Below are 57,671 nucleotides of genomic sequence, written 5' to 3'. Positions count from 1 at the left end.
TCATCATCATCAGCAATGAGTATTTTCTTAGTTCCCATTAAAGTAAATTTTTTTCAATATTATTGGTTTTTGATGAAAGGCAAATTCAATAGTCTGTCAATAAGTATAAATACTTAAAGACTGTTTTTTGTTTTAAAAAAATTAAATCATTTGTGCAATTATAGGGCATCACTGAAACAATTTCAACAAAAAAATTAGATTTCCTGATTCAAATATATAGGTTGCATTTAATTTTTCGGTACAAATACCGATTAAAATGGATGGTTTGTGCGTACACCGCCTAAACGCCTTCAAAAAAGTAATTTTATAATCTATATTTACAGCTGAATTAAGCAAACTAGCGTTTAACCAGATGGACAGTATTAATATTAAGAAATTAGCAGAAGCGTTAAATTTATCAACTTCTACAATTTCGCGTGCTTTTAGAGATAACAGCGATATTAATGGTGCAACTAAAGAACGTATTCTTACCAAAGCAAAAGAATTAAATTATCAACCTAACCACTACGCGAGCAATTTAAGAGAACAAAAAAGCAAAACAATTGCGGTAATTGTGCCAGAGTTAGCTAATAATTATTTCTCACAAGCCATTCATGGTATTGAGCGTGTGGCCAGAGAAAATGGCTATCACATCTTAATCTATGTAACGGACGATGATTATAATAAGGAGGTTACTTTTATTAGTCACCTGCATAATGGCAGAGCCGATGGCATTATTATGTCGGTTTCTGGGGAGGCAAATGATCATAATTACTTAAATCAGTTTGAAACGAAACGTTTGCCTTTGGTTTTTTTCGATAGAATTTATGATGATATTGAAACACCCAGGGTAATTACAAATGACTATAAAAGCAGTTTTCAGGCCACTGAACACTTAATTGAGCAGGGCTGCAAACGCATTGCGTATTTAGTGGTAAATAAAAGTTTATCGATTGGTAAAACCAGGATGAAGGGTTATCTTGATGCATTATCGAAGTATAGTATCGAATTTGATGAGCAATTGATTGTAGATTGCAGTAACAGCTACGAAGAAAACAGCATCATAATTAAAAATGCACTGGTTGACCTAAAACCGGATGGCGTATTTACCTCGGTAGAGCGTTTGGCTTTTGCCACTTATTATGCCTGTTACGATCTGGAAATTTCCATTCCGGATGATTTAAAAGTGATTAGTTTTTCGAGTCTGGAAATTGCTCCACTACTTAATCCGTCATTAACAACAATTACGCAGCCGGCGGTAGAAATTGGGGAAGAAGCTGCTAGGTTATTATTTAAAATTCTGGATCATCACCAGGATAAAAATTGTTTTAGTGAAGTGGTTTTAGACTCCAAAATGATTATCAGAAATTCTACTTCAAATTTGCCTGAAAGCGGCAAAAAATAAGCTCATTTTTCAGGGCGGAAAATTTTAAAAAATTTCTTCACTTAGTGTAAAATACGCAGAATTATGATCAAATTTCGGGAACGTTCCCGAAAATGAGGAGATTTCTTCATGGTATTTTTCGGGAACGTTCCCGAAAAAGTCATTAAAAATAGCTTAGTGTATAAAATACACTTTTAATCTTAATTTTACTTTCATAAGTTATTGATTAATAGTTAATTATTTTTAAATCAATTGTTTTTTAAGATTTCCATTTTAAATCAAAGTTAAGTTTTTGTTGGGTTTTTACAGACCGATTTTTCGCATGGAATATATTTTTTAAATAAATTTTGAAATGCGATTATGTGCTGTAAATTAGCCCTGTGTGTAATTCACTATAATATTTAACCAAATTTTTATACTTAAACGAGCTTCGAATATGAGAGTATTTTACCTGTTAAAACAGGGGCTTTTGGTGCTGTTAGTTTTTTCAGCATTAATCGTAAAAGCACAATCCGGATCAATTTCCGGAAAAGTGCTTGATGAAACCGGGCTACCATTACCTGGTGCTTCCGTAGTTGTAAAAGGTACAACCAGAAGTACATCAACAGATGGAGACGGTAATTTCAAAATGTCAGGTTTATCGAATGGTTCGGTAACATTATCTGCAAGCTTTATTGGCTATCAAACACTAGATAAAGCCGCAAGCGTTACTGGCAACACAACGCTAAACTTTCAACTGGTGCCAGATGCCCAAAAATTAAATGAGGTAGTCGTGATTGGCTACGGTACTGCAGAAAAGAAAAACTTAACCGGTTCCATCACCACGGTAAGTTCAAAAGATTTTCAAAAAGGAACCATTACTACTCCGGAACAATTAATTCAGGGTAAAGTTGCCGGTGTAAACATCATTTCAGGTGGTGGTGCCCCAGGTGCAGGAGGCCAGATCCGCATTCGCGGTGGCGCTTCACTTAACGCCAGTAACGATCCACTGATTGTAGTTGACGGTGTGCCTTTCAGCGGAAACAGTATTGGAAACGCACCAAGTCCGCTTTCTTTAATCAATCCGAATGACATTGAAACTTTCACTGTATTAAAAGATGCGAACGCAACGGCAATTTACGGTTCAAGGGCTTCTAACGGTGTAATTTTAATTACCACTAAAAAAGGTAGTTCAGGTGCTCCTGTAATTAACTTCAGTACTAATAATTCGATTGCAACTGTTGCGAAAAAAGTAGATGTTTTCTCGGCTGATCAGGTTCGTGCTTATGTAAACGCGAATGGAACAGCTGCACAAAAGGCACTTCTAGGTACTGCAAATACAGATTGGCAGGATGAAATTTATCAAAATGCATTTTCTACAGATAATACATTGAGTATCTCCGGATCATTTAAAGGGGTTCCTTACCGTGTTTCTGCAGGTTATTTGGATCAGGACGGCGTATTGGTTACCGCTAAGCTTAAAAGAGCAACTGGGGGTTTAACCTTGTCTCCACGTTTATTTAATGATCACTTAAAAATTGATTTAAGTTTAAAAGGAACGTTAAGCAACTCTCAATATCCTGATGATGCGGCGATTCAAAACGCCATTCAGTTTGATCCTACACAACCGGTTTATGCTGATAATAAATTCGGAGGCTACTTCGAATGGATTTCTGGAACGGGCGCTGCTGCTGTGCCTAACCCCAATGCACCCCGTAACCCGCTTGCGTTAATCAGACAGCAAAATAATCGGGGTAATGCAGAAAGAAGTTTCGGTAATGCGAGATTTGATTACTCTTTCCACTTCCTTCCGGAATTACATGCAAACTTGAACCTAGGTTACGATATTTCTAAAGGTTATGGTTCTAAATCAGTGCCTGTTTATGCGGCGCAACGTGCCTCAACAAATGGTTATTACGAAAATAGGTTAAACAATGGTTCTGATAAATTTTCAGAGTTCTATTTAAACTACGCCAAAACGGTAGAGAGCATTAAAAGTAGGTTTGATGTAACAGCAGGTTATGGTTATTACGATAACGCTACCACTGATTTTTATTTCAATACTTACAAAGGAACCGGAGAAATTTTAACTACGCCGGTTTTCCCTAATGCCGTGGAAAGACAAAAGTTGCTTTCTTATTACGGAAGATTTGTTTACACGCTTGCTGATAAATATATTCTATCCGGAACAATGCGGGCAGATGCTTCTTCAAGGTTTTCTCAGGAAAATCGTTGGGGATATTTCCCGTCAGCAGGTTTTACCTGGAGAATTATTGGCGAAGATTTCTTAAAAGACAGCAAAGTAGTATCTGATTTGAAATTGAGATTAAGTTATGGAGAGACGGGTAATAAAGATGGAGCAACCATTGGCAACTACAATTACATCTCCAGGTATTATGCCAATACAAATAATGGTCAATACCAGGTAGGAAACAATTTTTACAATTATTACAGTCCTGCCGGTTATGATCCGGATATGAAATGGGAAACCACAACCACTTACAATGCTGGTTTGGATTACGGTTTCTTAAAAGGAAGATTGTACGGTAGCGTAGATGTGTATTACAAAAAAACGAAGGATTTATTAAGCACAATCAATATCCCGGTAGGTACTAACTTTAGTAACCTGTTAACTACCAATGTGGGTAATATGGAAGTGAAAGGAGCGGAGGCCAGTTTGAATTTCGTTGCCATTCAGAAAGACGATGTAACCTGGGAATTTGGTGTAAATGCTGCTTACAACAAAAGAAAAATTACCAATTTGACTTTAAATCCTGATGCAGGATCTAAAGTAGGTGCAGGTGACATTACAGGTGGTACAGGGAATACCTTAAAATGGAATGCTGTTAACCAGATTCCAAGTGCATTTTTTGTTTATAAACAAGTATACAATGCCAATGGCTTGCCATTAGAAGGTGTTTATGAAGATTTAAACGGCGATGGGGTAATTAATACCAACGATCAGTATTTCTACAAATCACCAGATCCAAACTTCACTTTTGGTTTCAATACCTCATTCACTTACAAAAAATGGACCGCCACTACTGTGCTTAGGGCGAGCATTGGAAACTATGTGTACGATAACATTTCATCAAACTTTGGAATCAGAAATAACATCTTAAGTACACAAGGGATTTTAAACAACGCCGGTGTGGATTTATATAACACCAATTTCTCTGGTAGTTCTGGTACACAGTATTTGAGCGATTACTTTATTAAGAATGCCTCGTTCTTAAAAATGGATAACGTTGGTTTATCTTATAACGTAGGTAAACTTGCTAAAAACAGCAATACGACCATGCGCATTTCAGCTAACGTACAGAACGTATTTATCGTTTCTGATTACAACGGCCTGGATCCGGAATTGTCTACAGGGATTGATTTTAACTTATACCCGAGACCCAGAACATATACTTTGGGTTTAAATGTTGGTTTCTAATATCAAAGAAAATATACAAAATGAAAAATTCATTTAAAATCATATTAGCATCAGGGTTCTTGCTTTTGGGTTTAAATTCTTGTAAAAAAGAAGATTTAAATTTAACGCCAACCAATGATGTGACCGCCGAAAATGTTTATGCAACTCCGGCCGGATATAAAAATAGCCTGGTAAAGCTGTATGCAACTTACGCGTTAACCAGTCCGTCGGGTTCTGATAACAGTGATGTTGGAGGATTAAATGCAGGTTTTGCAGATTTCTTCAGGTTATTCTGGACCTCACAAGAGCTTACAACCGATGAGGCCATTTGTGCCTGGGGCGATGTAGGCATTCCAGAATTAAACTTTGGAATACCAAGTAACGACAACCAGTTTTTAAGGGGTTTATATTCCAGAAGTTTACTGCAAATTACTTTTTGCAATGAGTTTTTGAGAGAAAGTACACCAGAGAAATTAACAAGTCGCAACATTACAGGTGCAGACGCTACTGAAATTACCAAGTTCCGTGCCGAAGCCCGTTTTCTCCGTGCTTTTCAATATTGGGTATTATTAGATGCTTTTGGTAACCCGCCTTTTGTAACCGAAGAGGATAATATTGGTAAAATTGCGCCGAAGCAGATCCAGAGAGCAGCGTTATTTAGTTATGTTGAATCTGAACTAAAAGCCATTGAAGGCGATTTAGCTGATGCCCGTGCCAATGAATATGGCCGTGCAGATAAGGGTGCAGACTGGGCTTTATTAGCAAGATTATATTTGAATGCGCAGGTTTATACCGGTACTGCAAAATACACTGAAGCCATTACGTATTCAGGTAAAGTGATTGCGGCTAATTATCAATTAAAGAACAATTACCTCGATCTTTTCAAATCAGATAACGACAAAAACAATACAGAAAATATCTTAACCATTAACTATGATGGTATAAACGGAACCAATTACGGCGGTACCACTTTTTTAATCAATGCTGCGATTAATGCAGATATGGCTCCTGCCAGTTTCGGTGTTCCAAACGGTGGATGGGGCGGAAACAGAACCCGTCAGAATTTGCCTGCTTTGTTTCCTGATGCAAACGGAACGTTAGATAAACGTGGTGTTTTCTTTGGTACTAAAAACACCATTGATGATGTGGGTACGTTTACTGATGGTTTACGGGTAACTAAGTTTACCAATAGAACATCAGCCAATACCACTCCGGCATCCTTAAACGGTACATTTAGCTCATTGGATTTTGCCTTGTTCCGCTTAGCTGAACAGTATTTAATTTATGGAGAGGCTGTAGCGCGTGGTGGTTCAGGCGGTAATGCTGCTCTGGCGCTAACTTATGTGAATGCTTTACGCACCAGGGCTTATGGAAATACATCAGGTAACGTAAATGCTGCGGCATTAACGACTGATTTTTATTTAGATGAGCGCGGGCGCGAATTATATTGGGAAGGTCATCGCCGTACAGATTTAATCCGTTTCGGAAAGTTTGCAGGTTCAACGTATTTGTGGCCATATAAAGGTGGCGTTAAGGCGGGTACATCCATTCCTGCTTACCGCAACATCTTTGCTATTCCAACTGCAGATTTGATTGCCAATCCGAATCTGGTTCAAAACACAGGTTATTAATCTTAATTTCTAATAAGATATGAAATCAAAAATATTCAAACCCTTAGCATTGGGCTTAATTGCGCTATCGCTATGGTCTTGCAAAAAAGACGAAACACAAACCGTTTCCAATATTGCACCTGCAGGAACATTAGCCGCTTCGGCAACTAATTTAAATCTTGTTCAGGCTAATGCTACACAAACCGCATTCACATTAAATTTTCCAATATCTTCGCCTACAGGTTATGTTGTTCCGGTAACGTCTACTTTGCAGTTTGATTTAAAAGGAAAAAACTTCAGCTCGCCGAGAGAAGTGGTGGTTACAACCGGCACTTATGCGGCAACAGTTACCCAATTCAATAACATGATTTTGGCATTAGGCGGTGTAGTCGGTACGCCTGCACAGGTTGAGGTGCGGTTAAGATCCGGCGCAGCCGTGAACGATATCAGTTATTCTAATGTACTTACCTTAAATGCAACACCTTACCTGGCTTCTGCCTGGATTTATGCTCCTGGTGCTTATCAAGGCTGGAATCCGGCTACTGCCGATAGTTTAGTTTCTTTATCAAGCAATGGTATTTATACCGGGATGATTGCATTTGCACCAGGTAAACTGGCGTTTAAAATTACCCCCGCAAAGAAATTTGATCTTGCTTATGGCGATGCGGGCGCTGGTACCATCAGCACTTCGGGTGGAGATATCAATTCGCCAGATGCGGTGGTTAAACAAGTTACGGTTGATTTAAATAAATTAACTTATACCATCACTACGCCAAAAGAGTGGTCTGTTATTGGTGATGCAACTCCAGGCGGCTGGGTTACCGATACGGATATGAAGGTAATCAACGATGGTAAATCGATGGTTTACACCCTCGAAACCACATTGCTTAAAGGTGAATTTAAATTCCGTTTTGGTCACGACTGGACCATCGATTTAGGGGGTGGTTCAGCGCTTACTTTAGGTGGTGGCAACATTAAAGTTGAAACTCCTGGCACCTACACCATTACTTTAACCCTAACAAAAGCAGGCGATAAAGTTACAGGTGGTAGTTATACCATGGTAAAAAAATAATTATTCATATTGCCCTGCAGAACACCGGTTTTGCAGGGCTTTACCCTTTAATGTTTCAGCATGTTCAGATTCCAAAACCTTTCGCTCCTTTCTTTATTATCTAATGCTCAAACAAAATTTCTGCATTTTGCAGTTAAAAAAATAGTGCTTCCGGCTTTATTGATTTCGCTTTCAATTGGCCATTTATCCGCGCAAAAATTAGCGCGTATCGAACCCACGTTCTGGTTTACCGAAATGCACAATCCGGCATTACAACTCATCGTTCATGGCGAAAACATTGCGGCAGGTACCGTATCGTTAACTTATCCCGGTGTAAAACTGGTAAAGGTTAACAAGGTAGAAAACCCAAATTACCTGTTTTTAGATTTGACCATTGCTTCAAACGCTAAAGCTGGAAAGTTTCCCATTAACTTCACGGTAAATGGAAAAAAGATATTTAGTTACCCGTACGAATTAAGAAACCGCGATAAAAGCGCAACAAGAATTCAGGGTGTAACACAAAAAGATTTTATTTACTTATTGATGCCAGATCGTTTTTCGAACGGCGATAAAAGTAATGATGTGGTTAAAGGTTTAGCTGAAACCACATTAAACCGCGACAGTATGTATTACCGTCATGGCGGCGATATTCAGGGAGTGATCAATCACTTGGATTACCTGAAAGATTTAGGCGTTACCACCGTTTGGATGACGCCTGAAATTGAAAATGATATGGAAAAAGCTTCCTATCATGGTTATGCCGTAACCGATCATTATAAAATAGATCCCCGTTATGGAACAAATGAGCTTTTTAAGAAATATGTAGAAACCGCTCATGCGAAAGGTATGAAGGTGATTAAAGATATTGTTCACAACCACATCGGCACCGGACATTGGTTTTTTAAAGATTTACCAATGAAAAGCTGGGTGCATCAATGGCCAAAATATACCCAAACCAGTTATCGCGATCAGGCGGTAATGGATACACATGCTTCCCAGGCCGATCGGAAAAAGATGCTCGACGGATGGTTTGTGCCCTCCATGCCAGATTTGGATCAGCAAAATCCTTACGTACAGAATTACCTCACTCAAAACCACATCTGGTGGATTGAATATGCGGGCATCGATGGCTTGCGTTTAGATACCTATCCTTATAATGATCCGGCTTACATGGCCGATTGGGCGTTAAAATTAAAAGCTGAATTTCCCAATCTATCCATTTTCGGCGAAACTTTTGTAAGCGGGGTGCCTAATCAGGCTTACTTTACAGAAGGGAATACCGTAAACCGTGGCTTTAATACGCACCTGCCGGGGATTACCGATATGGCAGTGAAAGAAGGAATTTATGAAACTTTAAATGGTAAAAACGGCTGGACAGATGGTGTGAACCGCTTATATGACGTAATTGCGCACGATTTCCTTTATAAAGATCCCACTCAAAATTGTATTGCTTTAGATAATCATGACATGAGTCGTTTCTATTCTGTAGTGAATGAAGATTTTGAAAAATATAAAATGGGAATGGCTTTATTGCTTACCATGAGAGGTATTCCCCAAATGTATTACGGTACAGAAATTTTGATGAAAAACTTCTCTAATCCTGATGGTTTGGTTCGTGCCGATTTCCCTGGCGGATGGAATGGAGACAAGAAAGATAAGTTCGTTGCCAAAGGCAGAACAAATAAAGAAAATGATGCTTTTAATTTTGTGCGAACATTAGCAAATTATCGAAAAAACAGTGTTCCTTTACAAAGCGGAAAATTAATGCAGTTTGTGCCGGAAGATGATATTTATGTTTATTTCCGCTATAATGAAAGCATTAAAGGAACAGTGATGGTAGTGGTAAATAATGCAGACAAAGAAAAAACACTAAAAACTAATCGCTTTGCAGAAAGAACCCTTGGAACTACTTCTGTAAAAAACATTATGACCAACGAAAACATTTCATTCAACGAAATTAAGGTGCCAGCAAAAACAACATTGGTTTTAGAATTGAATTAAAAAGAGCGGAAAGCAAAAAGAAATTGGCGTTTTATCTTGTACTTGATACTCGCTACTTGATACTAAAAAAATATAAGAAAGATGCAAGAAAGACTCACGACTTCAGACTCAGGACTCCAGACTAAAATAAAAGCCTGTCTTTTTGATCTCGACGGCGTTTTAGTAGACACCGCAGTTTACCACTACCAAGCCTGGAAACGTTTGGCAAATACAATGGGTTTCGATTTTACTGAAACGCAAAACGAACAATTGAAAGGCGTAAGCAGGGTAGAAAGTTTAAACAAAATTCTGGCCTGGGGTAAAGTGGAGAAAACAGCTGCCGAAAAGGAAGAACTGGCGACGTTAAAGAATAGCTGGTATGTGGACATGATTACCAAAATGACACCTGCAGAAGTTTTGCCCGGAACGGTAGATTTTCTGACCGAAATCCACAAAGCAGGTTATAAACTGGCTTTGGGTTCGGCGAGTAAAAACTCAGGAATTATTTTGGAACGTACCAATCTTGCTCATTTTTTCGATGAAATTGTAGATGGAAACATGGTAACCAAATCAAAGCCAGATCCTGAAGTATTTTTAAAAGGTGCAGAACTTTTAGGTTTTCAGCCAGATGAATGTGTGGTTTTTGAAGATGCCGTTGCCGGCGTAGAAGCCGCAAAAAGAGGGGGTATGAAAGCCATTGGTATTGGCGAAAAAAACGTGCTTACCGATGCCGATTTTGTGGTAAGTGGATTGGATAAATTAACGGTTAAAGATTTAGAAAGCTTGTAAATAAGGTATATGGTTTGGGGTTTAAGGCGTAAGTCCTGATCCCTGATACTCACTACCCGAAACTATACTATGAAAAATTACATTAAAGCAGATGAGTGGAACATTATCGAAGAAGGCTTTGATCCACATTTAAATAAAATTTCAGAAAGCATTTTCAGTTTAGGCAACGGCCGCATGGGGCAACGGGCTAATTTTGAAGAAACTTATACCGGAGAAACACTGCCCGGAAACTATGTAGCCGGTGTTTATTATCCAGATAAAACCCGTGTGGGATGGTGGAAAAATGGCTATCCTGAATATTTTGCTAAAGTTTTAAACGCTGCAAACTGGGTGGGCATTGAAGTGAGGATAGCGGATGAAGTTTTAGATCTTGCTACTGCAGAAGTAAGCGAATTTAAACGTGTGTTAAATATGCATGCCGGTGTTTTGGAGCGTACTTTCACCGCAAAGCTGAAAAGTGGTAAAACGGTAAAAGTAAAAGCAACCCGTTTTTGTAGCATCGCTGATGATGAAGTGGGTGCAATTCGTTATTCCATTACACCAGTAAATTTTGATGGCAAACTAACATTGTCGCCCTTTATTGATGGGGATGTTAAAAATCAGGATAGCAATTACGATGAAAAATTCTGGACATTGGTTTCTGATGAAATCATCGGAACTGAAGCTTATATCAAACTGAGAACTAAGAAAACTGAATTTGAAGTTTGCACAGGAAGCAACATCGGGCTTTATAAAAATAGCGAAAAGCTTGATGTTAAGATAGCAGAAATTCGCAAAGAGAAATTCATCGGGCAAACACTTACGCTTGATGTGAAGGCAAATGAAGAAATTACGCTGGTTAAAATTGCAGCTAATTTATCATCAGAAAACTATTCAAAAGAAGCACTTTTAAAAGAAACTAAAGCTGTAATTGCGAAGGCAACCGCTAAAGGTTTTGATACCTTATTAAAAGAACAAAAAGAAGCCTGGGCAACCAAGTGGGAAGAAAGCGACATCGTTATTGAAGGTGACGTTTCTGCACAGCAGGCTATCCGCTTTAATATTTTTCAGCTTTTCCAAACGTATACCGGTAAAGATGATCGTTTAAATATTGGTCCGAAGGGCTTTACCGGCGAGAAATACGGCGGTTCTACTTATTGGGATACCGAAGCTTATTGTGTGCCCTTCTATTTAGCCACTGCTCCGCAGGAGGTAAGCCGAAACCTATTGATTTATCGCCACAAACAATTGGGCAAAGCCATTGAAAACGCGGCAAAATTAGGCTTTAAAGATGGTGCAGCCTTATATCCGATGGTAACCATGAATGGCGAAGAATGCCACAACGAATGGGAAATTACTTTCGAAGAAATTCACCGCAATGGTGCAATTGCTTTTGCAATCTACAACTATATCCGTTACACTGGCGATGAAGCCTATCTGGCCGAATATGGTTTAGAAGTGTTAATCGGCATTGCCCGCTTCTGGAAGCAACGCGTAAACTGGAGTAGCAATAAACAACAATATGTAATGCTTGGTGTTACAGGTCCGAATGAGTACGAGAACAACATCAACAACAACTGGTACACTAATTTACTGGCCACCTGGTGCATGAAATATGCTGCCGAAGCCGCAGGGATTGTAAAAAGTCAACAACCAGAAAAGTATACCAGTTTACTGGAAAGCGTGAATTTTAAAGATCATGAATTTGCAGATTGGGCAGATATTATCGAAAAAATGTACTATCCGGAAGATCAGGAAAAAGGAATTTTCTTGCAACAGGATGGGTATTTAGATAAAGAGCAAATTTTAGTAAAAGATTTACCAGCGAGCGATCGCCCGATTAATCAAAAATGGAGCTGGGATAGAATTTTACGGTCTTGTTTCATTAAACAGGCTGATGTTTTGCAAGGTCTATATTTCTTCGAAGAGGATTACGACTTAGAAACCATCAAAAGAAACTTCGATTTCTACGAGCCACGTACCGTACATGAAAGTTCTTTATCGCCTTGCGTACATAGTATTTTGGCAGCGAAATTAAATGATGAAGCGCGTGCTTACGAATTTTATTTGCGTACTGCCCGTTTAGATTTAGACGATTATAACAACGATACCGAAGATGGTTTACACATCACTTCGATGGCCGGAACCTGGATGAGTGTGGTTGAAGGTTTCGCCGGGATGCGGGTGCGCGATGGTAAATTACAGTTCAATCCGTTTTTACCAACGCAATGGAAATCATTTGCCTTTACCATTGGGTTCAGAGGCGCAACGCTTAAAGTGAACATCACAGAAAACGGCATCAGTATCAAAAACAATAATGATGTAGATCTAGAAATCGGAATTAGAAACCAGATTTATAAATTGGCTGGAAACACAGAATTAGAAGTAGATAATGCAGAGTTGGTATGATTGTAGAGGCAAAAAGTAAAATGAAAAATGGCACCCTCTTGATGAATCGTCATTGTGAGGAGGAACGACGAAGCAATCTCGTTTGCATAGTTCATCTATTTGCAATTATCTTTTTATTTTCATCACCACTATTCGCACAAAAAAAGACTAAAAAAATGAACGATCAACAAATCGTTATCTACCAATTATTGCCCCGGTTATTTGGAAATAAGAACACTACGAATATTCCTTACGGAACCATCGAACAGAACGGTTCAGGTAAGTTTAACGACATTACCGACAAGGCTTTAGACGGAATCAGGGAGCTTCATGCAAATTATGTTTGGTACACGGGCGCCATCGCTCATGCCAGTTTAACAGATTATTCTGCTTACGGAATTAAGGTTGATGATGCCGATGTGGTGAAGGGCAGGGCAGGTTCGCCTTATGCTATCCGCGATTATTATGACGTAAATCCGGATTTAGCTGTTGATGTAAAAAACAGGATGCAGGAGTTCGAAGCCCTGGTTAAAAGAACGCACGCTAAGAAACTCAAAGTTATTATCGATTTTGTACCCAATCATGTAGCGAGGAGTTACCATTCTTATGCCAGGCCGAAAACTGTAATTGATTTTGGTGCCCAAGATGATGTGACTAAAAATTTCAGCCAAAAGAACGACTTCTATTATGTTCCTGGTCAGCCTTTTGTAGTGCCAACCAATGGAATAAAAACGCCTCTTTCCACTTTGCAGGATGGAAAATTTGATGAAAATCCGGCAAAAGCTACCGGGAATAATGTTTTTGCTGCAGCACCGAAATATGATGATTGGTACGAAACCATCAAATTAAATTATGGTGTAGATTATCAAAATGGAGAGAAACCATACTTTGATCCGATTCCGCCCGTGTGGTTAAAGATGAGGGATATTTTAACCTTCTGGACTAAAAAAGGTGTGGATGGTTTCCGTTGTGATATGGCCGAAATGGTACCTATTGCTTTTTGGAACTGGGTTATCCCGCAGGTAAAAAAGGTAAATCCGGATTTGATTTTTCTCGGTGAGGCTTACAATCCCCAGGTATACAAGCAATATCTGGAAGATGGTAAATTTGATTATTTATACGATAAGGTTGGATTATACGACGGCTTAAAGCGGCTGATTAGAAACGAACCTAATGCCGATGTTAAGGATATCCGTCACGTATGGCAGGCAGAAAGTGCTGGTTTTGGCAATCACATGTTGCGCTTTTTAGAAAACCACGATGAGGAAAGAATTGCTTCTGCAGGCTTTGCAGGGAAGGCCGAACTGGCGCTACCTGCAATGGTGGTTTCGGCTACTTTGGGCGCAGGTCCGGTAATGCTTTACTTCGGACAAGAAGTGGGCGAGCCTGGTAAAGGTCAGGAAGGTTTTGGAGGTGATGATAACCGTACTACGATTTTTGATTACTGGGGCGTTCCATCTCACCAGCAGTGGATGAACGGCGGACTGTTCGACGGACAAAAACTAAACGCCGACCAAAAAAAACTTAGGGCCTATTATCAACAGTTGTTGAAAGTAACCACCAAAAGTGATGCAGTTTTACGCGGTGAAATTTATGATGTTCCACAAACCGGAAATATGAATAACCGCATGTATGCCTTTATTCGCTATTCGGGGAAACAGCGATTGCTGATTGTTGCAAACTTCGATAGAAATGAAACTCTGGAGGCAAACATCGAAATTCCTGATCGTGTTTTGAAAGTGAAATCATCCTCTCCGGTGACGGATTTATTGACCGATAGAAAATTAAATATTCCTGCAGGAACAAGCATTCTTGTAAAGCTGGAGCCGGTTTCGGCACAAGTGATAGCATTTTAAAATTAAAGACCGCAAAGACACAAAGATTTACGCAAGGAACGCCAAGTATGGGCATAGAGCTTTGCACCTTTGCGCTTTTCACACTGCGCGCTTTGCGGTTAAACAAAACCAAATATAATGAGCTTAAAAACAGTTTTCGAGAACCCAAAATTAACACTGGTTCAGATTATAAACATGAGTGTTGGGTTTTTCGGAATCCAGTTTGGCTGGGATTTACAACGTGCCAATATGGGCCGTATTTATGAAAATCTTGGTGCAAATGCAGATCAGGTTCCGTTGTTGTTTTTAGCTGCGCCTTTAACAGGGCTTTTGGTGCAACCGGTTATCGGTTACCTCAGTGATCGGACCTGGCACCCGAGATGGGGCAGGAGAAGACCTTATTTTATGATCGGCGCTATTATAAGTAGTCTCGCTTTAATTGTAATGCCACACAGCAGCGCCCTTTGGATGGCCGCTGGCTTGCTTTGGGTTTTAGACGTTTTCGGCAATATTGCCATGGAGCCTTTCCGTGCTTTTGTTACCGATAAATTGCCAGACAGCCAGGTAAACCGCGGCTTCATTATGCAAAGTATGATGATTGGTTTGGGTGGTAGTGTTGCTTCTTCTTTGCCATGGTTAATGAATAATGTTTTCCATTTACAAAATACAGCAGCAAAAGGCAGCATTCCGGAAAATGTTAAATTCTCGTTCTATATAGGCGCATTTTTCTTTTTTGGCGCAGTGCTGTGGACCGTTTTTACTACTAAAGAATACCCTCCGCAAGATGAAGATTTACAGAAAAAAGAAACCGGAGGGTTTAAAAATGGCGTAAACGAAATTTTCGGTGCGTTGAGAAATATGCCTAAACGGATGCAAATTGTATCGTTAGTTCAGTTTTTTACCTGGCCAGGATTATTCCTGATGTGGTTTTATTACACCACTGCCGTTGCGGTAAATGTATTCGGGGGTAAAGATGCTGCTGATCCTGTTTATGCCCAAGGTGCCGATTTTGGGAGTTTAACCTTAGCTTATTATAGTGTAATTACTTTCCTCTTTGCATTGGTATTGCCTAAAATTGCAGATGCTTTAGGTCGAAAAACCACGCATGCCATTTGCTTGATTTGTGGCGCTATTGGTTTAATCAGCGTGGCTTGGGTGCACGACAAAAATATGCTATACCTATGCATGACGGGCGTTGGGGTGGCCTGGGCGAGTATTCTTTCTATGCCTTATGCCATGCTTAGTGGCTCTTTGCCGAAAGATAAAATCGGTATTTACATGGGCATTTTTAACTTTTTTATCGTGTTGCCGGAGATTATTGCTTCATTGGGTTTCGGTTGGTTAATGCGGAACGTATTAAATAACGATCGCCTTCTGGCGGTTCAACTCGGTGGTGGTTTAATGGTTTTAGCTGCAGTTATTTGCTATTTGTTTATTAGAGAACCGAAGAAAACTGATGATGTTTTAACGGCGAAGTTAGGCGTTGAGGAAAATAGGTCGGTTTAACAAATTGTATTCGTTTTACCGCTAACAAAGAAAACATAGTTTTTCAAACGCTGGGCTTTTACAATGATCGCTATTCCCCTCCTTTTTTAAGGAGGGGTGCCCGCAGGGCGGGGGGGTTAAAAATAGCTAATCAGTAACTTCCACAACTTCTTCAGTAACATTTCTACAAACATCTTTGATTAACGCTTCTTAAGTTTGATATTTAAGCACTCAAACCAAACTTTCAATGAAATTCAAACTCCTACTCAGTGTATTTTTATGTGCCGGCTTTTTCGTTCAGGCGCAACAAGGCCCTAAGAAAAACCAATCAAAAGAAACTAAAACCACTACAGAAGTAACGGTTAAAGAGGAGCCGAAACCTACAGCTAATGAAAGAACGATTAAAGTGGAAAGCACGGTAGTCACCAGTCATGCTGTTAATATCAACGGAAAATCCGTTCCCTATAAAGCCACAACAGGCACCTTACCCGTTTGGGATGAGGATGGAAAGCCCATTGCTGGTTTGTTTTATACTTATTACGAGCGGAGCGATGTTGCTAATCGCGACAAAAGACCATTGGTGATTTCATTTAATGGCGGTCCTGGCTCAGCATCAGTTTGGATGCACATTGCTTATACCGGTCCGGTGGTTTTGAACATTGATGATGAAGGCTACCCGGTACAGCCTTATGGTTATAAAGAAAATCCATACTCAATTCTTGATGTGGCAGATATTGTTTATGTAGACCCGGTAAATACAGGTTATTCTCGTGCCACCAGCAAGGATATACCGAAAGAAAAGTTCTTCGGTGTAAAGGCTGACATTAAATATTTAGCCGAGTGGATTAATACTTTTGTAACCCGGAACAATCGCTGGGCATCTCCTAAGTTCTTAATTGGCGAGAGTTACGGTACTACCCGGGTTTCTGGTTTAGCACTGGAACTTCAGAACAACCAATGGATGTACCTGAATGGGGTGGTATTGGTTTCTCCAACAGAATTAGGAATAGAAAGAGGTGGCCCGGTTAATGCAGCTTTGCGTTTGCCTTATTTTGCCGCAACGGCCTGGTATCATAAAGTGTTGCCAACAGATTTACAATCGAAAGATTTAACCGCCATGCTGCCTGAAGTGGAAACGTTTACCATAAACGAATTAATTCCGGCGATTGCACAGGGAGGTATGTTGAGTGCAGAAAAAAAGAAATCCATTGCCGCTAAAATGGCCCGATATTCTGGCTTATCGGAGAAGGTAATTATGGATTATAACCTCAATGTGCCCACAGATTTCTTTTGGAAAGAACTGATGAGAGATAAAGGTTTCACAGTTGGCAGACTGGATTCCCGTTACCGCGGGATCGATAAAATGAGTGCCGGCGAAGGTCCGGATTATAATGCAGAATTAACTTCCTGGCTACACTCGTTTACGCCAGCGATTAATATGTACATCCGCAACGAACTCAACTATAAAACAGATTTAAAGTATAACATGTTCGGCTCCGTTTACCCATGGGATAAAACCGGCGATCAAACCGGAGATAATCTCCGCCAGGCGATGGCACAAAACCCTTTTTTACATCTGTTGGTGCAATCTGGTTATTATGATGGTGCCTGCGATTATTTCAATGCGAAATACAGCATGTGGCAATTAGATGCTGCCGGTAAATTACAAGATCGAATGACGTGGGAAGGCTACCGCAGCGGACACATGATGTATCTCCGTAAGGATGATTTGAAAACAGCAAATAACCACATTCGTGAATTCATTCAAAAAGCATTGCCTAAAGCAGGAGAATCGGCGAAGTTCTAAACAGGATTTATGTGGATAATAGGATTACAAGATCCTAAACTAATCCATATTCGTCGGTTTTAACCGGGAATATTTTAGAAGACTAATGGTTTTAGAATGTTTAGTAAACCTTGTTGTCGGTTTCAACCAGTAATATTTTAAAGGATTTATGTTGAGAATTTTTAGTAAACCCCTGCTGTCGGTTTCAACAGCAATATTTTAAAGGATTTATGTTGAGAATTTTAGTAAACCTTGTTGTCGGTTTCAACCGGCAATATTTTAGAGGATTTATGGTTTGAGAATTTTTAGTAAACCCCTGCTGTCGGTTTCAACCGACAAGATTTAGGTGATAAGGATCGATGATTTTTTTAGCAAACCCATTGCCATCGGTTTCAACCGGTGGCAATAAAAGAAATCCTTTACCATACAAGTTAATAGTAAACCCAAGTTTAGTCTCACTTTAAAGTAAATAAAACTGTTGCCTGCAAACTAAAAATAATTACTTATTTTTGTGGTTCAATTATGCAGCAAATAAAAACATCATTCGATTTTGAGAAACCTATTGCAGATTTAGTTCAGCAAATAGAAAAGGTTAAGCAAGTTGCCGATAAAACCAAGGTAGATATGTCTGCCACTTTAGACGAACTTGATAGTAAATTAAATGAAACTACCCATAACTTATACAAAAATTTAACAGGTTGGAATAAGGTTCAAATGAGCCGCCATCCAGATCGTCCGCAAACGCTTGATTATATCAGTATGATTTGTGATGATTTTATTGAGCTTCACGGCGATAGAACCGTTAAAGATGATAAGGCAATTATCGGTGGTTTTGCTACAATAAATGGCCAAACCGTAATGATTATTGGTCACCAGAAAGGTAAAAATACCAAAGAGCGCCAGTTTCGCAATTTTGGTATGGCTAATCCTGAAGGTTACCGTAAGGCTTTGCGGTTAATGCGCCTGGCAGAAAAGTTTAACAAGCCTGTTGTTTCATTTATTGATACCATGGGTGCTTATCCGGGCTTGGAAGCAGAAGAACGCGGACAAGGCGAAGCAATTGCCAGAAACTTATTTGAAATGTCTGTGCTTCGTGTACCAATTATTTGCGTGGTGGTTGGCGAAGGCGCATCTGGTGGTGCATTGGGTATCGGCATTGGTGATAAAGTTTATATGCTGGAACATACCTGGTATTCGGTGATCTCTCCAGAATCTTGCTCATCTATCTTATGGAGAAGCTGGGATTTCAAAGAGAAGGCAGCAGAATGTTTGAAATTAACTTCAGATGATATGTTTGGTAACAAACTGATCGATGGAATTATTCCTGAGCCACTTGGTGGGGCACATCAGGACCCGGAACTAATGGGAAATACTTTAAAAGATTATATCATCAAAGATTTAGCTTCATTAGGTAAGCTAAAGACTGATAAACTCATTGAGCAACGGATAGAAAAATTCTGCGCTATGGGCGTAGTGAACGAATAATCATTAACTAACTATATTTTTTTGTCCCGTTTGGCTCGCTGAACGGGATTTTTTGTTTTATGCTATGATACAATCGTAGAGATATTATGCACTCGTTAAAAACGAACGCAAACGGATAATGCTCGGCTCCCCACGAGCGAAGGCATAAGCGAGATTGTTGTCTTGCTACGATATAATCGTAGGGATATACTGCACTCGTTAAAAACGAGCGCAAACGAGGATGATGCTCACGCTCGTTTCCGAACGAGCGTGGAATATTTCGTCGTATTTTACGACTTAAACGCATTGTTACTAATGCTGAAGATCATTTTTAGTTTACATCAAGCAATTCTATTTCTATAGGCCCACCTAAATTGCTGTAGTTAGATGCGAAACTGTAATAGTAGTGTTCAGGTTCAGAAACAATCCCAGCTTTCACGGGGTTTTGATGGATATAATTCAATTTCTGATTTGTAAAATCAGGTGTAATCAGCTGTATCGCATGATACCCATCCTGCCAAACCTTATAATTTTCTATTCTTGTTATATATTTACCTGCATATTCAAATCTATTCAGCAGCCATGTTTTTCGACTTTCATTTCCAGATTTTATTTCTTCGATAATAGCTTTATTAGTGAATTTTTTAAAATCCCTTACGATCTCAAACAACTTGGTATCTTCACCACTCGCCGCGATTAAATGAATATGATTCGTCATAAGGCAATAGGCATAGAGCGTTAAGCCCTTATTAGACTGGCAGTGTTTCAGGGAATTGATAATAATATCCTTATAAGATTGCCTGGTAAAAATGTCTACCCAATCTACGATAGTCAACGTTAAATAATATATTCCCTGCGGATCATTAGCTTGATATTGATGTGACATGAATATGGCTATTAGTTTTTACAATTAAGATATACATTATTGTATTTTTATAATAACGGATACAGTCATTGGGATATTATGCACTCGTTAGGAAACGAGTGTGAAATATTAGGTCGTATTTTACGACTTAAATGCGTTGTCATTAACGAAGAAGATCAAGTACTGTGCATTCGTATGAATGGGCACAAAACATAAAGCAAGGATATTTTTGCTACGATACAATCGTATAGATATTATGCACTCGTTAAAAACGAGCGCAAGCGTCAGATAATGTTGTTGACGCTCACGCTCGTTTCCGAACGAACGTGGAATATTAGGTCGTATTTTACGACTTAAATGCGTTGTCATTAACGAAGAAGATCAAGTACTGTGCATTCGTATGAATGGGCGCAAAACATAAAGCAAGGATATTTTTATGCTACGATACAATCGTAGAGATATTTTGCACTCGTTAAAAACGAGCGCAAACATATATTAAGTTTCCGCCTGAAAATCCCATGTTTACTCCAAAAAAAAAAGCAGCTCCAAATGAATGTAGCTGCTTTAATATCGTTTTAAAACTGATTATTGTGCTGGCCCTTGCTGACCGTAATAACCTGAAAATTTAGCTTCAAGAGATGCAAAAATCTTTTCCAGTTGTATGCTCACCTTTTCTTGTCCGGCTGCTCTGCTCGCTTTAATCATTCTATCAAGGTAATACAAGCCTGTTTGAATATTCTGCGAACCGGTTAATGCGCCTTTTGATTGAGAAATATCACTTAAGAAAATAAGTTCTTTATTAATATAGTCTCCAGATTGGGTTAAAATCTCATTTGCCCTTGCCGTTTCGCCAAGCTTATAAAGATTTTCTGCTATATAGTATTTTACTACTACTGTACGAATTCCGAAGAAACGTTGCGGCATCACCTCAAAATATTTGTCGACAACTTTTTTGGCTTCCGCATTTTTACCTTCTTTAATTAAGCTACCGGTTAAGTTGCTGAAAATATTTGTGAAAATAAAGGTATCATCAGATGATTGAGGATCTAAATAAGTAGCTGTTTTCATATTTCCCCACTTAAATTTAGTCATCACATTATTGTACAACACTGGCGTATTCAACTGCTCTGCCCGCTCTTCATTCGAAGCTGTATCCGCTTTAAACGGCACCAATCGTAAAGCTAATCCTTCGCTATATAAATATTTATCTAAACCATTATATTGCTCTGAAGGTACGGTAGAGGCAAAATAAATAGGGCGTTTCCAGTTGTTATGCGCAAGGATATCCAGCATGGCTAAAGTACCTTTTGTTACATATCCCTTATTAAAAGTCCAGTCCATTTCCGGGGTAATTTTCGCTGCATCTGCAGCTGAAACAGTTCCTGTACTAATTACCTGTTGCGGATCAATGGTAATTTTGAAGTTTTTAGTTGGAAGGAAGTTAGATTTCGTGCCATCCTGCATGGCAACCTTATCATTGTCATCATTCGATAAAAGCAATTCCACAATGTTTTTAAGTTCAACACTGCCGGCAATTTTATAATCATCAAACGGCATCACATCTCTTTCACCCTGTACATATTGCTCCGGTTTCATGGTAATTGGCAATGGCGCAGATTCGTTCTGTTTTTGTCTTAAACCGTTGATGTACCAATCGGTATCGAATAAACTCAAATTCACAATCCGCACGTCAGGACGAACATTTTCCACTTCCTGGATATACCAAAGGGGGTAAGTGTCATTATCGCCATAGGTAAATAAAATTGCGTTTGGCGCACACGATTCCAGATAATCAAGCGCAATATCATGGGCAACCATTTTTGTAGAACGATCGTGATCATCCCAGCCCTGCTCGGCCATAATTACCGGTGCAACCAATAAACCTATTATGGTGGCAGCAACTGCACCAGTAGTTGGGGTGAGTTTCTTAAGTAGCCACTCCCGAATGGCGATTACGCCAAGTCCGATCCATATTGCAAAGGCATAAAACGATCCTACATAAGCATAATCACGCTCACGTGGCTCTAATGGCTTCTGATTTAAGTATAATACAATCGCAATACCCGTAAAGAAAAATAATAGAGCAACTACGCCTGCATCTTTTTGATTGCGTTGGAAATGCCAGATGGCACCCAATAAACCTATAATCAGCGGTAAGAAAAAGAAACGATTATAAGCCTTGTTGTCTACTGTTGATGGTGGCAAATGACTTTGATCACCAATTTTCCACGAATCAAAAGCTTTAATTCCACTTAACCATTCACCTTCATAACCGCTTCCCTGTCCTTGTTCATCATTCTGGCGACCAATAAAGTTCCAGCCAAAATAGCGCATGTACATATAACCAATCTGGTAACTAAATAAGAAACCCATATTGTCTACTAAATTTGGTTTTTTTGCATCGTCAAGGTGCATCCACTCCTTGTAAAACGAAGCGTGAGGGGCATCGTCGCTGTACATACGAGGCAATAAGGTATTGTTGTTATACTCGTATTCAGTTTTTGTTCCTGCCTTTTCGTACTTATCGTTTCCTTTTCTCCAGATGGTTTTTCCACCTTCTTTAATACCTACACGCTCAGAGTTATAGTTAGGTCCGTAACCCAAAGGTCTGTCGCCATACTGCTCACGGTTTAGGTAGCTTAAGAACGAGAACGCATCTTTCGGTGCACTGTTATTTAAGTTAGGGTCGGCTTTAGCCCTGATGATGATCATCGAGAATGAAGCATATCCGAAAATAATTAATACAGTAGAAATCAAACCGAGGTTTAATAATTTCTTTTGGTGTTTGATGGAGTATCTGATTCCCCAAACGAATAAACCAATTATGATAATGGCAAAAAATAAAACGCCGGTTCCGAAACCAAGGCCTAAAGTATTTACAAAGAATAAGTCGAAATAGGCCCCAAAAGAAACCAGGTACTGGATAATTCCATATTGAATTACCGCTAAAATTAAGATACCAACAGCAAGGGTTTTGAAAATACCTGCCGTAGTCGCTTTGCCGGTTCTTTTGAAATAATAGATAAAGGCAATCGCAGGAATAGTTAACAGGTTTAATAAGTGGATTCCAATTGATAAACCCATAATATAGGCAATAAACAGTAACCAACGGTCTGCTCTAGGTTCGTCTGCATGAGATTCCCATTTCAAAATTGCCCAGAATACAATCGCAGTAAATAGCGATGACTGTGCATAAACCTCAGATTCTACTGCTGAAAACCAGAAACTATCCGAAAATGTATAAGCTAATGCGCCAACTGCACCAGCCCCAATGATACTGATTAAGTCGCTTTTTGAAATTTCTTCACCAGCTTTAACCAATGTTTTCTTCGCCAATGCAGTGATCGTCCAGAATAAGAACAGGATGGTAGCACCGCTTGAAACTGCAGAGCCAACGTTCATCCAGTAAGCAATTTTGGTTACGTCACCAAAAGCGAAGATGGAGAAAAAGCGTTGGATCATTAAGAATAAAGGTGCGCCAGGTTGGTGAACAACCTGCATTCTGAATGCTGAAGCTATAAATTCGCCACAATCCCAAAAGCTTGCAGAAGGCTCGAGGGTTAAAACGTAAGTTATTGTTGCAATTAGAAAGCAGATCCAGCCGACTATATTATTGACTTTAGAATAATTCATTGGTTCTTTTAATGATATTAAAAATTGTTGTACATAAAAATGCAGCCGAAATTAACTATTCTAGTCGATAAAACTGGTAAATTTTTGGATTGATTTAACAATTCTCAACCATATTGGGCAATTATTCATGCCTGATTATGGTTTTGGAATCGACCTTAAATAGCAAACCTATAAACAGAAATTGTAGCTGTTTATAGGTTGAAATTTAAAAGTTTATTTGCTATCCGGCCACAAAGGGCGAAAATCGATTTAACAGCGTAATATATTTGGCTTCAATTTTTTTGCTTAGTTCCCGCTGTTTAAAGGTATCAGTCAGTTTGATCATTTGGCTCATCACACTCATATACACCCTCACATTCTGCTCAGATGCCAGATACCCCTTACTTTCAGATATATCAGCTAAATGAATCAGTTCTTTATCAAAATAGTCTGCTGATTTATTAATCAATTCGTTTGCACGCTTTAAATCGTTGATCCGGTATAAACCTTCAGTAAAATAAAAAGAACTCATTGCTTGCCTGGAGGTGTAAAACTGATCAGGAATTACATCAAAATACTTATCAGCCACTTTTTTGCTTTTGGTAATGTCGCCTTCATTTACCAATCCACTTAATAAACCGGCAAACATATTCGAAAACATGGCTACATCATCAGCCGATTGCCGGCCTAGATGATTTGCATGTTTAATATTGCCGAAACCATAAGTGTTCACCAGGTTGTTATACATCGGTTTTACATTTATAGGTTCCGATTCATCCGGCGCCGGGGCTGGTTTGAGTGGAAGTAATCTCCTGCTTACCCCTTCTGTATACAGATATTTATCCAGTCCAAGATATTGTTCCGTTGGCATTGCTCCGGTAAAATAGATCGGGCGTTCCCAATGGTTATGCACCAGGATGTCGAATAAAGCCAGTGTTCCTTTGGTTACATATCCCTGGTTGAATGTCCATTGAATACTATCGGCAATTTTTCCGGCGTCTTCCTTTGGTACAGTTCCGGTATCCAGCACTTGCTGAGGATTTACGGTCAGTTTCAGATTCTTCGTAGGTAAAACATTATACTTCGAGCCGTCGCTCATCGTAACCTTATCATCATCGTTATCGGATAAAAGGATATCTAAAATTTGCTGCAGTTCCACATGCTGTGCAACTTTATAGTCCTGAAAATACATGATATCCCTCGTGCCTTCTACATATTGGGCCTGTTTCATGGTAATAGGAAGCGGCGCCGATTGATTTTGCTTTCTCCGCATTCCGTCAATGTACCAGTCTGCAGTAAACAAACTCAGGTTCACAATTCTCACATCCGGACGCACATTTTCCACTTCCTGAACATACCAAAGCGGATAAGTATCGTTATCGCCATAAGTAAACAAGATCGCGTTTGGCGCACAAGATTTAAGGTAATTCACAGACATGTCTTTCGCTACAGAACTATCAGAGCGATTATGGTCGTCCCAACCTTGATTAGCCATAATTACCGGCGCGGCAAATAATGCCAGGGCCGATGCGAAAATACCGGCGCGTTTGGGCGTGAATTTTTCGAAAATCCATTCCTTCAGCCCAAAAACACCTAAGCCAATCCAAATGGCAAAAGCATAGAAAGAACCTACATAAGCATAATCCCTTTCCCGCGGCTCAACCGGAACAGAATTTAAGTAAATCACTATCGCGATGCCAGTAAAAATAAATAACAAACCAATAATGCCAGCATCTTTTTGGTTTCTTTTGAAGTGCCAGACTGCTCCAATTAATCCGATAATGAGCGGCAGAAAGAAGAAACGATTATAGGATTTGTTTTCTACAATAGATGGAGGGAGATTTTTTTGATCACCTAAGCGAATGGCATCAATAGGTTTTATACCACTTAGCCATGCGCCGTCAGTTCCGCCGTGTTGCCCGTCTTCATTATCTTGTCTGCCCACAAAATTCCACATAAAATAGCGCACATACATTTGCCCGGCTTGAAACGAAAACAGATACTTTAAGTTATCAGTGAGCGATGGTTGATGTTCGTCGTTAAAACCCATATAGTTTTTGTAAAACCTGATGTGCTCAGGTTTATCACTGTACATTCTTGGCAAGGGCGTTTTATCCGCGAATACGTAAGCCGATTTTTTACCTGCCGGTTCGTACCGGTGTTCGCCTTTGCGCAGAATTTCTCCAGTTTCTTTAATATCTGTTTTTTGCGAGTTGTAGTTCTCTCCAAAAAATAAAGGCCGGTCGCCATATTGGTCTCTGCCCACATATCTTGAAAAAGAATATACATTATCTACGTTATAATTGTTCAGGTTTGGCTTTGCCTGTGCCCTGATAATCAATAACGCAAAGGAACTATATCCGAAAACAAGCAACACCGTAAAAAGCATGATCAGGTTTAGTACTCTTTTGTTTTGAAGGATAGAATACCTGATGCCGTAAATTAAGCCGCCGATAACTAAAACTGCGAAGCATATGATGCCGGTTCCAAAACCAAAGCCCAGCTTATTCACAAAGAAATAATCAAAATTCGCAGCAATAGCGATGAGGTATTGGATTACCCCAAATTGCACAATTGCTAATCCGAAGATGGAAAGGAGAAAGGCTTTCAGGATGCCTGTCCAGTTTGGCGATGCTACTTTTTTAAAATAGTAAACAAAAATGATTGCTGGAATGGCCAGCAGGTTTAGGATGTGGATACCAATAGAAATCCCCATAATATAAGCTACAAAAAGAAGCCAGCGATCTGCTGTTGGTTCTTCAGCCTGAGATTCCCATTTCAAAATTCCCCAAAATACCACAGCGGTGCAAAGCGATGAAAGCGCATAAACTTCTGCTTCTACTGCAGAAAACCAAAAACTATCAGAAAAGGCATAGGCCAGTGCACCCACTATACCAGCACCAATAACGGTAATGATATTTTGATTGCTGAGCGTTTCATTCTTTTTATTAATTGTCTTTTTCGCCAAAGCAGTGATGGTCCAGAATAAAAACATAATGGTTCCGGCGCTTGCCAGTGCAGAAGAAAGATTAATGAAATAAGCAACTTTAGTTTTATCTCCAAAGGCAAATGCAGCAAATAACCGCTGAATCATCGAAACCATTGGGGCGCCCGGTTGGTGAACAACCTCCATTTTGTACGCCGAAGCGATAAATTCGCCGCAATCCCAGAAGCTTACAGATTGATCTAATGTTAGGATATAAGTGGTTGCAGCAATGATAAAACATATCCAACCGCCAATAGTGTTAATCTTTGGGTAGTTCATAGTGAAAATTTAGTCTTTGATAATAAATGATTTAAGTGGTTCTTGCTTAAAAATGTCGTAGAAAAAAATAAAATGTTGCATACCCTATCATGATTTTTTTATCTTTGCAATGCAAAACGGAAGAGCAGGAAAGAAATTAAAAATATTTTAAAATCGCTCTTGCATAATTAAAATAAGCTTCCTACATTTGCATTCCCTTTCGGGGGTATAACCTCGAAAAAGTTTGTCCGATAGTATAAGGGTAGTACGACAGTTTTTGGTACTGTTTGTCTTGGTTCGAATCCAGGTCGGACAACAAATTTATCATCGGATCGTGTTTTTAAATAACATGATCCGATTTTTTTTAACCCGTAAACTACACACGGATCATGCCATTGCAGTTTAACCCGGTAAAGTTATTTTCCGGAACAGGTTCTAGAGGATTATCACTAAAAATTGCTGAAAGTTATGGCAAGCCCCTTGGTGATGTTACTATCCATAAATTTAGCGATGGAGAATTTCAACCTTCTTTCGATGAATCTATCCGTGGCTGCGATGTTTTTTTAATCCAATCTACTTGTCAACCCAGCGATAACTTAATGGAGCTTTTGCTAATGGTTGATGCCGCTAAAAGAGCATCTGCACATTATATTACAGCAGTTGTTCCTTATTATGGTTTGGCCCGGCAGGATAGAAAAGATAAACCTCGTGTAGCAATTGGTGCTAAACTGGTAGCGAATTTGTTAAAATCTGCGGGTATTCACCGCATCATGACCATGGATTTGCATGCTGCTCAGATTCAGGGTTTTTTTGATATACCGGTAGATCACTTAGATGGATCGGTTATTTTTGTACCTTATATTAAAAGCTTAAAGCTTCCAAACCTTACTATTGCATCGCCAGATATGGGAGGCTCCTACCGGGCACGTACTTTTGCAAAGTTTTTTAATGCTGAAGTAATTATCTGTGATAAACGCCGTAAACGTGCCAATGAAATCGAATCAATGTCGATTATTGGTGATGTAACCGGACAAGATGTAGTATTAATTGATGATATCTGCGACACTGCCGGGACTTTATCTAAAGCTGCGGCTTTAATTATGGAGAATGGTGCGGCGAGTGTGAGAGCAGTTTGTACACATGCTGTATTATCTGGCAAAGCTATAGAAACAGTAGAAAATTCTGTATTAACAGAGTTAATCGTTACAGACACCATTCCTTTAAGAATGGAAAGTGAAAAAATCAGAGTGCTGAGTACAGCCAGTTTATTTGCAAGGGCAATTGCCAATGTAAACGAGCATGGTTCAATTAGCGACTTGTTTAATGTGTAAAATTAGGTAGAAGGTATAGGATTGAGGGCTTAAGGCTTTGATATCAAATACAATACTGAATACCTGCTATTAATAAATAAATATAAATAAAATGAAAACAATCGCAATTAGCGGTTCTCCAAGAGAGAACGTAGGGAAACGCGATGCCAAGGAACTTCGTTACGAAGGTAAGGTTCCGGCGGTATTGTATGGTGGAAAAGAGCAACAACACTTTGCTGTAGTTATTGCTGATCTAAGAGACGTAATCTATACTCCGGAAGTAAACTTTGTTGAAATTGATGTTAACGGTACTAAAACAAAAGCTATCGTAAAAGACATGCAGTTTCACCCACTTACTGACGTATTGATGCACATCGATTTTCTTCAGTTATTTGACGAAAAAGAAATCGTTATGGAAATCCCGGTTAACTTAACAGGAACTTCTCCAGGTGTTAAAATGGGGGGTAAGATGGTTCAGAAATTACGTAAACTTCGTGTTAAAGCATTGCCTAATAAAATGCCGCAAAGCGTTGAAGTGAGCATTGCTAAATTAGAAGTTGGCACTTTGGTTCGCGTTCGTGATATTGAAGGTGATGGATATGTAATTACGAATACTCCAGAAGATACAATCGTATCAGTAGGAATGAGTAGAGCATTGAAACAAGCAGAAACTGAAGCTGCTAAAGGTAAAAAATAGTCAGCACTACTTGATTATAAGGAACGGCCCGGATTTATTCGGGCCGTTTTTTTGTTGCCTTTTTAAAGTTTATGAATTTATTTTCTTTGAAAAATCTTTCCTTCCAAAATAACAAGGTGCTATTGCTAAGAGGCAGTCAGCTGAAGCCAGACTGCAATGAATTTAATGGCACAATCTACATAGATGAGGCTCTATAATAGGATTTCTTAATCTAGCTTTTTTGCAATGGACACGAGTATTATTTTAAAGAGGCAGTTAGCTGAAGCCAGACTGTAATGAATTGAATGGCACAATCTACATAGATGAGGCTCTATAATAGGATTTCTTAATCTAGCTTTTTTGCAATGGAGACGATGTATTATTTTAAAGAGGCAGCCGGTTGAAGCCAGACTGCAATGAATTGAATGGCAGATTCATATCGATAGTTTTTAGGCGATAGGATTGCTTAATCTGATCTTCCTGGTTGTTCTTTTTCTTTTCTCGTCTGCCGTTTTTACGCTTTGGGTCTTTAGTCTTTGTTCCTTGCTCCTTTTTCTTTTCTCTTTTCGTGCCTTGTTCTTTCTTCTTTTCCCTTGGTCTTTCCGCTCTAAGCTTTTACCTTTGCGGCTATGAAATATCTTATAGTGGGCTTGGGTAATATCGGTCCGGAATATGCACATACCAGGCATAATATTGGATTTGATATTGCTGATGAACTGGTAAAAGGCTTAGACGGAAGTTTCGATAATATCCGTCTGGCTTATTATGCAGAAGTAGGTTTTAAAGGAAAAAAACTTCATGTCATTAAACCAACCACTTTTATGAACCTGAGTGGTAAGGCAGTAAACTATTGGATGAAAGAATTGAAGATTGCTCCTGAAAACGTATTGGTTGTAGTTGATGATTTGGCACTTCCATTAGGTAAACTGCGTTTGAAACTCCAGGGATCAAGCGCTGGCCATAACGGCTTAAAAAGTATAGAAGAAGTATGTGGTGGTCAGAACTATGCCAGGTTAAGGTTTGGTATTGGTAGCGATTATCCGAAGGGGAGGCAAATAGATTTCGTTTTAGGGAAATTCGATAAGGATGAACAACTGGAACTGCCAGCGTTAGTCGATAAGAGCGTAGAATTAATTAAGAGTTATGTAACCATCGGTCCGGCACATACCATGACTGCCTTTAATAAATAAATCTGGCACTATACGTTCTGTACATGTTCAGTAGCCTTTGCCGTTTTAATTCCCGGAGGCAATTGAAAAATCCAAGCATAAAAAAAGACCATCTTTCGATGGTCTTCCATATTTTATAATATTCTAATTTCTATACTATTTCACTTGTGCCTGTGCTCTGGCAAGGTAAGCATCTACCATTTGTGCTTCAGCACTTTCTGGGTATTGCGTTTTAATTTTAGTATAAGCATCAACAGCACCACCAAAATCTTTAAGATTTTCATTGACCAATCCTAATTTCTTAAGGAACATAGGAGAAGTAAATTTACTTGCCTTATCTGATGCTTTTTTGTAATAAGTAGCCGCTTGTTTGTAATCTTTTAATTCGCTGTAAGCATCTCCTAATAAGCCTAAAGCCAAAGGATCTGCAACCGGACTCCCTGTAGCACTATATTTTCCCAATGCATCAATTGCTTGTTTATATTCACCTTTACGTAAATAAATCCCACCTAAATAAAGATTGGCAAGATTAGCAGATTTTGTATTGTCGTATTCTTCCGCAATTTGCGCTAAACCAGGATAGCCACCTTCACCTTTTACTGCTTTGTTCGATAATGAATCGATGCCTACATAGGATTCAGACTTAAACATTTTGCTTGCAGCCTCTTCAGCACGGCCTTTTAAGTACACATTTTGATACCAAAAATATACACCAATTAATAAAACAACAGCGCCAGCGATAAATAGCAGGCTCTTGTTATTTTCCTGTAAAAATGAACCTTTTTTGATAGGTTGAGTAGTTTGGTTATCTATTGTAGACATGTTTGTTTAAAAAATTTAAGATTGCAAAAATACATTTTTCAATCAAAGTATCAATCTTTATTTTGAAGTATTTAATTAAACATTAGTTATTTAGAGGTTAAAAAAGGGTAAATTGCGCCATATTTATGTGGTTAAAGAATATTACGCTTCTAAATTTTAAAAACTATTGTGATGCAGATCTCCGGTTTTCTGATACTGTAAATGTTTTTACTGGTGATAATGGCTCTGGAAAAACAAATATGCTCGATGCAATTCATTATTTATGCCTCTGCAAAAGCTATTTTAATCCTATTGATGGTCAGCAAATTAAAACAGGAACAGATCTTTTCATGATTCAGGGTGATTTTGATCGGAACGAACGCAATGATAAAATTACTTGTGGCGTTAAACGAAATCAGAAGAAACAATTTAAGCGTAACAAGAAGGAGTACGAAAAACTTGCCGATCATATCGGCCTTTTTCCAGTGGTAATGGTTTCGCCTTACGATGTGAACCTTATTATGGAAGGTAGTGAGGAAAGGCGCAAATTTATTGATAATGTGATTTCTCAAACGGATTCGCACTATCTCGATCAATTAATTGCATATAACCGGATCCTGCTTAACAGAAATGCTTTTTTAAAGCAGATCGCCATCACCAGGAAATACGATCCAACTTTATTAGAAATTCTGGATGAACAACTGGTAACTGCCGGAAATAAAATATTTGCTACCAGAAAGACTTTCATGGATGATTTTATCCCGCTCTTCAACGAATATTATCTGTACCTTACCGAAAACAAGGAAATGGTTTCTTTAAATTATCAATCTCAGCTGATTGATGTTCCTTTCGAAACGCTGTTGAAAAAATCAGTAGAAAAAGACAGGGTATTGGAACGTACTACAACGGGGATCCATAAAGATGAGCTGGCTTTCGAAATTAGTGAGATGCCGCTGAAGAAGTTCGGCTCGCAAGGGCAGCAAAAGTCCTTTTTAATTGCGCTGAAACTAGCCCAATATGCTTATCTGGCAAAGAACAAAGGTTTCAAACCGCTATTGCTTCTGGATGATATTTTTGATAAACTGGATGATCACCGGGTGAAAAAATTAATGCAAATGGTGTCTCACCGGGATTTCGGACAAATATTTATCACGGATACCGGAAAAGAAAGAGTAAAATCAGTTTTTGAAAAAATACAAGTTGATGTAACTTTGTTTGAAGTTAGGGAGGGACAAATAAGCCATGCGTAAACCGAATGATATAACAATGAAAGATGCCATCAGCAAAATGCTAGATGTGTATCGTTTGCGCCGAAAATTTGATGAAACTTCTATTCTGTCCATATGGCCCGAAATTATGGGTACAGCCATTGCAAACAGAACGACACAGATTTATATTAAAGACAAGAAGCTTTTTATCAGAATAGAATCTTCTGTAATCAAAAATGAACTGGTAATGGTACGCCAGGGAATCATCCAGAAACTAAACGAACATGCAGGAAGTATCGTTATTAATGAAATGATATTTCTCTAGGTAATAAGAAACTAAAAGGGTTAATTTATTAAAATTAACCCTTTTTTGTTTTACCTTCTTCCACCAAAAATTTTCGAAAGGATCCAGATCAGTAGTGCAACTACAATTACAACTACGATTATGCCAGACCAAAGGCCAGCTTTAAATATACCTCCTACCAGTTCACAACTGCTTAAGGTAGTGCATAAAAATGCGATTAGTGCTATTGGAAATATTCTTTTCATATGATGCTAATTTTCTAATAGCTAACATCGAATGATAAAGAAAGTTTTAATAAAAGCTTATTTGCCGTTAACTTTAAGCAATTCTACTTCAAAAATTAAGGTGCTATATGGTGGAATATCTGCTCCGGCACCACGCTCGCCATAAGCCAGTTGGTAAGGGATAAAGAATTTATACTTCGATCCTGCCGGCATCAATTGTACGCCTTCTGTCCAGCCCGGAATCACCCGGTTTAATGGAAAGCTAATCGGCTCGCCGCGATCGTAAGAACTGTCAAATTGTTTACCGTTTAATAATGTGCCCTTGTAATGTACCAGTACAGAATCAGTTGCAATTGGTTTAACACCGGTTCCGGCTGTTAAAACTTCATACTGTAGGCCACTGGCAGTAGTTTGTACACCCGCACGTTTTTTGTTCTCGTCTAAGAAATCTTGTCCTTCTTTCATAATTGGTCCGTATTTAATTTTATTTGCTGCAGCCTCAGTTTTGTTTTTTACTGCTGCTGCTTTTGACATTGCTGCGTTAATGGTTTCCTGAGCTTGCGATTGTGTTAAAAGTGCTTTTCCGCTAGTAAATGAATCTTTTAAACCTTTTAAAAGTACTTCATAATTTAATGTAGTCAATCCGGTAGATTTCAAGCCCGCACCAATTGAGGTGCCAAAAGCATAACTGGTAGAATCTAAAGGTGATCTTAAACCAGAAACCACTGTTGTGGTTCTAGTGGTCGTTGTTGTTATCGTTTTTTTAGTAGCCGGCTTTTTAGCAACAGGTTTTTTTTGAGCGTATGATGCAATTGTAACTGTTGAAAGGCATGCCGCTAGGAGAATTGTTTTCATTTAAGGTGTATGATTTAAAACGATTGGATGGTTCGAATATTTCAGGTCCGAAAGATACAAAATTGATAAAACAATAAAACCCCGAAAATATCGAGGTTTTAAAAATAAATGTTTTTGATCAGCAATTAGAAACGCTCATCAGCTTTGAAGAAAAAGTTACCTTCAATTTCTGCATTCTCATCAGAATCTGAACCGTGTACTGCGTTTGCATCAATAGATTTAGCATATTTCTGACGGATGGTACCTTCAGCCGCTTCTGCGGGATTAGTAGCGCCAATTAATTTTCTGAAATCTTCGATTGCATTATCTTTTTCCAGGATAGCAGCAACGATTGGTCCTGAAGACATGAAGCTTACTAAATCTTTGTAAAAAGGACGCTCTGCATGAACTGCGTAAAACTGACCAGCAGTTTCGTCAGTTAACTTAGTATATTTTAATGCAATGATTTTGAAACCCGCATTGGTAATGTCGTTTAAGATTGATCCGATATGGCCGTTTGCAACTGCATCAGGCTTGATCATGGTAAAAGTTCTGTTAGTGCTCATTGTGTTTGAATATCAATTTGCTGCAAAACTACGTTTTAATTGATGAATAACCAATAACTGATACATAAGAATAGGAGAGGTTTTGATGTTCCTGACTTAGATAAAGCAGTTTGAGCTGATTTTCGACCATTTATTATGCTTTGTTTAATATGTCGCCAGGCTAAACTTAAAATGCTTTAATCCTATTTTAAAAATCCTTAGCTTTGCAACGCAAAAAATATATGCTTACACTACCTGAGTTAAAATCTTTACTGGCTACGCCACAGCGCATTGTTATTACTACCCATCATAAACCGGATGGTGATGCGATGGGTTCATCATTAGGTTTATATGGTTACTTTATACAAAAAGGTCATCATGTTAAAGTGATTACACCAACCGATTATCCAACCTTTTTACACTGGATGCCTAATAATTCTGATGTAATTATTTTTACGGAAGAGTTGGAAAAGGCAGCCAAATTGATTGATGAAGCAGCCTTAATTTTTTGTCTGGATTTCAATACGCTCAGCCGAATCAATGAATTAGGGGAGCTGGTAAGAGCTGCAGGTGCGAAAAAAGTGATGATAGATCACCATTTAGAACCTGAAGATTTTGATGATTACCGCCACTGGGATATTAATGCATGTGCTGCAGCGCAATTGGTTTACGATTTTATTGTAAATCAACTGGAAGATAAAGCGGGGATTAATAAAGACGTTGCTGCTTGTTTATATACTGGAATTATGACCGATTCCGGATCATTCCGTTTTCAGTCTGCTACCTCTGATGTTTACAGAATCGCAGCCGAACTGATTGATTTAGGTGCAGAACACTGGAAAATCCATCAGCAGGTTTACGATAACGCAAGCGAAGACCGGTTACGTTTCTTAGGTTACTGCTTATCTAACAAGCTGCAAGTAATCAGAGAATACAATACCGCAATTATCTCCGTAACCAAAGAAGAACTTGCGCAATTTCACAGTACCACAGGCGATACCGAAGGTGTGGTAAATTATGCACTTTCTATCAATGGCATCCGGCTGGCCGCTTTGATTATAGAGCGTACTGATAAGGTGAAACTTTCGGTAAGGTCTACCGGTGATTTTCCTGCCAACGAAATCTGTAAAAAATATTTTAATGGCGGCGGACATAGAAATGCTGCTGGTGGCGCATCAGAGAAGCCTTTAAATGAAGTGGTAAATGAATTTAAATCCATTTTAGAAGAATATAAAAACCAATTAATTGCGTAAAGCAAATAACCAAATTAAATAAAGTTTAAATACAAAATGAAAAAAGGAATAATTGTTCTTGTAGCAGCTACGTTAGGTTTAGCAGCGTGTAACAAAGAAAAAAAAGGTGCTGGTGGTTTATTGTATACCGTTCACCATTCTGAAGGTAAAGAGAAAATCAAAGAAGGTGATATCGTTAAGATGAACTTCATTCAGAAAAATGATAAAGATTCGGTATTGGGAAGTACTTACGATAATGAAAATCCACAAGTTTTTCCTGTTCAGAAAAAAATGTACGCTGGTGATATGAATGATGTATTAACTTTATTTGGGGAAGGCGATAGTGCAACCTTTAAAGTTAACCTGGATACCATGGCTTTTTATAGCAAACAGCCAAAACCAGAACAATTCAAAAAAGATAAATACATCACGTTCACGATCAAAGTAGAAAAAGTTTTCAAAAAGAATGCTGGCGAAGCTGATTCTACATTCAACAAAAGAGCTGGTGAATTTTTCCAGGCAGATTTCAAAGCTAGTGCTGAGAAAAAGAAAGGTGCTGAAGATGGTAAAATTAAAGCTTACGTTGCTGATAACAATCTAAAAACACAAACTTCTGCAAGTGGTTTACAGTACATCATTACTGCTCCTGGAAATGCAGAACGTGCACAATTAGGTGATACCGTTACTTTAAACTACACTGGTAAATTGGCTAAAAAAGATGCTAAAGGTAAATACCCTGTATTTGATACCAGCGATGAGAAAATTGCTAAAGCTGAAAATAAATTCCAGGCTGGCAGACCATATGGCCCAACCAAAATGGCTTTAGGCGGAACAATCCCTGGCTTTACTGAAGCATTACAATTAGTAGGTAAAGGTGGAAAAATCACCGCTATTATTCCTTCTAAATTAGGATATGGCGAGCAAGGTGCACCACAAGTAGGTATTATGCCTTACAATCCAATAGTTTTCGATATCGAGATTACTGATATTAAAAAAGCACCTGCAGCAGCAGCAAAAAAATAAATTTAAAATAGATAAAAGTGTTGTTCAATCGGGCAACACTTTTTTTATGTTCAATTACGGCGTATAAGAAATGAAAAAAGGGGTTATTATTTTATTGGCAGCAGCATTAGGTTTATCTGCCTGTAACAGGTTTGAAAAGGGTGAAGGCGATATGACCTACAAAATTTACAATAGCGAAGGAAAACCTAAGATTCAGGAAGGCGATTTTGTAAAGCTAAATGGTATTCAGATTATTGAAACTAAAAGTGGCGATTCTACATTAGTAAATACTTATGATAACGAGCGCCCTGCATTTTTTCCTATTGGTAAATCGATGTTTAAGGGAGATTTAGCATCAGCGTTAAAGTTATTGGGTGAGGGAGATAGCGCAGTTTTTAAATTGAATTTAGACTCTATGGCCAAATATTCCGGTCAGCCTAAACCAGCAGGTGCAAAAGACAATTTCTCTACCTTTACTATCAAAATTGAAAAGGTGTTACATAAAGCAACGAATGAGGTAGATTCTACTTTTGAGAAAAAGAAAAGATCGTTTTTCGAAGAAGAATATAAAGCCTTAATCGCTAAAAATAAAGCAAGTGAAGCTTCAAAAATTTCAAAATATATTGCCGATAACAGCCTGAAAACACAAACAACAGCATCAGGGTTACAGTATATAATTGAGGCACCGGGAAATGCTCAACGCGCTACCTTAACAGATACCATTATGGTTGACTATACCGGTCAGTTTACGAATAAAAAAGCCGACGGTAAAATCAATGTTTTTGATACTTCAGATGCTAAGATTGCTAAAGATGCAGGGATCTACTCACCAATGGCACAGTATGCTGCCCGTCCGTTGGTTTTGGGTCAACTGGCACCTGGATTTATCGAAGGGGTACAGTTAATTGGTGTGGGTGGTAAAATTAAAATTATCGTTCCTTCTAAATTGGGTTATGGAGAAAACGGAGGTGGTCCGATCAATCCTTTTACCCCACTTGTATTTGATATTTCCTTAAAATCAATTAAATAATGTTGATCATGGGCTACTTCAACGGTAGCTTCATGTTTTAACCCGCATAAAAAAGGCTTAGAATTTAATTTCTAAGCCTTTTTCGTTTAGCTTATGCTTTACTTTAATATTTAAATATAAGGGCCTGATTAATCTGCCCAGGCTTTAAAAGGATACGTGATTAAGTTGGCGTTGTAGTAGCGCTTATCAGTGGTAACTTCTGCATTTACCCAAACCGGGCGTTCAAACTGCTCTTCTTCCGATAAAAGTTCAATTTCTGCTACAATCAAGCCTTCGTTGTCACCGGAAAACACATCTACTTCCCAGGTTTTTCCCTGGTATTCAATTTCGTATCTAATCTTTTCCAGCTCCGATTCACAAAAATTATCCAGCAATTCTGCTGCCTCTTCCAGCGGGATTTCATATTCATATTCCAATCGTGATGCACCGATAGTGATGCCTTTAATTGTTAACCAGGCTTGCGTTTCTGCTATTCGAACGCGGATTGTTTTATTCGGATCATTGGAAATATAGCCCTGCCTTAAGTGTTTTCCGGCAGGTTTATCTAATTGTTCCCATTTTTCACGGTTTAAGAGGAACTTTCTTTCAATTTCTTTCCCCATTATCTTGCTCTTTTTTGTAATTCAGCAATTGATATGCTAATTAGTCTTCCAACTGCCTGTTTGCCTCTATAGGTAATCACGCGAAGCATGTTTGCATCTTTCGGCGGTGTAAGCGCCGAGGCATATTTAGGATAAAAACGATCTGGCATTGAGTTATCAAAACTGTAATAAATATCCAAACCATCAATTTCCGGCGTTAGTTCAATCATCAGTTGTTTATCTGCGCTGCGTTTTACCGTAAAAATCGGATCATAAATGGCTGGTGAATATTTAACTTCAGCAAAATCCAGTCTTTTGAAATGCGCTTCCGTACGATCAATAAAGCTGGTCCAGTTTTTCTTCTCCAAAGGGCTCCAAATCGATTCGGAAATGGCGAATGCACGCGGCCAAACCATATATTGCACCTGGCGGAAATTAAAAATTTGTTCAGTCCAGAGATTTGCCTGTGCGCCTATAATGAATTTCGGATCTGCACCTGCAGGAAGCGGGTTGAATTGATAGGTTTTATTTAAACGTAAAGAGGCATATACTTTTGGCTCGGTGATTAGATCGGCCTGCATGTAATCCAGATAGGCAAATTCAGTGGGACTCATCACTACGTTATGTTTATCTTTCGAAGCCTGAATGCCATATTTTAAACCCCTCCAGCTCATTACCGATGCCGTAGGTGATGCACCACCTTCGAGGATCTCGTCCCATGCCATAAATTTTTTGCCTTTAGAGACTACAATTTGTTCTATACGTTTTTCAAAATAAGCTTGCACCTGCGGGATGGTTTTTAATCCTTCGCGCTGCATCAGTGCTTTCACCTGATCATTCTTTTCCCAGAAGTTGTGCGGAGCTTCATCTCCACCCATGTGAATGTATTCGAAAGGGAAAAGCTTCGCAACTTGTGTAATTACAGAATCCAGAAATACATAAACCTTTTCATTGGCCGGGCAAAGGGTATTATCTACCAACGCAAGCGGCGGTGCCCCGCGGCTCCAGTCCATAATTTTCTCACCGGAACGCACTTTGTAATTCACTGCATCTGGCGTACAGGATAATTCCGGGTAAGCCGCAATTGCCGCTAAACTATGTCCGGGAACATCAATCTCAGGCATGATGTTTACAAAACGATCCTGCGCATATTGTACCAGTTCTTTAATATCTTCCTGCGTATAAAAACCGCCGTAGGTACGTGGCTCATCAGCCGTAGGCGGAATAAAATCGCCGAATGTTCCGGTTTTTTTAACGCTCCAGGCACCAACTTCGGTTAACTTAGGCAAGCCCTTAATTTCTATTCTCCAGCCTTCATCATCAGTTAAGTGGAAATGCAATAAGTTAAACTTATAGCGCACCATGTTATCGATAAATTGCTTTACCTCTTCTTTGGTGAAAAAGTGACGGGCAACATCGAACATTAGCCCTCTCCAACCTAATTTAGGGTAATCAATTACATCAACACAAGGTAATTTCCATTTAACGTTTTCTACTAATTCTTTACTTTCAATTGCCGGGGGAAATAACTGGATTAAAGACTGGACACCCCAAAAAATACCAGCTGGTTTATTTGCAGTAATAACAATTTGAGTAGTGTTTACATTTAGTTTATATCCTTCCAAACCCAGTTGTGGGTCATTTTGGGTATTGAGAATCAACTTAATGGTAGGGTGATTGGCATTTGAAACGGTACTCACAAATTTTCCGGTTGCAGTAGTAATTCGCTCTGATAAGAAATTAATACTCTGCGTTAAACCTTCACCTTTAGCAGCCTGGATACTGATATTAGCAGGCAAAGTGAAAGTTCCGGCTTTTTTCATCAATGAAACCGGTTCAGGAATAATAGCAATTTGCGCCTGAGAAATGGCCGTTTCTGCATCACCTATTTCAGTTTCATTTACCAGGGTTTGTGCATATGCGCCGGCTGTAAAAATACAGCAGGATAGCAAAATGAATAGTTTCTTCATTAAATATGGTACTATAGATTAACTTAAAAGTATAATCTGCAATTTATTAAAAATTTAGAACTTGTTGCGCTTACCATCACTAATCTTTAGGTTCTGGCATTGCTAAGTCGATTTAGTGCCTCCAGCTTTGTTTTACTCCTATTCATGATTAATTATAGCATTTATAAATGCCTCGTGCAGGTTTTTGCTGAAAGGGCTTTGCTGATCGTTCAAACGTTCAGGATGCCATTGTACAAAAAGTAAAAACGATTTTCCGGCCGGTTCCAAACGCTCAATGGCTTCTGCGATTCCATCTGCAGAGATTGCGCTGACTACTAAGCCTTTGCCTACACGATCTGCACTTTGATGGTGATTGCTGTTTACTAAACCGCGGTCGGTATGTACAATTTGCTTAAGCCATGAGGATGGATTGATTAAAATTTCATGATACCGGTCGCTTTTATCCGGCATTTTCGAATGGTCAAATTTACCCCAGGTTGCAATATCAGGGATTAAGGTGCCTCCAAAAAATACATTTCCAACCTGGATTCCCCTGCAAATCCCTAAAACGGGGATATGATTTTCTTCTGTGCAGGCTAAAACTTTAAATTCAAATTCGTCGCGAAGCTCGTCAACATCATCAGCGTGACAGTAAGGATAATACTCAGGGTGATTATAAAACTTCGGGTGAACATCCTCTCCTCCAGTTAGCACAATCCCCTGGCACTTGTATATTTCTTCAAAATTATTCAGTTTATGGCCGAGTTGAATCACTTCCACCCGATTATCATAAGACAGAACCCAGTCCCGGTATAAAGAAAATTTACTACAATCGATTACGCCAATGATTATTTTTTCAGACATTCTCAAGGTATTTTCAGCTAAGTAAGGTTAACAGCATGATCCAAAATTAATGGATATCAGCAAAATTAGTTTGTTGAAAATTTTTATTAAAAAAAGCCAATGCATCGGCATTGGCTTCAATTCATAATTTGACAGGTTAATTCAGGTCTTTGTCTTTGTTGAAGACCTGATTGTCTCTTGTGTTTTTCTGTACCGTAATTGCACCGAAAATGGAAAGTAAAAAGGCGAAGGCATAAAAACCTTTTTCACTCGGTAAGAGTGTCGCATTCCATAAGCCAATTACCAGTAAGGTAATGGTTAACAAAGTGGAGAACCAGCTTATGCCATAGTAAACCTCTGTTACGGGAATGCCTTCCAATTTATCACGCACTGCTTTTTGCAAAGAGATAACCGCAAACAAGCCGAACATCAATACTGTGAAATAATATCCTTTTTCATTTAAAAGCATGTCTGATCGCCACAGGCCTACAATAAAGCCGATCATTCCAATGCCTAATGCCAGCCAGGATGCGGCTATAAATGCATTTGATGGTTTTTGATTCATTTAATTCGAGTTTAATTTGATAGAAAGACGTTACTAATCTGTTAATTATAGTGATTTAAAGGTATATAATTTTAACGATGAGAACGGATAGATGAGAAAAATAAACCTTTGTTGATTGCACCACCAAACAATAATAGCCAAATCATTATTATAGTTTAATCCTAACTTAGTGATATGCAGACTCTACTTACTTCAGCGCAAATGCGCCAGGTTGACGAATTTACCATTGCAAATAAACCAATTGCATCTATTGATTTGATGGAGAAAGCTGCCCGGGCTTTTGTACAAAGCTTTTTGAGAGATGAATTTGATACCAGTAAGCATATTGCAATTTTTTGTGGAAAAGGAAATAATGGTGGAGATGGATTGGCCATTGCACACCTGTTACTCAGTAATGGATACCTTAACATTAAGGTTTACATCACTAATTTCAGCAGTAAGCAAAGTACAGATTTTACCATTAATTTACAGCGTTTAGAAGAATCCCGGTGTAAGAAAGTAATTTTGAATAATGCAGCCGATTTAAAAAACATTAAAGCTGACCTCATTATAGATGCGATTCTGGGATCAGGATTAAATAAGCCATTAGCAGGGGAGTATGCCGAATTGGCCAGTCAGATTAATAAGGCGAAAAAGAAGGTTTATGCCGTAGATGTGCCAACAGGTTTTTTCGCTGAAGGGGAATTACCATCAAATTATAACGGGGTAAGCGCTTTTAAAACAATTTGTTTTCAGCGGCCAAAAATCAATTTCTTTATGCCAGAATCGGTATTGGCTACTGAACAATTTGAAGTGGTGGAAATTGGATTAGATGAAGATTTTATTGAAAAGCAAAACACAGATTTTTATCTTATAGAAGTAAGGGATATTAAAAAAATACTCAAGCCCAGAAAATTATTTAGTCACAAAGGCACCTATGGCCACGCTTTAATTATTGCAGGAAATACCAATACAATGGGTGCCGCTCTATTATCGTCAATGGCCTGTTTACATACCGGTGCAGGATTAATCACTGCCTGCATTCCGCAGAGCGGATTAATTGCACTCAATACCATTCTGCCTGAGGTGATGGCTTTACCACGTGATGAATATACCAGAATTGAGGATCAACATAAATACCAGGCCGTTGCTATTGGTCCGGGTTTAGGAATATCCACAGCGCATGAACATTTGCTTGAAAGTCTGATTGCGATTAACCGGCCGTTAGTTATTGACGCTGATGGCCTGAATATGCTGGCAGAACGACAGGATTTAATAGAAAAACTTCCGCAGTATTCTATTTTAACCCCACACATGAAAGAATTCGACAGGCTTTTTGGTGAGCATAACAGCTGGTGGGAGACGTTGCAAACTGCAAGAACACAGGCCAGGCGACTGAAAATAGTAATTGTGCTTAAGAATCAGTTTACTTTTATTTGTTCGCCCGAAGGTAAAGTATATATTAATCCTACTGGTCATCCGGCTATGGCCCAAGGTGGAATGGGTGATGTGTTAACAGGCGTAATTACTTCATTTCTTGCGCAAAAATACACCGCTCTTAACGCGGCAATTTTAGGTTGTTTCATTCATGGGCAAACTGGCAACGAACTTGCAGACAATCATTTTGTGGTCACCGCTTCTCAAGTCGCCAGCGGAATTTCTACAAGAATACAACAATTAATATAGTATGGCGATTATTGTATTTCATTGCAGTTTAAAGAAGAATAATTTTTAGTAAAGCCTTCTCTTGCTGTTTCCAAAACTGTCCATTTGTTGATGTTTTACTATTAAATAACATTAACATAAATTATTTCGATAAAAATTATTTACGTTAAATCTTTTTAAAAACCCCTTTTAAGAATATTTAAAGGTTAAAAATGATAAGATATTTGTCTAATCTTAAGCTATAGTGACAGAAGGGTTGATAATTTTCGCCAGGTTTGGCTTAGGAATTGATCAGGATTGGCAAAACCGAAAAACAATATCACTAAATTATGGAAACTAAAAAAGAGTATACCTTACAGGAACTCATTCATGAATCTGCAGAAGATCCAAATGAAAATGACTTTTTTGAATTAGAAAAACCAGCGCTACTCGAAGTAAACCTGAGGAATCAGAAGATTATGGCTAAAGCAGGTTCGATGGTTGCCTACATTGGCAATGTCGATTTTAAAAGAGAAGGCCTGTTAAGTAAAGGACTGGGTGGATTATTGAAGAAAGCAATTTCTGGCGAAGGTACATCATTAATGCATGCTGCCGGAACGGGAAAACTTTACCTGGCAGATGAAGGCAAGAAAGTAAAAATCATTAAGCTTCAAAATGAATCTGTTTTTGTGAATGGGAATGATGTTTTAGCACTTGAAGACACCATCAAAAATGAAATCAAAATGTTAAAAAGTGTAGCTGGTATGATGAGCGGCGGCCTTTTTCAGGTGAAATTATCTGGAAGTGGTTACATTGCCATTACCACCCACGGCGAGCCTATTTTATTAAGAGTAAGTGCCAATCAGCCGGTTTATACTGATCCGAATGCTACCGTAGCCTGGTCAGAAAATTTATCTCCTAATATTAAAACCAACCTTACTTTCGGTTCATTTATTGGAAGAGGCAGTGGTGAATCATTTCAGCTTGAATTTTTCGGCGAGGGCTGGGTTTTAGTTCAGCCTTATGAAGAAGTGAAATACGCGCAGAAATAATAACGCATAAAAAAACCGACAATTTTTCGAATTGTCGGTTTTTTTATTTTTTCAGTTTTTTTTATTTACACACCGCCCATTACAGTCAGTTTTTCCATTGTTGGATTTACACTTCCGCCCATGGGTTCAAGTGTAACTGCAAAAGCCTGTGCTTTCTGTATTGTTTGCATCTTTAATAAAGCCTCTCTCGAAGTGGAGTCTGTTTTGCCAAATACGCCCAGACTAACCGGTTTTCCATTTACTAAAGCCCAGAGTTGATATTCATGTTGGGCATCAGCTTTAGGTAAATCTATCGCCAGATAATTAATTACGACACGTTTATCCTTCTTATTCCAGTAAACGTTCATTTTCGATTGCGGACTAATTGCCTGGCCCTGCATTTTAATGGTAGCCCAATCTTTACTCTCGCTCATTTCAACCAGATTATTTAATCCCTGATTACTATATTCCAGTTTGCTAACTACGCCGGCGAATTTTTCTTTATCTAAATTTAAACTTGCAATCTGATCATGCGCATCTGTAAGTTTGCTGTAAGTAACAAATAATGCAGCTGTGCTCATTAACAAAAGTGCAACACAGGCAACAAGTGCATAACGCAAACGTATCACTTTGCCATCACTATGATCAAGCCTCGCTATTTTTGGTTCTGCCTGTAGTGGTAAATCAGCAACTGCACTCGTTTCTTCCTCTATATTAATTCCTAACTTTTGAAATAACTTTGTTTCAACATCTGCAGGAGGTTGTACTGCATTTTGCATGGCAAATTCTTCCATTGCGTATTCAATGGCAGCAAGCTCATCCCGAATTTCCTGATGCTGCGATGCGAGTTCCTTTACCTGTAGCGTTTCCTCGGGCGATAAATCACCTAAAACGTACAGTTCAAGTACTCCAGATTCGATATATGCTTTTAAATTTTCCACGCTAATTAAAACTTCTCCTCAATTCAATAATAGCCAGACGAATGCGGGTTTTCACCGTACCCAATGGCAGATTTAACTTTTCTGCGGCCTCTACATGTGTGTAGCCCTTGTAATAAACTAAATCAAGAACGGCTTGTAAGTCCGGTTTTAGATTTTCAACAAGTTGCTTTATTCCAAGTACATCCGGATTAAAGGTTACCTTGTTTTGTTCATCAACGAAACTTACGTTATTTTCTATATCTTGGTTTTTGAGTGAATTCTTAAAATCTTTAGAACGTAATTTATCAATGGATAAATTGCGGGCGATATTCATCATCCAGGTAAACAATCTTCCTTTAGAATTATCGTAATGTTCGGCAGATTGCCAGATTTTGACAAAGGTCTCTTGCAATACATCTTCTGCAAGTTCTGTATGGGTAATAATTCTGGAAATTACACCATAAAGGGCCGACGAATACATGCTGTACAATGTTTTTAACACTGTAGAATCTTTCGATTGCAGTGCGAGAACGAGCTCAGGTTCGGTTAGAGTTAATTTTTTTAGTGCAGTCACTTTGATTACTAAGATACAATACTGAACACGTAAAGTCAAAAAATGTTTTAATACCGCATTCCCTTACGGAGTGCGATTCTTAAAACATTTCTGAATTTTATATCAAGCTACGTGCTAAGCTATTCCTTCAATTGGGAAAAGGTGTTTTTCTGCGTGATAAGATGAACGTACTAATGGTCCACTCTCCACATATTTTAATCCTTTTGCCATGCCAGCTTCTTTATACATGGCAAATTGATCGGGATGAATCCAGTCTACCACCGGGTGATGATTACGGGTTGGCTGTAAATACTGACCTAAAGTTAGAATGTGCACACCATTTGCAACAAGATCATCCATCGCTTCGAAAATATCTTCTTCAGTTTCTCCTAATCCAAGCATAATGCCTGTTTTAGTTCTCAATCCAAATTCAGAGATTCTTTTTAATGCTTCCAGGCTTCTGTCATATTTGGCTTGAATCCTTACCTGCCTGGTTAAGCGTTTAACCGTTTCCATATTGTGCGAAACTACCTCAGGTCGTTCTTCCAATACGCGGTATAGGTTATCCCACTGGCCTTTAAAATCCGGAATTAAAGTTTCTAAAGTAGTAATCGGGCTCTCCCTGCGAATGGCCTGTAAAGTTTCCGCCCAAATAATAGAACCGCCATCTTTTAAATCATCACGATCTACCGAAGTGATTACACAATGTTTAACGCCCATTAATCGTACTGAATCTGCAATGCGGTTAGGTTCATCAACATCAACAGCTAAAGGACGGCCGGTGGCTACAGCACAGAATGAGCAGCTTCTGGTACAGATGTTTCCCAGAATCATGAATGTTGCAGTACCTGCGCCCCAGCATTCGCCCATATTCGGACAGTTTCCACTTTCGCAAATGGTATGGAGCTTATGTGTATCAACCAAACTGCGCACTTGAGCATATTCTTTGCCCACTGGCAATTTAACACGTAACCAATCCGGCTTACGTTTAACTTCAGTTACAGCAGGTACTACTGGTAAATCAATCATGAAGCAAAGTTAAACAATCCGCGGCAAAAGTTCGAAGGTTAAAATGTTTGGTACTTGTAATAAAATAACGGTTTCCAAGATGCAGCAATTAATAGAGATCAGGGTTGTGGGCTATTTTAAAAAGCCTTTCGCCTGATCCAAAAATCGTCCGCCAGTTTTCTTTAGCGTTTTGGTGCTTCCTTTTGCTTTCGAAGTATAACTGCTCACTGCGTTAGAAAGCTGCTTAACTTTTTCAATTCCAGAAACAATTTCTTTAGCATGCGGCACATTATTGTTAATCATAACTTTCTCCCAGTCAATTTTTGCCAGTACCGCGATCATGTATTTTGTTGCAATGCCAGCCATAAATGCCTTGTCGTAAACATTTTTCAGTGCACCTTCAGGGTCTCTGTTTTTTTGGTAATCGATGGTTTTTTGAATTGCTTCCCGTTCGTTATCAGATAGCAAATTGCTTTTTTTCAGTTTTTCTAATGCCGAAATTGCCTTCTCCGGGTTATCTCTTTTAAGATTGAGGTAACTATCTACTACCAATGTAAGCTCATTTTGCAAACCCAGGGTATTCATGTCTTTCAAAAAGAGTTCAAAATCTTGTAATGATCTTTCTTCATCAATTTTTCTATCCATACGCATCCGGTCAAATCCTCTAAAAAGATAGTTCATCCCATGAAAGGCCAGATGCGTCTGTTCATCACCTAAATTGCTCCAGCCAAAAAAGGCTTTAGTGTAAGGCAGTGGAATTTGTTGGTTTTTATCTAACCATTTGATGTTTCTGGTTAAACCATCTTCTGATAAATAGTATAGGTTATTGCTAAAGAAAAGAAATCCCCTTATAAATTCGAGTAGTGTTTTGACTTCACCATCTTCGAGTTTTTCTGGTTCGGTTTTAGAACATTCGTAAAGTGCAATCGGCTGACCCAGATCCCGAGTTGTCAATACGGCAACGCTCAACGCAGCATGCTCAATGTTTTGGTTATTAATTTTATTCCGGTCGGGATAAAAGCTTTTTGCTGCTATTTTCCCGGTTCTCATGGCAATAATGCCATCAACCAAGGTAGGGAAAACATCTTCATCAGTTTCTTTAACAAAGCCTTTTACCGACCGATATTCTTTATAAAGTTTTAAGGCTTCTAAAATAGAAAGTTGGTCTTTGCTATTGGGATCTATAGATTTTAAAGTTCGTAGTGTACTTTCGGCCTGCCGGGAAAATTTTTGATACTCAGGCAAAGTTGTATCCTGTATAGCTGCAGAACGGATAGCCAGCTTTGCATATTTGTAGAAAACAATTTTATCATAATTTAAATTTTCTTTAAGCTTTACCTGATCGAGTTCGAGCATAATCTGATCAGTTTTTTCTCCCCCGCAGCCGGCCATTATGATAACGGTGAACAGGAGGATAATTTCTTTAATTTTCATTTGGAGTTAAATTAGCTATTTAAATGCGGTAAGTTAAAATTAAGATATCAAACTGGATGAAAAAAGCATCGCGATAGCATATTAATTCGCTATTGATTAATTTCATATCTGTCTGAGATTTTACATCTTTTCCCTATAATACCTGATTTTAAGCAAATATTTTCTCCAGTAGATGCCACATGATTTGATAGAATAACTGATTGGTTTTTTAATGCTTTTTAACCAAATGAAAATTTATGAAATCTATTTATAAGTTTTTAATGTTGCTTTAATGTCGTATTTGATTTTATGCACATTGAAAGTAATATTTGGTTTAAACTTTGCTATGATATTGATTTATGGCGTGGAAATGTTTAATTTTTTTGCAATATTTTCAAGTTTTGATCTGTCAAAATTCGTCGTATGTTTAAAATGATTCTAAATTTGTAACTCCTTTAATATAAAATGACAAAAAAGAAAAAGACAGTTGGCAAAACTGACGCAGATGTGATTCTAATTGGCGCAGGTATTATGAGCGCAACCCTTGGTGTTTTATTAAAAGAGTTAGAGCCTGATTTAAGTATAGAAATTTACGAAAGACTAGACATTGCTGCCGCTGAAAGTTCGGATGCATGGAATAACGCTGGTACAGGACACTCTGCTTTTTGCGAATTAAACTATACGCCAGAAAAGGCTGATGGTACTGTTGAAACGAAAAAAGCAGTTCAAATTGCGGAGCATTTCGAAGTGTCTAAGCAATTTTGGGCTTATCTGATCGAAAAAGGATTGGTTTCAAATCCTGCAAATTTCATTCGTAAAATCCCTCACATGAGTTTTGTTTGGGGCGATAAGAATGTAGAATATCTGAGGAAACGCTATGATGCATTGCAGAAATGCAATCTGTTTAGCGATATGGAATATACAGAAGACGCAAAAGTAATTGATACCTGGGCACCGCTGATTATGGATGGGCGCAAAAAAGATGAAAAAATTGCGGCTACTAAGATGGATTTGGGAACAGATGTTAATTTCGGCTCTTTAACCCGCGATATGTTCAATCACCTGAAAGAACAAAAGAATGTTAATCTTTATTTTAATCATGAAATTCGTGATCTGAAAAAAAATAAAGATGGTAACTGGATTATTAAAGTAAAAGACTTAGAGACTAACGAAACCCGTAAACGGGTAGCCAGGTTTATATTTATAGGCGCCGGGGGAGGGTCATTACCATTATTGGAGAAATCTGGAATCCCGGAAGGTAAAGGTTTCGGCGGATTTCCGGTAAGCGGCCAATGGCTAAAATGTACCAACGATGAAATTATAGCTAAACACCATGCAAAGGTTTATGGCAAGGCAGCTGTTGGCGCACCACCAATGTCGGTTCCGCATTTGGATACCCGAATGATCAATGGTAAGCAAGCATTGCTTTTCGGCCCTTATGCAGGTTTTTCTACGAAGTTCCTTAAAAACGGATCATTCCTGGATCTCCCAAAATCTATTAAGTTCAATAATATTCGCCCGATGATTTCGGCGGGATTACACAACCTGGATTTAACGAAATACCTGATTGAACAGGTAAGACAATCGCCGGAAGACAGACTGGATGCTTTAAAAGAATATTTACCTACTGCAGAATTAAAAGACTGGGAGCTTGAATATGCCGGACAAAGGGTACAGGTGATTAAGAAGGATGAGAAAAAAGGAGGCGTTTTAGAATTTGGTACAGAAGTGGTAAGTGCTGGAGATGGTTCTATTGCAGCTTTACTTGGCGCATCTCCAGGTGCTTCTACCGCAGTTTCTATCATGCTGGAATTGCTGGACCGTTGCTTCAAAGAAGATTTAGCTACAGACGAATGGCAAAATAAGATTAAAGAAATGATCCCTACTTATGGTAAAGAACTGGCAAACGATGCTACATTGAGCAAAACAACCAGAGAAAGAACATCAAGGGTGCTTGAAATAGAAAACGCTTAAACTAGAAATTGAGCAATAAAAAAAGGACATGAAAATTAATTCTCATGTCCTTTTTTATATCGTTAAATTGTTATTAGGCAGCAATCACTTCTGCTACTTCTTCTGCAGAGATATCACTATGTGATGCTTCTAAAACACAGTCACCATTTTTAATTAATAAAATTTGTGGAGATTGATGTGCCACATTGAAAACTTCAGCAACTGAATTTGAGATTTCCCGGTAGCTGATCAGGTCCAGAAAGTAAAGTTTAGTATCTTCCGGAATCACATCCCAGTTAAATTCGAAATTTCTTTTTGCCATCATCGAAATAGAGCAACGTGTACTGTGCTTGAAAATCAAGCTATAGCCGTCAGCACTTTTAATTTCGTTTAACTGATCTGGCGATGTTAGGTTAACCCAAGTCATAATAAATATAGTTTATAGCCACAACAGTTGCACTGAAGATAATGTTCTGCAAATGACGTAAAAATGAAAATTCAAGAGGTTTTGGAGCTTAATTTCTTCTGCGTTTACCTTCAGGATAAGAGTTGTAAGCAGGGCAAAGTTTTGAAGAACAAGATTCTAAAATGGTAATGGTGCTAAACACCGCCAATAATAAGATGGCTACTTTTTTCATTAGATGTTAATTTAATGGGCTAAGGTACAAATAGTTTACGAAAACCCAAGTTAAATATTTGCAGATAAATCGGCCATTTTTATGGCCGTTATTGCAGCTTCATCTCCTTTATTGCCATGTTTACCACCTGCACGATCTTGAGCTTGTTCTAAATTGTTAGTGGTTAATACCCCAAAAATAACAGGCTTGCTGTACTTAATGCCAACATTGGTTACGCCCTGGGCCACGGCATCACAGATAAAATCAAAATGTTTTGTATCACCCTGAATTACACATCCCAGGCAGATTACGGCATCGATATCACTTCTTTTATTTAATAATATTTCAGCGCCGACAGTTAACTCAAAACTTCCGGGAACAGGTAAAGAGATAATGTTTTCTTCTTTTACACCGTTTTCTATCAAGGTTTTTAGCGCACCATTGTATAGCGCACCAGTAATTTCTGCATTCCATTCGGCTACAATAATTCCGAATTTATAGTTTGCACCATTTGGTACGGTGGTGTGAGAGAAATCTGACAGATTTTTGAGTTGTGTTGACATGCCACAAAGATAACGCTAAGCTTTGAATGTTGGAAACATTAATGTTTAACGGTTGTAAGTTTTAATCACATTAACCGGATGCCGCTATAAGTTGCACCTACCGGGATGATCTTTTGGCCTATCCAGATCTGATTGCGATCGAACTTTGAGATTTGATTCTTCGCAACAATGAAGGCCCGGTGGCACCTGATAAATTCTTTTTTCGGCAACAGTTCAGCCAGGTCGTTTATTGTAATTCTGGAGCTTAGCAGCTTCTCTTTTAAATGAATTTGTGTATAATTTCCAGATGCTTCGACATAAAGAATATCGGCCAGTTCCACTTTAATTTGTTCGTAGCCATCCTTTATAAAAATGTGTGCTACTTTAGCTTCCGATTTTTGGTTTCTAAGGTTGTAAAGTTCATGCGCCTTGTTGCAAGCCTTTAAGAAACGGGAGAGTGAGAAAGGTTTCAGTAAATAATCAATCGCATCTAGCTCAAAACTCTGCACTGCATGTTCCGTATATGCAGTTGTAAAAACCACCATTGGCGGGTTGTTTAAACTTTTCAGGAAGTCGATTCCACTGATATCGGGCATTTTAATATCCAGGAAAATTAAATCAACTTTATGATGTTGCAAAAAGCTGATCGCCAGAAAAGCATCTGTAAAAGTTTCAGTCAGATCTAAAAAAGGAACCTTCGCCGCGTGTGATTTTACAATATCCAGCGCAATGGGTTCATCATCTATGGCAATAGCAATCATCTTTTAATTATTCAAAGCAGCAATATAAGTATTAGATTAATCCAATTGTAAAGTTAAATGAACAAAAAATTCTTTGGCACTCTCACGGATAATCAACTCATGTTTGCCGTAATAAAGTAAGGATAACCTTTGCTTTACATTTTCCAGTCCAATGCCGCTTTTTAGTTTTTCAGGATCATTATCTGCTTTCGTATAAATGCTATTGCTAATATCAAAATACAATGTACTTTCTTTAGTTTGCAGCGTAATCTTGATGTAAGAGGGTTGTTGCAAACTAATCCCATGTTTAAAAGCATTTTCGATAAAAGGAATCAGTAACATCGGGGTAATTTGCAGGGTATTAATCTGCTCCTCAATATGGGTGTCAATTTTAATATCTGCAGAACGGGATGTCCTTAATTTCTGCAAATCAATGTAGTTATTAAGGTATTCTACTTCGCGGGTAAGTGAAATTTTATCCTGTGTATTTTCATGGAGCATAAACCGCATCATATCACCAAGTTTCTGAATCCCTTCGCCTGTTCTTTCTGCATTTTCCTGCAAAGCAGTGCCAAATAACGTATTTAGGGCATTGAACAGAAAGTGCGGATTAATCTGAGATTTTAGAAAGTTTAAATTCGCATCAGATTTACCGAGTTCCGTTTTCAGCATCTGAATTTCGCTAAGTTTCTCAAATTTATTTTTGTAGATAAACCAGGCTGCCGGGGTGGTTATACAAATTAAACTGATCGAGGTTAAGATTAGGGTAATGGGAATTGCTGGTCCGCCCCGCATAAAACTGGCAAGAAACAAAAGTAAAATAAGTATAATGGGAACAGTTAAACCAACATTTCCCCAAAAGAAACGGCCGAACCCTTTTTGTTCTTTTCTCAGGTGAGGAATGAGATGATAAATGGAAAGGAAACAGACCAAAATATTGATGGGTGGACCAATGAACCAGAAAAGTAGAAATTCATAATCAAAACCGGGTGAGAGTACTACGGCTAAAATCATTAGCGATATCAGCCAGATTCTTGTTGCGATAAATATTTCCTGAATAATATTCTTGTTATACCTTTTTAAAAAGTTACTCTTGTTTAAAAGTGTTATTCCCTGTTCGTTAAAGAATGCGTAAACATTAAACAGCAGGTAAAGAAAGAAGATATAAGTAAATGCTTCGCCAAAAAATACACCATAGCCATTGTTTAAATCGTCGAACTCTACCAGCCGATAGGCCTGTGAATAAGTATTGGCAACCATCCAGGTTACGATAGAAACGGCTGTTACCAGAATGGAAAGGATAATGTTTAATGTTATATTATTCTTCCGCGCCAGTTGCGGCATGAAGCAGAAATTAAAAAGAAGAAAACTAACATAAAGAATGCTGATTTTAAATAGTTCTGGCAGGAAGAAATTTTTCATTACAGAGAAATCTATCGACTGCTCAGAAAAACGCTGGTTAATGCCAGATCCATAAGTGGTTTGTGAGCATACACCGATTAACGCGAGAATGTAAAGTGTGGTGGAAATCCAGAACTCCAGCTGGTTAATGTTTTTTTCCTTCGAATTGGCGATATCTCCTGATAAGACGTACATATTGATGTTTTTATATACTACAATGCTACAAAGACTAATTTATTTGTGATTTAAAATGTGATGTATAATGTAAAAAATGTGATGAACGAATATTCCCCCCAACTCAATCATTCAAAAGGCAATCATTACCTTTGTCCTAACATTCACTTATTCAACATTCATTCATTCAATAGTTAATATGGTCGTTTACGGAATCCCCAACTGCAATACAGTAAAAAAATCACTAGACTGGTTAAAAGCACATCAAATCGATTTCGAATTTCATGATTTCAAGAAGAAAGGAATTACACCGGAAAAATTAAATAAATGGTGTGATACTTTTGGTTGGGAAATAGTATTAAACCGTAAGGGTTTAACCTGGAAGAAGTTAACAAAAGAAGAGCAGGCTACTATCGATAATCAGGAAAAAGCCATCACATACCTGGTAGAAAATACCAGCGCCATTAAACGCCCGATTATAGAAAAAGAAGAGGTTGCTATTTTAATTTCCTTCGATGAATCACTTTATAGTCAAACACTAGCTTAACTCAATTGTTCTAATGTTAAAGTTTGTTAAATGCGGGCTTTAAACACTTTACTAATTTATTTTTGACCTATGTATAAGCTGATCATCTTTTTTCTCCTCGCCCTACCTTTTGGAGTGTTTGCGCAAACCGTAACTACAGGTACTGTATTCGATTATTCTAAAAAAACAATATCATTACCTGGTGTTTCTGTCCGCAACATTAACAGTAAGAAAACAACCAGCACAAATAGAGAGGGTAAATACACTATTGCAGCTACAGTTGGCGATTTAATTGAATTTTCGGCAGTAGGTTACCATACTGACACCTTATACTTAACCAACTTATTAAACAGAACAATCTACCTGCCGGTAAAATCTAATAGTTTGGCAGATGTTGATGTGAGAGGGGTACGAATGAACAGCCAGATCACAGATGCTAAAGATCCGCTGGCAGAAAAATATACCCTCTTAAATACAGGTGGAAATCTCCAGAGAAAAAGAATGACTGATAAAGTTGGAGGTTTGAATTTGAACCTGGGTTACGGAAAATACAAAAGACAACAACGGAAAGAAGCAGATCTTGAAGAAAAAGATATGTATCTCGAAGAGATCGATCAGAATTTTAGTGAAAAAGCAGTTACTGAATTAACGAAATTACAAGGCGAAGAACTGAAGAGCTTTATGGTTATTTATCGTCCATCTGTAGAGCTGGTAAAAGCAGAAAGGCCATATCGATACAATTATTATATCTCCAGGGCATATGTTGCCTGGCAAAAACTCACTCCGCAGCAGAAAAAACTACAGGATTTGCCAAAATTGAAAGAGAATTAAGTAAATTTATATTCCAGAGGTAACATTATAAGCACATATTTCGTCATATGTGCTTATTCTTTATATTTACATCCGTAATACAACTTATTAACATGAAAATAACCAAACTAGTCGCTTTGTGCGCGCTTAGTTGTGCGTCTGCATGCGCTGCTTTTGCACAACAAGCTGCACCAGTATCAAATTACAATTCTGCCGAAGCGTTCGGACCATTGTTCTACACTCAAAATGGAAACGAATTTCGTTCCGCAATTGGCGCACCGGGAGCTAAATATTGGCAAAACCGGGTGGATTATAATATCACTGCCAACCTTGATGAAACCCAAAACTTAGTAACCGGTTCGGTTACGCTGACTTACAAAAACAATAGTCCGGATCAATTGCCGTATTTATGGCTACAATTAGATCAGAATACTTTTAAAGAAAATTCCCGTGGCAAACAAATTACACCATCGCGTAGCCGATATGGTGCTCAGGGAGAAAAATTTGATGGTGGCTATGAAATTAAAAAAGTGATGGTATCGAAAAAATCAGGGGATGTAAAGTTTACTTCACTGATTGAGGATACCAGGATGCAGATTCGTTTAGATCAGCCTTTAGCTGCAAACGGCGAAGTTATTACCATTAAAATTGATTACGCTTATGTAGTGCCAAAAGAAGGATCTGATAGAACAGGTCATTTAACCACTAAAAATGGCGAGATTTTCGCAATTGCACAATGGTTTCCACGGATGTGTGTGTATGATGACGTAATGGGATGGAACACTTTGCCTTATTGGGGTGGTGGCGAATTTTATTGTGAATATGGAGACATCAATTTTGCCATTACAGCTCCTGCAAGCCACATCGTGATGGGTTCTGGTGAATTACTAAACCCTGCTGAAGTCTTTACACCCGAGCAATTAAAAAGATGGAATACTGCAAAAAACAGTGATGAAACTGTGCACATTCGTTCAGAAGCTGAGGTTACTGATCCTAAATCCCGCCCTGCGAAAGACAAATTAACCTGGAAATACAAAATTATAAATGCCCGCGATGCAGCATGGGCTTCTTCAAAAGCTTTTGTTTTAGATGCAGCTAGAATCAACTTGCCAAGTGGTAAGAAATCTTTAGCTGTTTCTGCCCAGCCTGTAGAAAGTAATGGTGTGGATGCCTACGGAAGAGGTGTAGAATACGTAAAAAGTACTATTGAACATTATTCTACAAAATGGTTTGAATATCCTTACCCAATGGCGGTTAACGTAGCCACAAATATTGGTGGGATGGAATATCCTGGGATTGTATTTTGCGGATGGAAAGCTAAAAAAGGAAGCGCATGGGGTGTAATTGATCACGAATTTGGACATACCTGGTTCCCGATGATTGTTGGGTCTAATGAACGCAAGTTTGGTTGGATGGATGAGGGCTTTAATACCTTCATCAATGGCATTTCATCTAAAAACTTTAATAAAGGAGAGTATGCTCAGCGTACAACCAATATGAATACTATTGGGAAGCAAGTTATTGGCAATCCAAAATATGAAAATATTATGCTGATGCCTGATGGGATGACAGAAGCAAACATTGGCGTTAACTTATATGCAAAACCAGGATGGGGACTGGATATTTTGAGAAATCAAATTTTAGGCGAAGATCGTTTCGATTATGCTTTCCGTCAATATATTAAAAACTGGGCATTCAAGCACCCTACACCTTATGATTTTTTCCGCTCGATGGAAAACGGTTCCGGAGAGAATTTAGCATGGTTTTGGAGAAGCTGGTTCTTAAACAGCTGGAAAATGGATCAGGGCATAGGTTCCGTTCAGGAAGTTAAAACCGATGGAAAACTAACAGGTTACACCATAAAAGTGTTAAACTTAGAGAAAATGCCAATGCCAATTATCTTGCAGGTTAAAACGAAAAGCGGTAAAACAGATATCATAAAACTTCCGGTTGATGTTTGGATGAAAAATAACAGCTGGTTGGTTTCTTATCCTACGACAGAAGAAATTACTTCCGTTACTTTAGATCCTGATAAGGTTTTGCCTGATAGCAATCCAGATAATAATACCTGGACAGCGGGAACAAATTAAAGTATAGCGGTACCGGTAAATTAATTCCATCGGTAATTACTTATAACCTTAACATTTTTAAGCCGGGCAATGGTAAAACTGTCCGGCTTTTTTATTGCAATAAGTCTACAGTTTCGAACACGGAAATACATAATTTAGTTGCTCAAGTTATATTTATGAAAGAGCATTCTTTAGAAATAAGCAATCCAGCTGGTATTTATGATCCCCGCGCCCATGCTTACTCGCATGTAGCAACTGTAACTGCAGCTGATTTATTGGTTTTTGTAGCCGGCCAGGGTGGGAGCAAAACAGACGGAGTTTTAAGTGAAGATTTCAGAACCCAGGTGAAAATCGTGTTCGAAAATATCGAAACCGCATTGGCTGGCAAAGGGCTTAAAATGAATCACATCGCAAAATTAACGACACTTGTTGTAGATTATGATGATCAGAAACATGAAATCCTGATTGAAGAATCTACCAGAATATGGCCTGATCTGAAATTCCCGGTGAATACCCTGATTCCTGTTGCCAGGTTAGCTTTAGCAGGGATGTTAATTGAAATTGATGCAACTGCCGTAAGTTTTTAATAGCGATGGAAGAAGAAAGCTTCGAGCGTGAGCATGTTTTTAAGGTTTATGATAAAATTGCAAACTGGTTTTCGAAAAACCGGGATCATGTTTTAATAGAAAAGCAATATCTCGATGATGTAATTAAATTGATTCCGGCTGATGGCGAAATATTGGATTTAGGCTGTGGAAACGGAAAACCAATATTGGAATATTTAAATCATTTGGGATTTAAAGTAACCGGTGTAGATGCAAGTGAAAAGATGTTGGATCTGGCCCGGCTAAATTTTCCTCAAGTCACTTTTTTACAGGAAGATATGCGCAATCTTCAATTGACTAAAAAGTTTGATGCAATTATAGCCTGGCACAGTTTCTTTCATCTGCCTGCAGCAGATCAATCCAAAATGTTTAGCATTTTTGCTCATCATCTTCAGGAAAATGGCATTCTCCTGTTTACTTCTGGTACCGAAGAAGGCGAGGCCTGGGGATTTATTGGTGGTGAGCATTTACATCATGCTTCGCTTGATCCTGCCAGTTATCAATCCATTTTATTGGAAAATAACTTTACGATTTTGAAACATCATGTTAATGATGAAAGCTGTGG

The 57,671-nt window shown here is 38.5% G+C and carries 48 protein-coding genes (2 of these 48 cut by a window edge); 27 read left to right on the top strand and 21 right to left on the bottom strand.

Going from position 1 to position 57,671, the window contains the following annotated elements; all coding sequences use genetic code 11:
• Window positions 1–38, bottom strand: the beginning of a protein-coding gene (locus GJU39_RS02805; protein WP_154279171.1) for a response regulator. Its footprint begins 322 nt before the window's first position; only the first 38 of its 360 coding nucleotides appear in the window; the start codon lies at window positions 36–38; the stop codon falls past the left edge of the window.
• Window positions 39–352: 314 nt separating this feature from the next.
• Between GJU39_RS02805 and GJU39_RS02800 the strand changes: the two genes are divergently transcribed.
• From GJU39_RS02800 to GJU39_RS02750, 11 genes are all read left to right on the top strand, one after another.
• Complete coding sequence (locus tag GJU39_RS02800; RefSeq protein ID WP_154279170.1) at window positions 353–1,384, top strand: LacI family DNA-binding transcriptional regulator; 1,032 nt, start codon at window positions 353–355, stop codon at window positions 1,382–1,384.
• A 415-nt stretch (window positions 1,385–1,799) separates the two neighbouring features.
• Entirely contained in the window at window positions 1,800–4,781 is a 2,982-nt protein-coding gene (locus GJU39_RS02795; protein ID WP_154279169.1) for a SusC/RagA family TonB-linked outer membrane protein, read from the top strand.
• Window positions 4,782–4,801: 20 nt separating this feature from the next.
• Window positions 4,802–6,391 carry a RagB/SusD family nutrient uptake outer membrane protein gene (locus tag GJU39_RS02790; RefSeq protein WP_154279168.1) on the top strand — a complete coding sequence of 530 codons (1,590 nt, stop codon included), beginning with the start codon at window positions 4,802–4,804 and terminating at the stop codon, window positions 6,389–6,391.
• 19 nt (window positions 6,392–6,410) lie between these two features.
• On the top strand, window positions 6,411–7,442 hold the full coding sequence (locus GJU39_RS02785) for a SusE domain-containing protein (protein WP_154279167.1): 1,032 nt from the start codon (window positions 6,411–6,413) through the stop codon (window positions 7,440–7,442).
• Between the two features lie 60 nt (window positions 7,443–7,502).
• Window positions 7,503–9,422, top strand: a complete 1,920-nt coding sequence (locus GJU39_RS02780) for a glycoside hydrolase family 13 protein (RefSeq protein ID WP_154279166.1) — start codon at window positions 7,503–7,505, stop codon at window positions 9,420–9,422.
• An 81-nt stretch (window positions 9,423–9,503) separates the two neighbouring features.
• A complete protein-coding gene (gene pgmB, locus GJU39_RS02775) occupies window positions 9,504–10,190 on the top strand; it encodes a beta-phosphoglucomutase (RefSeq protein WP_154279165.1) in 687 nt (228 codons plus the stop codon).
• Between the two features lie 69 nt (window positions 10,191–10,259).
• On the top strand, window positions 10,260–12,578 hold the full coding sequence (locus GJU39_RS02770) for a glycoside hydrolase family 65 protein (protein WP_154279164.1): 2,319 nt from the start codon (window positions 10,260–10,262) through the stop codon (window positions 12,576–12,578).
• A gap of 155 nt (window positions 12,579–12,733) precedes the next feature.
• Entirely contained in the window at window positions 12,734–14,413 is a 1,680-nt protein-coding gene (locus GJU39_RS02765) for an alpha-amylase family protein (RefSeq protein WP_245227656.1), read from the top strand.
• 117 nt (window positions 14,414–14,530) lie between these two features.
• Window positions 14,531–15,898: an MFS transporter gene (locus tag GJU39_RS02760; protein WP_154279162.1), complete on the top strand. Its 1,368-nt coding sequence runs from the start codon at window positions 14,531–14,533 to the stop codon at window positions 15,896–15,898.
• A 226-nt stretch (window positions 15,899–16,124) separates the two neighbouring features.
• Window positions 16,125–17,684: a S10 family peptidase gene (locus GJU39_RS02755; protein WP_154279161.1), complete on the top strand. Its 1,560-nt coding sequence runs from the start codon at window positions 16,125–16,127 to the stop codon at window positions 17,682–17,684.
• 501 nt (window positions 17,685–18,185) lie between these two features.
• Window positions 18,186–19,148: an acetyl-CoA carboxylase carboxyltransferase subunit alpha gene (locus GJU39_RS02750; RefSeq protein ID WP_154279160.1), complete on the top strand. Its 963-nt coding sequence runs from the start codon at window positions 18,186–18,188 to the stop codon at window positions 19,146–19,148.
• Window positions 19,149–19,458: 310 nt separating this feature from the next.
• Here GJU39_RS02750 and GJU39_RS02745 read toward each other — a convergent pair whose 3' ends face one another.
• The 3 genes from GJU39_RS02745 to GJU39_RS02735 all read right to left on the bottom strand — a co-directional run bounded on the left by GJU39_RS02745 (window position 19,459) and on the right by GJU39_RS02735 (window position 26,869).
• On the bottom strand, window positions 19,459–20,013 hold the full coding sequence (locus GJU39_RS02745) for an REP-associated tyrosine transposase (RefSeq protein ID WP_154279159.1): 555 nt from the start codon (window positions 20,011–20,013) through the stop codon (window positions 19,459–19,461).
• Window positions 20,014–20,577: 564 nt separating this feature from the next.
• The gene (locus tag GJU39_RS02740) at window positions 20,578–23,625 is read right to left on the bottom strand and encodes a DUF2723 domain-containing protein (protein WP_154279158.1); all 3,048 of its coding nucleotides are present in this window, start codon (window positions 23,623–23,625) and stop codon (window positions 20,578–20,580) included.
• A 220-nt stretch (window positions 23,626–23,845) separates the two neighbouring features.
• Window positions 23,846–26,869, bottom strand: a complete 3,024-nt coding sequence (locus GJU39_RS02735; RefSeq protein ID WP_154279157.1) for a glycosyltransferase family 117 protein — start codon at window positions 26,867–26,869, stop codon at window positions 23,846–23,848.
• 368 nt (window positions 26,870–27,237) lie between these two features.
• On the opposite strand from GJU39_RS02735, the gene GJU39_RS02725 reads away from it, so the two are divergent.
• The 3 genes from GJU39_RS02725 to pth all read left to right on the top strand — a co-directional run bounded on the left by GJU39_RS02725 (window position 27,238) and on the right by pth (window position 30,024).
• Entirely contained in the window at window positions 27,238–28,179 is a 942-nt protein-coding gene (locus GJU39_RS02725) for a ribose-phosphate pyrophosphokinase (protein WP_154279156.1), read from the top strand.
• Window positions 28,180–28,270: 91 nt separating this feature from the next.
• Window positions 28,271–28,855: a 50S ribosomal protein L25/general stress protein Ctc gene (locus tag GJU39_RS02720; RefSeq protein WP_154279155.1), complete on the top strand. Its 585-nt coding sequence runs from the start codon at window positions 28,271–28,273 to the stop codon at window positions 28,853–28,855.
• Window positions 28,856–29,463: 608 nt separating this feature from the next.
• Window positions 29,464–30,024 (top strand): aminoacyl-tRNA hydrolase, encoded by a 561-nt coding sequence (gene pth, locus GJU39_RS02715; protein WP_154279154.1) that lies wholly within the window; start codon window positions 29,464–29,466, stop codon window positions 30,022–30,024.
• Window positions 30,025–30,159: 135 nt separating this feature from the next.
• Here pth and GJU39_RS02710 read toward each other — a convergent pair whose 3' ends face one another.
• Window positions 30,160–30,825 (bottom strand): tetratricopeptide repeat protein, encoded by a 666-nt coding sequence (locus GJU39_RS02710; protein ID WP_154279153.1) that lies wholly within the window; start codon window positions 30,823–30,825, stop codon window positions 30,160–30,162.
• A gap of 125 nt (window positions 30,826–30,950) precedes the next feature.
• Here GJU39_RS02710 and recF point away from each other — a divergent pair, with 125 nt between their 5' ends.
• Together recF and GJU39_RS02700 are read left to right on the top strand one after the other, a co-directional pair.
• Window positions 30,951–32,054 (top strand): DNA replication/repair protein RecF, encoded by a 1,104-nt coding sequence (gene recF, locus GJU39_RS02705; RefSeq protein WP_154279152.1) that lies wholly within the window; start codon window positions 30,951–30,953, stop codon window positions 32,052–32,054.
• Window positions 32,047–32,337 (top strand): DUF721 domain-containing protein, encoded by a 291-nt coding sequence (locus tag GJU39_RS02700; protein WP_154279151.1) that lies wholly within the window; start codon window positions 32,047–32,049, stop codon window positions 32,335–32,337. Before recF ends, GJU39_RS02700 begins: the two co-directional genes overlap by 8 nt.
• A gap of 50 nt (window positions 32,338–32,387) precedes the next feature.
• Here GJU39_RS02700 and GJU39_RS23390 read toward each other — a convergent pair whose 3' ends face one another.
• From GJU39_RS23390 to GJU39_RS02690, 3 genes are all read right to left on the bottom strand, one after another.
• Entirely contained in the window at window positions 32,388–32,561 is a 174-nt protein-coding gene (locus tag GJU39_RS23390; protein WP_167515633.1) for a hypothetical protein, read from the bottom strand.
• A 57-nt stretch (window positions 32,562–32,618) separates the two neighbouring features.
• Complete coding sequence (locus GJU39_RS02695; protein WP_154279150.1) at window positions 32,619–33,395, bottom strand: FKBP-type peptidyl-prolyl cis-trans isomerase; 777 nt, start codon at window positions 33,393–33,395, stop codon at window positions 32,619–32,621.
• A 125-nt stretch (window positions 33,396–33,520) separates the two neighbouring features.
• The gene (locus GJU39_RS02690; protein ID WP_056088170.1) at window positions 33,521–33,940 is read right to left on the bottom strand and encodes a nucleoside-diphosphate kinase; all 420 of its coding nucleotides are present in this window, start codon (window positions 33,938–33,940) and stop codon (window positions 33,521–33,523) included.
• 221 nt (window positions 33,941–34,161) lie between these two features.
• Here GJU39_RS02690 and GJU39_RS02685 point away from each other — a divergent pair, with 221 nt between their 5' ends.
• From GJU39_RS02685 to GJU39_RS02675, 3 genes are all read left to right on the top strand, one after another.
• Complete coding sequence (locus GJU39_RS02685; protein ID WP_154279149.1) at window positions 34,162–35,172, top strand: DHH family phosphoesterase; 1,011 nt, start codon at window positions 34,162–34,164, stop codon at window positions 35,170–35,172.
• A 36-nt stretch (window positions 35,173–35,208) separates the two neighbouring features.
• Window positions 35,209–36,174, top strand: coding sequence for an FKBP-type peptidyl-prolyl cis-trans isomerase (locus tag GJU39_RS02680; RefSeq protein WP_154279148.1), 966 nt, complete (start codon window positions 35,209–35,211; stop codon window positions 36,172–36,174).
• A gap of 70 nt (window positions 36,175–36,244) precedes the next feature.
• Window positions 36,245–37,183: an FKBP-type peptidyl-prolyl cis-trans isomerase gene (locus GJU39_RS02675; RefSeq protein WP_154279147.1), complete on the top strand. Its 939-nt coding sequence runs from the start codon at window positions 36,245–36,247 to the stop codon at window positions 37,181–37,183.
• Window positions 37,184–37,311: 128 nt separating this feature from the next.
• Here the strand turns inward: GJU39_RS02675 and GJU39_RS02670 are convergent, their stop codons facing one another.
• The 4 genes from GJU39_RS02670 to yiaA all read right to left on the bottom strand — a co-directional run bounded on the left by GJU39_RS02670 (window position 37,312) and on the right by yiaA (window position 41,121).
• Complete coding sequence (locus GJU39_RS02670) at window positions 37,312–37,785, bottom strand: CYTH domain-containing protein (RefSeq protein WP_154279146.1); 474 nt, start codon at window positions 37,783–37,785, stop codon at window positions 37,312–37,314.
• Window positions 37,785–39,734, bottom strand: coding sequence for a beta-N-acetylhexosaminidase (locus GJU39_RS02665; RefSeq protein WP_154279145.1), 1,950 nt, complete (start codon window positions 39,732–39,734; stop codon window positions 37,785–37,787). The genes GJU39_RS02670 and GJU39_RS02665 overlap by 1 nt, the downstream gene beginning before the upstream one ends.
• A gap of 138 nt (window positions 39,735–39,872) precedes the next feature.
• Window positions 39,873–40,577, bottom strand: coding sequence for a gamma-glutamyl-gamma-aminobutyrate hydrolase family protein (locus GJU39_RS02660; protein WP_154279144.1), 705 nt, complete (start codon window positions 40,575–40,577; stop codon window positions 39,873–39,875).
• A gap of 136 nt (window positions 40,578–40,713) precedes the next feature.
• A complete protein-coding gene (gene yiaA, locus GJU39_RS02655; protein ID WP_154279143.1) occupies window positions 40,714–41,121 on the bottom strand; it encodes an inner membrane protein YiaA in 408 nt (135 codons plus the stop codon).
• Between the two features lie 174 nt (window positions 41,122–41,295).
• On the opposite strand from yiaA, the gene GJU39_RS02650 reads away from it, so the two are divergent.
• A complete protein-coding gene (locus GJU39_RS02650; RefSeq protein WP_245227654.1) occupies window positions 41,296–42,786 on the top strand; it encodes an NAD(P)H-hydrate dehydratase in 1,491 nt (496 codons plus the stop codon).
• Between the two features lie 308 nt (window positions 42,787–43,094).
• Window positions 43,095–43,796, top strand: a complete 702-nt coding sequence (locus GJU39_RS02645; protein ID WP_154279142.1) for an AIM24 family protein — start codon at window positions 43,095–43,097, stop codon at window positions 43,794–43,796.
• 65 nt (window positions 43,797–43,861) lie between these two features.
• Here the strand turns inward: GJU39_RS02645 and GJU39_RS02640 are convergent, their stop codons facing one another.
• The 4 genes from GJU39_RS02640 to GJU39_RS02625 all read right to left on the bottom strand — a co-directional run bounded on the left by GJU39_RS02640 (window position 43,862) and on the right by GJU39_RS02625 (window position 47,690).
• Complete coding sequence (locus GJU39_RS02640; protein WP_154279141.1) at window positions 43,862–44,716, bottom strand: anti-sigma factor domain-containing protein; 855 nt, start codon at window positions 44,714–44,716, stop codon at window positions 43,862–43,864.
• Window position 44,717: 1 nt separating this feature from the next.
• A complete protein-coding gene (locus GJU39_RS02635) occupies window positions 44,718–45,269 on the bottom strand; it encodes an RNA polymerase sigma factor (RefSeq protein WP_342448166.1) in 552 nt (183 codons plus the stop codon).
• Window positions 45,270–45,383: 114 nt separating this feature from the next.
• The gene (gene lipA / locus GJU39_RS02630; RefSeq protein WP_154279139.1) at window positions 45,384–46,277 is read right to left on the bottom strand and encodes a lipoyl synthase; all 894 of its coding nucleotides are present in this window, start codon (window positions 46,275–46,277) and stop codon (window positions 45,384–45,386) included.
• Window positions 46,278–46,388: 111 nt separating this feature from the next.
• Window positions 46,389–47,690: a short-chain dehydrogenase gene (locus GJU39_RS02625; protein WP_154279138.1), complete on the bottom strand. Its 1,302-nt coding sequence runs from the start codon at window positions 47,688–47,690 to the stop codon at window positions 46,389–46,391.
• Window positions 47,691–48,134: 444 nt separating this feature from the next.
• On the opposite strand from GJU39_RS02625, the gene GJU39_RS02620 reads away from it, so the two are divergent.
• Window positions 48,135–49,643: a malate:quinone oxidoreductase gene (locus GJU39_RS02620; protein ID WP_154279137.1), complete on the top strand. Its 1,509-nt coding sequence runs from the start codon at window positions 48,135–48,137 to the stop codon at window positions 49,641–49,643.
• Between the two features lie 73 nt (window positions 49,644–49,716).
• Here GJU39_RS02620 and ytxJ read toward each other — a convergent pair whose 3' ends face one another.
• The 5 genes from ytxJ to GJU39_RS02600 form a co-directional block, all read right to left on the bottom strand.
• Window positions 49,717–50,049 carry a bacillithiol system redox-active protein YtxJ gene (gene ytxJ, locus GJU39_RS02615; protein ID WP_154279136.1) on the bottom strand — a complete coding sequence of 111 codons (333 nt, stop codon included), beginning with the start codon at window positions 50,047–50,049 and terminating at the stop codon, window positions 49,717–49,719.
• An 88-nt stretch (window positions 50,050–50,137) separates the two neighbouring features.
• Window positions 50,138–50,260, bottom strand: coding sequence for a hypothetical protein (locus GJU39_RS24045; RefSeq protein ID WP_280790404.1), 123 nt, complete (start codon window positions 50,258–50,260; stop codon window positions 50,138–50,140).
• A gap of 50 nt (window positions 50,261–50,310) precedes the next feature.
• A complete protein-coding gene (ribH, locus tag GJU39_RS02610; protein ID WP_154279135.1) occupies window positions 50,311–50,802 on the bottom strand; it encodes a 6,7-dimethyl-8-ribityllumazine synthase in 492 nt (163 codons plus the stop codon).
• Window positions 50,803–50,867: 65 nt separating this feature from the next.
• Window positions 50,868–51,542: a LytR/AlgR family response regulator transcription factor gene (locus GJU39_RS02605; RefSeq protein WP_154279134.1), complete on the bottom strand. Its 675-nt coding sequence runs from the start codon at window positions 51,540–51,542 to the stop codon at window positions 50,868–50,870.
• 36 nt (window positions 51,543–51,578) lie between these two features.
• Complete coding sequence (locus GJU39_RS02600) at window positions 51,579–53,117, bottom strand: sensor histidine kinase (protein ID WP_209437580.1); 1,539 nt, start codon at window positions 53,115–53,117, stop codon at window positions 51,579–51,581.
• Between the two features lie 178 nt (window positions 53,118–53,295).
• Between GJU39_RS02600 and GJU39_RS02595 the strand changes: the two genes are divergently transcribed.
• The 5 genes from GJU39_RS02595 to GJU39_RS02575 all read left to right on the top strand — a co-directional run.
• Window positions 53,296–53,643 (top strand): Spx/MgsR family RNA polymerase-binding regulatory protein, encoded by a 348-nt coding sequence (locus GJU39_RS02595; protein ID WP_154279133.1) that lies wholly within the window; start codon window positions 53,296–53,298, stop codon window positions 53,641–53,643.
• A gap of 69 nt (window positions 53,644–53,712) precedes the next feature.
• Window positions 53,713–54,453, top strand: coding sequence for a carboxypeptidase-like regulatory domain-containing protein (locus tag GJU39_RS02590; RefSeq protein WP_154279132.1), 741 nt, complete (start codon window positions 53,713–53,715; stop codon window positions 54,451–54,453).
• A 92-nt stretch (window positions 54,454–54,545) separates the two neighbouring features.
• Window positions 54,546–56,522 carry a M1 family metallopeptidase gene (locus GJU39_RS02585; protein ID WP_167515632.1) on the top strand — a complete coding sequence of 659 codons (1,977 nt, stop codon included), beginning with the start codon at window positions 54,546–54,548 and terminating at the stop codon, window positions 56,520–56,522.
• Window positions 56,523–56,677: 155 nt separating this feature from the next.
• A complete protein-coding gene (locus GJU39_RS02580; RefSeq protein WP_154279130.1) occupies window positions 56,678–57,088 on the top strand; it encodes a RidA family protein in 411 nt (136 codons plus the stop codon).
• Between the two features lie 5 nt (window positions 57,089–57,093).
• Window positions 57,094–57,671 carry the 5' portion of a class I SAM-dependent DNA methyltransferase gene (locus GJU39_RS02575; protein WP_154279129.1) on the top strand. It continues 40 nt past the right edge of the window, so only the first 578 of its 618 coding nucleotides appear in the window; the start codon lies at window positions 57,094–57,096; its stop codon lies off the right edge, out of view.

It is taken from the genome of Pedobacter petrophilus, assembly GCF_009674725.1.
Lineage (GTDB): Bacteria > Bacteroidota > Bacteroidia > Sphingobacteriales > Sphingobacteriaceae > Pedobacter > Pedobacter petrophilus.
The sequence above is the reverse complement of the archived record's forward strand: the minus strand, read 5'-3'. Positions and strand labels throughout refer to the sequence as shown.

Bases quoted from the DNA above. Each gene is read 5' to 3' on its own strand.
- GJU39_RS02800 (WP_154279170.1), top strand. From the start codon at position 353: ATGGACAGTATTAATATTAAGAAATTAGCAGAAGCGTTAAATTTATCA.
- GJU39_RS02795 (WP_154279169.1), top strand. From the start codon at position 1,800: ATGAGAGTATTTTACCTGTTAAAACAGGGGCTTTTGGTGCTGTTAGTT.
- GJU39_RS02790 (WP_154279168.1), top strand. From the start codon at position 4,802: ATGAAAAATTCATTTAAAATCATATTAGCATCAGGGTTCTTGCTTTTG.
- GJU39_RS02785 (WP_154279167.1), top strand. From the start codon at position 6,411: ATGAAATCAAAAATATTCAAACCCTTAGCATTGGGCTTAATTGCGCTA.
- GJU39_RS02780 (WP_154279166.1), top strand. From the start codon at position 7,503: ATGTTCAGATTCCAAAACCTTTCGCTCCTTTCTTTATTATCTAATGCT.
- pgmB (WP_154279165.1), top strand. From the start codon at position 9,504: ATGCAAGAAAGACTCACGACTTCAGACTCAGGACTCCAGACTAAAATA.
- GJU39_RS02770 (WP_154279164.1), top strand. From the start codon at position 10,260: ATGAAAAATTACATTAAAGCAGATGAGTGGAACATTATCGAAGAAGGC.
- GJU39_RS02765 (WP_245227656.1), top strand. From the start codon at position 12,734: ATGAACGATCAACAAATCGTTATCTACCAATTATTGCCCCGGTTATTT.
- GJU39_RS02760 (WP_154279162.1), top strand. From the start codon at position 14,531: ATGAGCTTAAAAACAGTTTTCGAGAACCCAAAATTAACACTGGTTCAG.
- GJU39_RS02755 (WP_154279161.1), top strand. From the start codon at position 16,125: ATGAAATTCAAACTCCTACTCAGTGTATTTTTATGTGCCGGCTTTTTC.
- GJU39_RS02750 (WP_154279160.1), top strand. From the start codon at position 18,186: ATGCAGCAAATAAAAACATCATTCGATTTTGAGAAACCTATTGCAGAT.
- GJU39_RS02745 (WP_154279159.1), bottom strand. From the start codon at position 20,013: ATGTCACATCAATATCAAGCTAATGATCCGCAGGGAATATATTATTTA.
- GJU39_RS02740 (WP_154279158.1), bottom strand. From the start codon at position 23,625: ATGAATTATTCTAAAGTCAATAATATAGTCGGCTGGATCTGCTTTCTA.
- GJU39_RS02735 (WP_154279157.1), bottom strand. From the start codon at position 26,869: ATGAACTACCCAAAGATTAACACTATTGGCGGTTGGATATGTTTTATC.
- GJU39_RS02725 (WP_154279156.1), top strand. From the start codon at position 27,238: ATGCCATTGCAGTTTAACCCGGTAAAGTTATTTTCCGGAACAGGTTCT.
- GJU39_RS02720 (WP_154279155.1), top strand. From the start codon at position 28,271: ATGAAAACAATCGCAATTAGCGGTTCTCCAAGAGAGAACGTAGGGAAA.
- pth (WP_154279154.1), top strand. From the start codon at position 29,464: ATGAAATATCTTATAGTGGGCTTGGGTAATATCGGTCCGGAATATGCA.
- GJU39_RS02710 (WP_154279153.1), bottom strand. From the start codon at position 30,825: ATGTCTACAATAGATAACCAAACTACTCAACCTATCAAAAAAGGTTCA.
- recF (WP_154279152.1), top strand. From the start codon at position 30,951: ATGTGGTTAAAGAATATTACGCTTCTAAATTTTAAAAACTATTGTGAT.
- GJU39_RS02700 (WP_154279151.1), top strand. From the start codon at position 32,047: ATGCGTAAACCGAATGATATAACAATGAAAGATGCCATCAGCAAAATG.
- GJU39_RS23390 (WP_167515633.1), bottom strand. From the start codon at position 32,561: ATGAAAAGAATATTTCCAATAGCACTAATCGCATTTTTATGCACTACC.
- GJU39_RS02695 (WP_154279150.1), bottom strand. From the start codon at position 33,395: ATGAAAACAATTCTCCTAGCGGCATGCCTTTCAACAGTTACAATTGCA.
- GJU39_RS02690 (WP_056088170.1), bottom strand. From the start codon at position 33,940: ATGAGCACTAACAGAACTTTTACCATGATCAAGCCTGATGCAGTTGCA.
- GJU39_RS02685 (WP_154279149.1), top strand. From the start codon at position 34,162: ATGCTTACACTACCTGAGTTAAAATCTTTACTGGCTACGCCACAGCGC.
- GJU39_RS02680 (WP_154279148.1), top strand. From the start codon at position 35,209: ATGAAAAAAGGAATAATTGTTCTTGTAGCAGCTACGTTAGGTTTAGCA.
- GJU39_RS02675 (WP_154279147.1), top strand. From the start codon at position 36,245: ATGAAAAAAGGGGTTATTATTTTATTGGCAGCAGCATTAGGTTTATCT.
- GJU39_RS02670 (WP_154279146.1), bottom strand. From the start codon at position 37,785: ATGGGGAAAGAAATTGAAAGAAAGTTCCTCTTAAACCGTGAAAAATGG.
- GJU39_RS02665 (WP_154279145.1), bottom strand. From the start codon at position 39,734: ATGAAGAAACTATTCATTTTGCTATCCTGCTGTATTTTTACAGCCGGC.
- GJU39_RS02660 (WP_154279144.1), bottom strand. From the start codon at position 40,577: ATGTCTGAAAAAATAATCATTGGCGTAATCGATTGTAGTAAATTTTCT.
- yiaA (WP_154279143.1), bottom strand. From the start codon at position 41,121: ATGAATCAAAAACCATCAAATGCATTTATAGCCGCATCCTGGCTGGCA.
- GJU39_RS02650 (WP_245227654.1), top strand. From the start codon at position 41,296: ATGCAGACTCTACTTACTTCAGCGCAAATGCGCCAGGTTGACGAATTT.
- GJU39_RS02645 (WP_154279142.1), top strand. From the start codon at position 43,095: ATGGAAACTAAAAAAGAGTATACCTTACAGGAACTCATTCATGAATCT.
- lipA (WP_154279139.1), bottom strand. From the start codon at position 46,277: ATGATTGATTTACCAGTAGTACCTGCTGTAACTGAAGTTAAACGTAAG.
- GJU39_RS02625 (WP_154279138.1), bottom strand. From the start codon at position 47,690: ATGAAAATTAAAGAAATTATCCTCCTGTTCACCGTTATCATAATGGCC.
- GJU39_RS02620 (WP_154279137.1), top strand. From the start codon at position 48,135: ATGACAAAAAAGAAAAAGACAGTTGGCAAAACTGACGCAGATGTGATT.
- ytxJ (WP_154279136.1), bottom strand. From the start codon at position 50,049: ATGACTTGGGTTAACCTAACATCGCCAGATCAGTTAAACGAAATTAAA.
- GJU39_RS24045 (WP_280790404.1), bottom strand. From the start codon at position 50,260: ATGAAAAAAGTAGCCATCTTATTATTGGCGGTGTTTAGCACCATTACC.
- ribH (WP_154279135.1), bottom strand. From the start codon at position 50,802: ATGTCAACACAACTCAAAAATCTGTCAGATTTCTCTCACACCACCGTA.
- GJU39_RS02605 (WP_154279134.1), bottom strand. From the start codon at position 51,542: ATGATTGCTATTGCCATAGATGATGAACCCATTGCGCTGGATATTGTA.
- GJU39_RS02600 (WP_209437580.1), bottom strand. From the start codon at position 53,117: ATGTACGTCTTATCAGGAGATATCGCCAATTCGAAGGAAAAAAACATT.
- GJU39_RS02595 (WP_154279133.1), top strand. From the start codon at position 53,296: ATGGTCGTTTACGGAATCCCCAACTGCAATACAGTAAAAAAATCACTA.
- GJU39_RS02590 (WP_154279132.1), top strand. From the start codon at position 53,713: ATGTATAAGCTGATCATCTTTTTTCTCCTCGCCCTACCTTTTGGAGTG.
- GJU39_RS02585 (WP_167515632.1), top strand. From the start codon at position 54,546: ATGAAAATAACCAAACTAGTCGCTTTGTGCGCGCTTAGTTGTGCGTCT.
- GJU39_RS02580 (WP_154279130.1), top strand. From the start codon at position 56,678: ATGAAAGAGCATTCTTTAGAAATAAGCAATCCAGCTGGTATTTATGAT.